Source organism: Rhodospirillaceae bacterium, assembly GCA_018662005.1.
In the GTDB taxonomy this organism is placed as follows: Bacteria; Pseudomonadota; Alphaproteobacteria; order Rhodospirillales; family JABHCV01; genus JACNJU01.
Genome location: JABJHA010000038.1, coordinates 1 through 57,671 on the forward strand (window position 1 = coordinate 1; position 57,671 = coordinate 57,671).

The 57,671-nt window shown below is 53.0% G+C and carries 59 protein-coding genes (1 of these 59 running past the window's edge); 29 read left to right on the forward strand and 30 right to left on the reverse strand.

Features of this window, described 5'->3' with window-relative positions:
- From HOL66_14645 to HOL66_14660, 4 genes are all read right to left on the reverse strand, one after another.
- On the reverse strand, positions 1–502 hold a 502-nt coding region (locus HOL66_14645; protein ID MBT5245473.1), incomplete at its 3' end, for a hypothetical protein.
- Positions 503–677: 175 nt separating this feature from the next.
- The gene (locus HOL66_14650; GenBank protein MBT5245474.1) at positions 678–1,553 is read right to left on the reverse strand and encodes an AEC family transporter; all 876 of its coding nucleotides are present in this window, start codon (positions 1,551–1,553) and stop codon (positions 678–680) included.
- A gap of 24 nt (positions 1,554–1,577) precedes the next feature.
- Positions 1,578–2,993, reverse strand: coding sequence for a pyruvate kinase (gene pyk, locus HOL66_14655; protein ID MBT5245475.1), 1,416 nt, complete (start codon positions 2,991–2,993; stop codon positions 1,578–1,580).
- Between the two features lie 70 nt (positions 2,994–3,063).
- The gene (locus HOL66_14660) at positions 3,064–4,317 is read right to left on the reverse strand and encodes a glycerate kinase (GenBank protein MBT5245476.1); all 1,254 of its coding nucleotides are present in this window, start codon (positions 4,315–4,317) and stop codon (positions 3,064–3,066) included.
- 120 nt (positions 4,318–4,437) lie between these two features.
- Here HOL66_14660 and HOL66_14665 point away from each other — a divergent pair, with 120 nt between their 5' ends.
- The 3 genes from HOL66_14665 (at position 4,438) to HOL66_14675 (ending at position 5,992) form a co-directional block, all read left to right on the forward strand.
- Positions 4,438–4,755, forward strand: coding sequence for a hypothetical protein (locus HOL66_14665; protein MBT5245477.1), 318 nt, complete (start codon positions 4,438–4,440; stop codon positions 4,753–4,755).
- Between the two features lie 93 nt (positions 4,756–4,848).
- Entirely contained in the window at positions 4,849–5,379 is a 531-nt protein-coding gene (locus tag HOL66_14670) for a hypothetical protein (protein MBT5245478.1), read from the forward strand.
- Positions 5,380–5,476: 97 nt separating this feature from the next.
- Positions 5,477–5,992 (forward strand): peptidylprolyl isomerase, encoded by a 516-nt coding sequence (locus tag HOL66_14675; protein ID MBT5245479.1) that lies wholly within the window; start codon positions 5,477–5,479, stop codon positions 5,990–5,992.
- Here the strand turns inward: HOL66_14675 and HOL66_14680 are convergent.
- Both HOL66_14680 and HOL66_14685 read right to left on the reverse strand, forming a co-directional pair.
- The gene (locus HOL66_14680; GenBank protein MBT5245480.1) at positions 5,989–7,314 is read right to left on the reverse strand and encodes a mechanosensitive ion channel; all 1,326 of its coding nucleotides are present in this window, start codon (positions 7,312–7,314) and stop codon (positions 5,989–5,991) included. The two genes, HOL66_14675 and HOL66_14680, sit on opposite strands and share 4 nt — an antisense overlap.
- 66 nt (positions 7,315–7,380) lie before the next feature.
- Positions 7,381–8,592 carry an MFS transporter gene (locus tag HOL66_14685; protein ID MBT5245481.1) on the reverse strand — a complete coding sequence of 404 codons (1,212 nt, stop codon included), beginning with the start codon at positions 8,590–8,592 and terminating at the stop codon, positions 7,381–7,383.
- A gap of 116 nt (positions 8,593–8,708) precedes the next feature.
- Between HOL66_14685 and HOL66_14690 the strand changes: the two genes are divergently transcribed.
- On the forward strand, positions 8,709–9,518 hold the full coding sequence (locus HOL66_14690; protein ID MBT5245482.1) for a helix-turn-helix transcriptional regulator: 810 nt from the start codon (positions 8,709–8,711) through the stop codon (positions 9,516–9,518).
- Here the strand turns inward: HOL66_14690 and alaS are convergent.
- Both alaS and recA read right to left on the reverse strand, forming a co-directional pair.
- On the reverse strand, positions 9,515–12,160 hold the full coding sequence (gene alaS / locus HOL66_14695) for an alanine--tRNA ligase (protein MBT5245483.1): 2,646 nt from the start codon (positions 12,158–12,160) through the stop codon (positions 9,515–9,517). The two genes, HOL66_14690 and alaS, sit on opposite strands and share 4 nt — an antisense overlap.
- A 177-nt stretch (positions 12,161–12,337) precedes the next feature.
- On the reverse strand, positions 12,338–13,450 hold the full coding sequence (gene recA, locus HOL66_14700; protein MBT5245484.1) for a recombinase RecA: 1,113 nt from the start codon (positions 13,448–13,450) through the stop codon (positions 12,338–12,340).
- A gap of 281 nt (positions 13,451–13,731) precedes the next feature.
- On the opposite strand from recA, the gene HOL66_14705 reads away from it, so the two are divergent.
- Positions 13,732–15,015, forward strand: coding sequence for an aminotransferase class III-fold pyridoxal phosphate-dependent enzyme (locus HOL66_14705; GenBank protein ID MBT5245485.1), 1,284 nt, complete (start codon positions 13,732–13,734; stop codon positions 15,013–15,015).
- A 6-nt stretch (positions 15,016–15,021) separates the two neighbouring features.
- On the opposite strand, the gene HOL66_14710 is transcribed toward HOL66_14705, so the two are convergent.
- The 7 genes from HOL66_14710 to flgB are packed head-to-tail and all read right to left on the reverse strand — an operon-like array spanning position 15,022 to position 20,910.
- Positions 15,022–17,535: a PAS domain-containing protein gene (locus HOL66_14710; GenBank protein MBT5245486.1), complete on the reverse strand. Its 2,514-nt coding sequence runs from the start codon at positions 17,533–17,535 to the stop codon at positions 15,022–15,024.
- Between the two features lie 26 nt (positions 17,536–17,561).
- A complete protein-coding gene (gene flhB / locus HOL66_14715; GenBank protein ID MBT5245487.1) occupies positions 17,562–18,659 on the reverse strand; it encodes a flagellar biosynthesis protein FlhB in 1,098 nt (365 codons plus the stop codon).
- 3 nt (positions 18,660–18,662) lie between these two features.
- Positions 18,663–19,424, reverse strand: a complete 762-nt coding sequence (gene fliR / locus HOL66_14720; GenBank protein MBT5245488.1) for a flagellar type III secretion system protein FliR — start codon at positions 19,422–19,424, stop codon at positions 18,663–18,665.
- Between the two features lie 8 nt (positions 19,425–19,432).
- A complete protein-coding gene (fliQ, locus tag HOL66_14725) occupies positions 19,433–19,699 on the reverse strand; it encodes a flagellar biosynthesis protein FliQ (GenBank protein MBT5245489.1) in 267 nt (88 codons plus the stop codon).
- A gap of 9 nt (positions 19,700–19,708) precedes the next feature.
- Positions 19,709–20,026: a flagellar hook-basal body complex protein FliE gene (fliE, locus tag HOL66_14730; protein ID MBT5245490.1), complete on the reverse strand. Its 318-nt coding sequence runs from the start codon at positions 20,024–20,026 to the stop codon at positions 19,709–19,711.
- Positions 20,027–20,053: 27 nt separating this feature from the next.
- The gene (flgC, locus tag HOL66_14735) at positions 20,054–20,467 is read right to left on the reverse strand and encodes a flagellar basal body rod protein FlgC (protein MBT5245491.1); all 414 of its coding nucleotides are present in this window, start codon (positions 20,465–20,467) and stop codon (positions 20,054–20,056) included.
- Positions 20,468–20,505: 38 nt separating this feature from the next.
- Complete coding sequence (gene flgB / locus HOL66_14740; GenBank protein ID MBT5245492.1) at positions 20,506–20,910, reverse strand: flagellar basal body rod protein FlgB; 405 nt, start codon at positions 20,908–20,910, stop codon at positions 20,506–20,508.
- 227 nt (positions 20,911–21,137) lie between these two features.
- Between flgB and HOL66_14745 the strand changes: the two genes are divergently transcribed.
- The 5 genes from HOL66_14745 to HOL66_14765 are packed head-to-tail and all read left to right on the forward strand — an operon-like array spanning position 21,138 to position 23,866.
- Positions 21,138–21,515: a flagellar protein FhlB gene (locus HOL66_14745; protein MBT5245493.1), complete on the forward strand. Its 378-nt coding sequence runs from the start codon at positions 21,138–21,140 to the stop codon at positions 21,513–21,515.
- The gene (locus HOL66_14750) at positions 21,512–21,838 is read left to right on the forward strand and encodes a hypothetical protein (protein ID MBT5245494.1); all 327 of its coding nucleotides are present in this window, start codon (positions 21,512–21,514) and stop codon (positions 21,836–21,838) included. Before HOL66_14745 ends, HOL66_14750 begins: the two co-directional genes overlap by 4 nt.
- Before the next feature lie 5 nt (positions 21,839–21,843).
- Entirely contained in the window at positions 21,844–22,269 is a 426-nt protein-coding gene (locus HOL66_14755; protein MBT5245495.1) for a FliO/MopB family protein, read from the forward strand.
- Positions 22,266–23,021 (forward strand): flagellar type III secretion system pore protein FliP, encoded by a 756-nt coding sequence (gene fliP / locus HOL66_14760; protein MBT5245496.1) that lies wholly within the window; start codon positions 22,266–22,268, stop codon positions 23,019–23,021. Before HOL66_14755 ends, fliP begins: the two co-directional genes overlap by 4 nt.
- Before the next feature lie 11 nt (positions 23,022–23,032).
- On the forward strand, positions 23,033–23,866 hold the full coding sequence (locus HOL66_14765; protein ID MBT5245497.1) for a hypothetical protein: 834 nt from the start codon (positions 23,033–23,035) through the stop codon (positions 23,864–23,866).
- Positions 23,867–23,960: 94 nt separating this feature from the next.
- On the opposite strand, the gene HOL66_14770 is transcribed toward HOL66_14765, so the two are convergent.
- The 11 genes from HOL66_14770 to HOL66_14820 all read right to left on the reverse strand — a co-directional run bounded on the left by HOL66_14770 (position 23,961) and on the right by HOL66_14820 (position 33,817).
- Positions 23,961–24,191, reverse strand: a complete 231-nt coding sequence (locus HOL66_14770) for a hypothetical protein (protein MBT5245498.1) — start codon at positions 24,189–24,191, stop codon at positions 23,961–23,963.
- A gap of 27 nt (positions 24,192–24,218) precedes the next feature.
- A complete protein-coding gene (locus HOL66_14775; protein MBT5245499.1) occupies positions 24,219–24,449 on the reverse strand; it encodes a hypothetical protein in 231 nt (76 codons plus the stop codon).
- Between the two features lie 130 nt (positions 24,450–24,579).
- Entirely contained in the window at positions 24,580–28,125 is a 3,546-nt protein-coding gene (locus HOL66_14780; GenBank protein MBT5245500.1) for a tetratricopeptide repeat protein, read from the reverse strand.
- Complete coding sequence (locus HOL66_14785; protein MBT5245501.1) at positions 28,125–28,829, reverse strand: OmpA family protein; 705 nt, start codon at positions 28,827–28,829, stop codon at positions 28,125–28,127. Before HOL66_14785 ends, HOL66_14780 begins: the two co-directional genes overlap by 1 nt.
- Positions 28,830–28,846: 17 nt before the next feature.
- On the reverse strand, positions 28,847–29,545 hold the full coding sequence (locus HOL66_14790) for a hypothetical protein (protein ID MBT5245502.1): 699 nt from the start codon (positions 29,543–29,545) through the stop codon (positions 28,847–28,849).
- Between the two features lie 14 nt (positions 29,546–29,559).
- Complete coding sequence (locus HOL66_14795) at positions 29,560–30,108, reverse strand: chemotaxis protein CheZ (protein MBT5245503.1); 549 nt, start codon at positions 30,106–30,108, stop codon at positions 29,560–29,562.
- A 153-nt stretch (positions 30,109–30,261) separates the two neighbouring features.
- Positions 30,262–30,648 carry a response regulator gene (locus HOL66_14800; GenBank protein MBT5245504.1) on the reverse strand — a complete coding sequence of 129 codons (387 nt, stop codon included), beginning with the start codon at positions 30,646–30,648 and terminating at the stop codon, positions 30,262–30,264.
- A gap of 125 nt (positions 30,649–30,773) precedes the next feature.
- Positions 30,774–31,469 (reverse strand): hypothetical protein, encoded by a 696-nt coding sequence (locus tag HOL66_14805; GenBank protein MBT5245505.1) that lies wholly within the window; start codon positions 31,467–31,469, stop codon positions 30,774–30,776.
- A gap of 30 nt (positions 31,470–31,499) precedes the next feature.
- Entirely contained in the window at positions 31,500–32,018 is a 519-nt protein-coding gene (locus HOL66_14810; GenBank protein MBT5245506.1) for a hypothetical protein, read from the reverse strand.
- Positions 32,015–33,208, reverse strand: coding sequence for a flagellar motor switch protein FliM (fliM, locus tag HOL66_14815; protein ID MBT5245507.1), 1,194 nt, complete (start codon positions 33,206–33,208; stop codon positions 32,015–32,017). Before fliM ends, HOL66_14810 begins: the two co-directional genes overlap by 4 nt.
- Positions 33,209–33,277: 69 nt before the next feature.
- Positions 33,278–33,817: a flagellar basal body protein FliL gene (locus HOL66_14820; protein MBT5245508.1), complete on the reverse strand. Its 540-nt coding sequence runs from the start codon at positions 33,815–33,817 to the stop codon at positions 33,278–33,280.
- 337 nt (positions 33,818–34,154) lie between these two features.
- Here HOL66_14820 and flgF point away from each other — a divergent pair, with 337 nt between their 5' ends.
- From flgF to HOL66_14840, 4 genes are all read left to right on the forward strand, one after another.
- On the forward strand, positions 34,155–34,889 hold the full coding sequence (gene flgF / locus HOL66_14825; protein ID MBT5245509.1) for a flagellar basal-body rod protein FlgF: 735 nt from the start codon (positions 34,155–34,157) through the stop codon (positions 34,887–34,889).
- Between the two features lie 97 nt (positions 34,890–34,986).
- Positions 34,987–35,772, forward strand: coding sequence for a flagellar basal-body rod protein FlgG (flgG, locus tag HOL66_14830; GenBank protein MBT5245510.1), 786 nt, complete (start codon positions 34,987–34,989; stop codon positions 35,770–35,772).
- Between the two features lie 13 nt (positions 35,773–35,785).
- Positions 35,786–36,787, forward strand: a complete 1,002-nt coding sequence (gene flgA / locus HOL66_14835; GenBank protein ID MBT5245511.1) for a flagellar basal body P-ring formation protein FlgA — start codon at positions 35,786–35,788, stop codon at positions 36,785–36,787.
- Positions 36,788–36,807: 20 nt separating this feature from the next.
- Entirely contained in the window at positions 36,808–37,572 is a 765-nt protein-coding gene (locus HOL66_14840; GenBank protein MBT5245512.1) for a flagellar basal body L-ring protein FlgH, read from the forward strand.
- Positions 37,573–37,717: 145 nt separating this feature from the next.
- Here HOL66_14840 and dksA read toward each other — a convergent pair whose 3' ends face one another.
- Positions 37,718–38,134: an RNA polymerase-binding protein DksA gene (gene dksA, locus HOL66_14845; protein ID MBT5245513.1), complete on the reverse strand. Its 417-nt coding sequence runs from the start codon at positions 38,132–38,134 to the stop codon at positions 37,718–37,720.
- Positions 38,135–38,320: 186 nt separating this feature from the next.
- Positions 38,321–38,752: a hypothetical protein gene (locus HOL66_14850; GenBank protein ID MBT5245514.1), complete on the reverse strand. Its 432-nt coding sequence runs from the start codon at positions 38,750–38,752 to the stop codon at positions 38,321–38,323.
- Positions 38,753–39,125: 373 nt separating this feature from the next.
- On the opposite strand from HOL66_14850, the gene HOL66_14855 reads away from it, so the two are divergent.
- The 15 genes from HOL66_14855 to HOL66_14925 all read left to right on the forward strand — a co-directional run bounded on the left by HOL66_14855 (position 39,126) and on the right by HOL66_14925 (position 55,311).
- Positions 39,126–41,447, forward strand: a complete 2,322-nt coding sequence (locus tag HOL66_14855) for a flagellar hook-basal body complex protein (protein MBT5245515.1) — start codon at positions 39,126–39,128, stop codon at positions 41,445–41,447.
- Positions 41,448–41,708: 261 nt separating this feature from the next.
- Positions 41,709–42,854, forward strand: coding sequence for a flagellar basal body P-ring protein FlgI (locus HOL66_14860; protein MBT5245516.1), 1,146 nt, complete (start codon positions 41,709–41,711; stop codon positions 42,852–42,854).
- A gap of 11 nt (positions 42,855–42,865) precedes the next feature.
- Positions 42,866–43,180, forward strand: a complete 315-nt coding sequence (locus HOL66_14865) for a hypothetical protein (protein ID MBT5245517.1) — start codon at positions 42,866–42,868, stop codon at positions 43,178–43,180.
- Between the two features lie 2 nt (positions 43,181–43,182).
- Entirely contained in the window at positions 43,183–43,626 is a 444-nt protein-coding gene (locus HOL66_14870) for a hypothetical protein (GenBank protein ID MBT5245518.1), read from the forward strand.
- 21 nt (positions 43,627–43,647) lie between these two features.
- Positions 43,648–45,870, forward strand: coding sequence for a flagellar hook-associated protein FlgK (flgK, locus tag HOL66_14875; GenBank protein MBT5245519.1), 2,223 nt, complete (start codon positions 43,648–43,650; stop codon positions 45,868–45,870).
- A gap of 10 nt (positions 45,871–45,880) precedes the next feature.
- Positions 45,881–47,512 (forward strand): hypothetical protein, encoded by a 1,632-nt coding sequence (locus tag HOL66_14880; GenBank protein MBT5245520.1) that lies wholly within the window; start codon positions 45,881–45,883, stop codon positions 47,510–47,512.
- A gap of 288 nt (positions 47,513–47,800) precedes the next feature.
- Positions 47,801–48,052, forward strand: coding sequence for a hypothetical protein (locus HOL66_14885; GenBank protein ID MBT5245521.1), 252 nt, complete (start codon positions 47,801–47,803; stop codon positions 48,050–48,052).
- 284 nt (positions 48,053–48,336) lie between these two features.
- Entirely contained in the window at positions 48,337–49,206 is an 870-nt protein-coding gene (locus HOL66_14890; GenBank protein MBT5245522.1) for an N-acetylneuraminate synthase, read from the forward strand.
- An 11-nt stretch (positions 49,207–49,217) separates the two neighbouring features.
- On the forward strand, positions 49,218–50,285 hold the full coding sequence (locus tag HOL66_14895) for a class I SAM-dependent methyltransferase (GenBank protein MBT5245523.1): 1,068 nt from the start codon (positions 49,218–49,220) through the stop codon (positions 50,283–50,285).
- Positions 50,282–51,019: an acylneuraminate cytidylyltransferase family protein gene (locus HOL66_14900; protein ID MBT5245524.1), complete on the forward strand. Its 738-nt coding sequence runs from the start codon at positions 50,282–50,284 to the stop codon at positions 51,017–51,019. Before HOL66_14895 ends, HOL66_14900 begins: the two co-directional genes overlap by 4 nt.
- A gap of 5 nt (positions 51,020–51,024) precedes the next feature.
- On the forward strand, positions 51,025–52,422 hold the full coding sequence (locus tag HOL66_14905; GenBank protein MBT5245525.1) for an aminotransferase class III-fold pyridoxal phosphate-dependent enzyme: 1,398 nt from the start codon (positions 51,025–51,027) through the stop codon (positions 52,420–52,422).
- Positions 52,419–52,847, forward strand: coding sequence for a VOC family protein (locus tag HOL66_14910; GenBank protein ID MBT5245526.1), 429 nt, complete (start codon positions 52,419–52,421; stop codon positions 52,845–52,847). The genes HOL66_14905 and HOL66_14910 overlap by 4 nt, the downstream gene beginning before the upstream one ends.
- Positions 52,844–53,680, forward strand: coding sequence for a sugar phosphate isomerase/epimerase (locus HOL66_14915; protein ID MBT5245527.1), 837 nt, complete (start codon positions 52,844–52,846; stop codon positions 53,678–53,680). Before HOL66_14910 ends, HOL66_14915 begins: the two co-directional genes overlap by 4 nt.
- 24 nt (positions 53,681–53,704) lie before the next feature.
- Positions 53,705–54,475 (forward strand): SDR family oxidoreductase, encoded by a 771-nt coding sequence (locus HOL66_14920; protein ID MBT5245528.1) that lies wholly within the window; start codon positions 53,705–53,707, stop codon positions 54,473–54,475.
- Positions 54,472–55,311, forward strand: coding sequence for an SDR family oxidoreductase (locus tag HOL66_14925; GenBank protein ID MBT5245529.1), 840 nt, complete (start codon positions 54,472–54,474; stop codon positions 55,309–55,311). Before HOL66_14920 ends, HOL66_14925 begins: the two co-directional genes overlap by 4 nt.
- Before the next feature lie 8 nt (positions 55,312–55,319).
- On the opposite strand, the gene HOL66_14930 is transcribed toward HOL66_14925, so the two are convergent.
- Positions 55,320–57,485: a tetratricopeptide repeat protein gene (locus HOL66_14930; protein ID MBT5245530.1), complete on the reverse strand. Its 2,166-nt coding sequence runs from the start codon at positions 57,483–57,485 to the stop codon at positions 55,320–55,322.
- 59 nt (positions 57,486–57,544) lie between these two features.
- Positions 57,545–57,671, reverse strand: partial view of a flagellar biosynthesis regulator FlaF gene (gene flaF / locus HOL66_14935; protein MBT5245531.1) — the end only. The gene runs 254 nt beyond the window's last position; the window shows 127 of its 381 coding nt (coding positions 255–381); the start codon falls outside the window, past its right edge; the stop codon is at positions 57,545–57,547.

The window sequence follows — 57,671 nt, forward strand, 5'->3', positions numbered from 1 at the left end:
CGCCCAGCGAGAAGGTAGTGTCATCGATAAAGGTAATGCCAACGGCGGCTCCCTTGGCTGTGACCAGGGTGTCGCCCTGGAAAATATCGTCGCCCTTGGTGAGGGTCACCTTGCTGCCATCAACACGGATCGCTTCAACAATTCCGTCCGTCGCCTCGACCTGGCCTATGGACTCTGCGACCTGCGCCAGTTGCCCATCCAGGGCAGAGGCGCTTTGCCCCGGTGCTACCGGACCCGCCAGATTGATCGCCAGATCGGCCGTAATCATGGCCCCTGTATCGGTCAGAAGATCGGGTGGATTTTCGAGATTGAAAAAGTCACGGATCAGGATTTGCACGCCGTCCGGGCCGGTCAGCAGAAGGTCGGGGCCTTGTGGTGAAAAGTCGGCCTTAAGCAGCCACGCATCACCGGGAATGGTCAGCATCTCGCCATCAACGGCCTGCAAGACATGCTGGCTGGAGGCAGACTCCACGTGTATCTGGGACAAACCTGACTGCGCCACGCGCGGCCTCCCTTATTCTAAGCTCAACAGAAGAACGTTTCTACGTTCCCACAGGTATCAAGTAAGTAACCTGAGTTCTTATTAACATGGAAAATCAAAACGATCAAATTGATCATCTTTTTTAGCAAATTCACGTCTTGCACACTGTGACATCCGTCACAGAACAGCATTTGGCCTAAAGCACGAACCACAACAGTACAGGAAGGCTGGCAAATGAAAGTGCAGTTGAAATAAAGACCAATCCCGCAACTTCTTCGGGCGAACGATTGTAACGCTGGGCGAACAGGTAATTAAAGACGGCGACGGGCATGGAGGATTGCAAGATCAGGATGCCGCGCTCCACACCCTCAAGCCCCAAGACGACTGACAGGCCAACACCAACGCCAAAACCCAGAATCAGACGCAACAACGACAACCCCGTCGCCCGTGCAAGCGCGTTAAAGCGAAGCCGCGCCAACGACACGCCGAGGGTTATCAGCATCATCGGGATGGTCATGCCACCCAGTATTTCTGTGGTGTTGGCGATCACGGCCGGGGGATCAATTTTCAAAACAATGAACACCACCGCAATGAAGACCGCATACAGGATCGGTATTCGCACCAATGCCTTAAACGACAGGGTTCCCGAAGGGATCATCATGCCCAGGGTAAACTGGCCGATGGCGGAAACAGTAAAGAAGACAATCGCCAGCACCAGACCGGCCTCGCCAAAGGCCAGCAGACACAAGGGCAGCCCCATGTTACCGCAGTTGGAAAACATCATCGGCGGCAAGAAAGACCTGATGTCCAATTTGCTCATTTTCAGGATCGCGCCGCCAATGACGGCCGAACAGGCAATCGCCAAAACCGCATAGACCGCCATCGAGCCAAAGGCATTCAGGTCCAGTTTGGCCGACGTCAGGGTAAAGAAAACCAGACACGGTGTGCCGATGTTGGTCATCAGCGCCGTCACAAGATCAACGTCAAAGGGGCGTTCCTGGCGGGCCCAGATAAATCCGATACCAGCGCAAATAAAAACAGGCGCAATAATGGCAAACAGGTCACCAAGCATATTTAGTATTCCTGGTTGTCAGGGCTATGAGATTTTGGCGATACGCAAAATATTGGTGGCCCCCGGGGTGCCAAAAGGAACACCCGCCGTCACCACAAGAGAATCACCGGTGCTGGCGAATTCTTCATGTTTTGCTGATTCGATGGCAAGGTTGACCATCTCGGTAAAACTGGTCAGGTCAGGGGTCAAAACCGAATGGACGCCCCACACCAGGGTCATGCGCCGGGCAGTTTCCCATTTTGGCGTCAGGCCCAGAATAGAAACGGTTGGCCTTTCGCGCGAAGCACGCAAGGTCGTCGAACCACTGGAACTGAAGGTCACAATCGCCGCTGCGGAAATAATCTGGGCCGACTGGCGGGCCGCCGCGGTAATCGCGTCATTGGCCGTGTTTTCAGCTTCCCGTCGTTCGGAATCAGTAATCTTGCGATACAACGGATCGACTTCGACCCGATTGATAATCCTGTCCATCATCGACACCGTCTCGATGGGATATTCACCAACAGCTGTTTCCGCCGACAACATCACAGCGTCGGCACCATCGTAAATGGCGGTGGCAACGTCGGATGCCTCGGCCCGGGTCGGGGTCGGTGTGTGGATCATTGATTCCAGCATCTGGGTGGCGACGACAACGGGCTTACCGGCGCAACGACACGAATAGAGGATTTGCTTCTGAATGGCCGGAACGTCTTCTGGCGGCAATTCGACACCCAGGTCACCCCGGGCCACCATCACAGCGTCGGCCAGATCGACAATTTCATCGAGATAATCAATAGCCGATGGTTTTTCCAGTTTCGCCATGACGCCAGCGCGCCCGTCGACCAGCTTTTTTGCCTCAACAATATCCTCCGGACGCTGAACAAAAGACAACGCCACCCAGTCGACGCCCAATTCAAGTCCGTATTGAAGGTCTCCATGGTCCTTTTCGGTAATCGGTGACAAGTCAAGCATGGCGCTTGGCACATTGACACCTTTACGATCGGATATTTCGCCGCCGGTAACAACCATGGTTTCAGCAAAATCCTTGCCACATTTATGGACCTTAAGCTCAATCTTGCCGTCGTCGAGAAGCAATTTCATTTCCGGTTTCAGGGCAGCGAAAATTTCAGGGTGCGGCAGCGAGGCGCCAACATCGTTGCCCTGGATTTCAGCCAGTTCAAGCCTGAAAGGGTTGCCTGCGCGCAGAACAGCCTTGCCATCCTCGAACACGCCAAGGCGCAGTTTCGGCCCCTGCAAATCGAGCAGGACGCCAATCGGCCTTTCGTGTTTCTTTTCCAGGGCGCGAATGGTATCGAAGCGGGCCTTGTGCTCTTCGTGGGCGCCATGGGAAAAATTGAGCCGGAAAACGTCGACCCCGGCCAGGAACAGATCGTTAATGCTTTTCTCGTCCGACGTGCCCGGGCCGAGTGTCGCGATAATCTTGGCGTTGCGTCTACGTCTCATAAAAATGCTTTCGGTTAAATCGTCAAAACCCTGAATACAGGCTACTTTTATACCCGTTAGGGTTAATGTTTCATTGAATTAGTATGGCCCGGAAATCATTGACGTTGGTCAGCGTCGGACCGCTGATCACCAGATCGCCAAGGGCCTTAAAGAAACTGTAGGCGTCATTGTCGGCCAAGTAAGCCTCTGCGTCCAGCCCCAGCGACTTTGCGCGGCTCAGGGTGTCCGGGCCAATGATGCATCCGGCATTATCCTCGCTGCCGTCAATACCGTCCGTATCACAGGCAATTGCCGAAACACCCGCAAGGCCGTCAAGGGCGATAGCCAGGGCCAGCAAGAACTCTGCGTTGCGGCCGCCGCGGCCCTTGCCCTTGAGCGTCACCGTCGTCTCACCACCTGAAAGCAACACACACGGTCTTGCCACCGGTTGACCATGACGACAAACCTGGGTTGCGATTCCCGCCATCACCTGGGCCACTTCACGGGCCTCACCTTCAATGGCGTCACCCAGTATGAGCGGTGTTACACCTTCATCAAGAGCTTTTGCTGCGGCGGCTTCCAGGGCCATTTGCGGTGTTGCGATCAACACCGTTTCCACACCATCCAGTCGTTCATCACCGGGTTTTGGGGTTTCAGATGACGGGTTGTCCAGGGCCCGGGCAATAGCCGGTGCGGCCTCGATACCATAAGCGGCAAGAATTTTACGGGCATCGGCAAGGGTTGTCGGATCGGCCACTGTCGGCCCGGAGGCGATCACCGCCGGGTCATCGCCCGGAACGTCGGAAATTGCCAAACTGAGGACACGCGCGGGCCATGCGGCCAGGGCCAGCCTGCCACCCTTGATCGCCGATAAATGCTTTCTGACACAGTTCATTTCGGAAATCGGTGCGCCTGACTTCAGCAACTGGCTGTTCAGGGCCTGTTTGTCTTCCAGACTGATCCCCGGTCCCGGCAAACTGAGCAGCGCCGATCCACCGCCGGAAATCAAACACAACGCCAGATCATCCGCGCCAAGTTCCTCAAGAAGTTTGACAATGCGAGCCGCCGCTTCCCGCCCCGCCGCGTCGGGGACCGGGTGGGCAGCTTCAACCACCTCAATATGATCACATGAAACACTGTGATCGTAACGGGTGACGACCAGCCCGCTTATGGGACCCGACCAGTTTTCTTCAACCGCCCTGGCCATGCTTGCCGCAGCCTTGCCGGCGCCGACGACAACGGTTCGGCCTTTTGGCGGGGACGGCAAATGGGCAGCCAACACGGCCTTGGGATCGGCAGCGGCCACCGCGTGGCTATACAGGTCTCGAAGGAGGGATTGGCTCATAACTATGGGCTTTATAAAGTTGGTTTAAGCAATCATTTGGAAACTTTTATAAATCACTATGAAGCAGTTATAGCAATGATGACGGTTATAATCGTCCCGAAATCGCGGTAAACAGTAATCATGATTAAGAAATTCATCTCCAACGCCATGCTGTCCGTCTTCATGGACAAGCAAGCCAAAGAGAAATATCAAGCCGTTAAGGAAAGCCGAAAAGCCCACAAACCCGGGCTTTCAGATCCTGTACAGGCAGAAAATCCACCAATTCAGGAAGGTTTGGCCGATAGCCAACCCATGAGCCGCCAGGAATTGATCGAAAGCGCCATGGCGGTTCACAAAGAGAAATCCAAGGTTCTCGACGAGTTGACCGTCAATGAACGACAAAAACTTCAGCTTATCGCCATGCAAGCGATGAAAGGTAAAGTCGGGGGATCTACCTAAAGTTATGGAATTAATGCGTTTTTTTATGGCATAGCGTTTTTTTATGATTATGATTGAGGCGCTGCTAGATTTTTCTCCAATCGGAAGTGAAGCATGTCAGAAGAAATCGAAAATATACGACTGAAATCCGAACTGACGGGCCTGTTCCGTTATCTTGAGAGGGTGCGCGAGGAAATCGCAGCCATCAGCCGACCTGCTGACGAAGATTTCCAGTTTGAGAGCATGGGCGAACAGCTTGACGCCATCGTCAAGGCGACGGAAAAAGCCACCAATACGATTATGGAGGCGACGGAAAAATCCATTGCCGCCGTTGACGAGTTACGCAAAACAGTTAGCGATCCGGCGCAAATCGCTTTGCTTGATGAGATTGTCGGCGACGGCAACGATATTCTTGAAGCCTGCTCGTTCCAGGACATCACCGGCCAGCGCGTCAGCAAGGTCGTCAAATCCGTGACCTATGTGGAGGAACGTATTAACGCCCTTATCGACGTTTGGGGCAAAGATGAAGTGGCCGGCGTCGAGGTTGAAGGCAAAGAAAAGACCGAAGACGAGAAACTCCTCGCCGGTCCGCAAATGGAAGGCAAAGGTCTTGATCAGGCCGCCATCGACGCCCTGTTCGACTGATCCCCAATCATCACGACTGTAATATTCTCAAGAGGCACCCATGATCCGCCAAATTGCGTTTAAATTCCCTATCGCCCTTTCATTCCTTCTGACATTGATGATGGCCCCGATGACAGACACCCATGCAGAAACCCCCGTCGTTCTTGAAAACACCCTTTATCTGGACCTCAAAGATGGTCGTGTGACAATCGCCCTTAGGCCGGACCTGGCACCCAACCACGTTGCCCGTATCAAGGAACTGGTTCGCGAAGGTTTTTATGACGGTATCGTCTTCCACCGGGTGATCGGCGGCTTCATGGCCCAGACCGGGGATCCCACCGGCACAGGCAGCCACGGCAGCGGCCAGAAAATTGATGCGGAATTCTCAGACGAGCCCCACGTTCGCGGCACCCTGTCAATGGCCAGAAGCCGTGATGTTAACAGTGCCGACTCGCAGTTTTTCATTGTCTTTGCCCGCGCCAAACACCTGGACAATAATTATACAGTCTGGGGAAAGGTCACCGATGGTATGCGCGCCGTCGCCAAGATCAAACGCGGCGAGGCGGGAAGCGGAAGGGTTACCGACCCCGACAAGATCATCCGTATGCAGGTCGCAGCCGACGCCAAGGACTAACCCTCTTCGGTCTCGATTTTAACCGGTATTGTTTTATTGAAATGAATCTCGCGTTGCGGGAACGGAAATTCGATGCCGTTTTCATTGAACAAATCCCAAATCCCGAGCAGAATTTCATTTCTCACATTGGACAGGCCATTGCGGGGATCACGCAACCAATAACGCAACTCAAGATCAACGGAATTATCGCCGAAACCTTTAAGGTGACAAACCGGGGCCGGGTTTTCGAGCACCCGTGCCTGACCAATTGACGCCTCAACAGTCAGTTCCATGGCTTTCCTGACATCTGAAGAATAGGAAATACCGATCGGCACTCGTTGACGGATTAACTGGTTTGAGTAGGACCAGTTTTCGACCCGCTGTGAAATCAAATCCTCGTTTGGGATCAAATGTTCGGTGCCGTCGCGGGTAATCACCGAAACATACCGGGCGCTTAGGGAATTGATCCAGCCATAGGTCTCGCCAATAGCGATAACGTCACCGGGTTTGACGGATTTTTCGAGCAGCAAAATAACACCGCTGATCAGGTTGGAGACAACCTTCTGCAAACCAAAACCGATACCCAGACCGACAGCGCCTGAGAACACGGCAAAGGCGGTCAAATCGATACCGACCGTGTTCATGGCCAGGACGAAGGCTATGACGTACAAGGTTATCTTGAGAAGTTTGCCAAACAACACCTGTACCGAAGGTGTCAGCCCCGCCATCTTGTTGATTCGGCGTTCAACAAGCGATGACAGAAACCCGGCCAGCCAGAACAGCACGGCCAGTGCAACCAACGCCTTGCCGACACCAAGCACCGAAACACGGGTGGCGCCAAAGTTGATGGCCATGTTATCGAGAATGACCAGCGTCGGGTCGAGCATACCGACGATATCAAGGGCGGCCAGCGACCATGCCGATATGGCAATCGCCTTCGACCAGCCCGGATCAGCAACCAGCGATGACGCCAAACGAATAATGATCCATGCGGTCAGCAGGCTGACGGCGCTTTCAAGCAGGTGTGATGGCCAACCGGCGTTCCTGGCCGCAAACACCGAAAACCATTGCAGGATAATCCACAGGACGGGAAGGGTCAGCGGCTTGATGGCGCGGATTACGTTCTGGTATATCTTCTCGTAACCGGCGGGTGCCTTGAGATGATCAAGCAGCGACTCGACACGCGGGCTTAAGAAGCGCACCACCAGAAAGATCAAACCGATGGTGATCAGTTGCAGCAACGGGGCCAGAACAAAGACGTTACTGCCCAGCCAGGCCAATAACTGCTCGGCCAGTTTCTGAATATCTGCGAGCACTGGAAACGCTTCAAAAAGGGCGTCCATTATTCCCCCTGCCAAATCACCTTTTGTGCAAGCCTATGCGGCGGAAGCCTTCTGGGCAAGGTTGCTTTATTGCGCAGCGTTGACAGATAGCCGGTAAGGACCGATCAGGGCGACGTTTTCATGGCTTGGATTTTCGGGGATAAGACGAACCAGAATCAGCGACAGCACTGACATCGCGGCCCCGGCCAGGAATACATATGACGGTGAAATCAGCCACAAAAAGCCGAAAGCTGCCGGAATGACAACGGCGGCAATGTGATTAATGGAAAAAGCCACACCGGCTTGCGATGCCATGTCCGCCGGGTCGGCGATCTTCTGGAAATAGGTCTTGATGGCAATGGCCATGGAAAAGAACATGTGATCGATAATGTAAAGGATAACGGCAATCCAGGCCGTATCAACGAAGGCATAGGTGACAAAGACACCGACCAGACCGACGTATTCAAAAGTCAGCGCCCGGCGTTCGCCCCAATGGGCGATCAGCTTGCCGATCTTTGGCGCCACGTACATGTTCAGACCACCATTGACCAGAAACATCAGGGTAATGGAGGTGACGCTAAAGCCAAATTTTTCGACCATCAGGAAGCCCGCGAAGACAACGAAAATCTGCCTGCGAGCCCCGGCCATGAAGGTAATCAGGTAATACAGCCAGTAGCGCCCGCGCATAAACAACTTCTTGTGCTGCTCCACCTTTTCAGGGAAACGCGGAAAGGTGACCCAGCAGAACAAGGTAATGGCCATTGTCGATCCGCCAGCGATCACGTAAACCCAAACCATGTCCAGGCCGCCCTTGTCGATGCCAAACCAGATCAAGGCGAAGGATATCAGGCCCGAAAACGATCCAACCGCGATCAGCTGACCCATGAAGTGCGGTGCTTCTTCCTTGCTGATCCACTGCAAGACCAGCGACTGGCGAACGGTTTCGTAATAATGAAACCCAAGGGACATCAACACTGTTGTTGCATACAGCCCGACCACCGAAGGCAGCGCGCCGGTGATCGCCGTGCCGATACCAAGCAGCAGCAGCGAGACTAGGCCCAATGTCTGTTCACGCATTAAAAGCAGTAAGAAGACAACGGCAAAAGCCAGGAAGCCCGGAATTTCGCGTAGGCTTTGCAGGATACCGATTTCAACACCGGTAAAGGCGGCCCGCTCGATGGCGAAGTTATTAATCAGCGCCATCCACGTCGAAAATGATAGCGGCATGGCAACCGCCATCAGGATCAAGAAGGCTTCTGGTGAGCGCCAGTTACCACGAAAATAACGTTGAATATCCATAACGCTTCCTTTGGATGAGATCAGGGAATTAACACTCCCCAAATACCCGGCTACTTTACCCAGACAAAGAAATGTCGTATACGGGGCATCTGGACAATTAATAACGAGTTTCGGACATGCCTGCGGTTTTCGGTTTTCAAAGTTCCCCGACGGGTCGGCGTAACCCGATCGATGACAGAGAGACCGATGCCGTCCCCCGCCCCATTGCTTTCAGAAAAAGTGAAATCCTTAACGGTCATTCCATTGAACGTCACCATCATGCACGCGCACAGTTGTTGTACGGCTCAAAAGGCGTCCTGATCGTCGAGACATCGGTTGGAATCTGGATTGTGCCTCCGCTCAGGGCTGTATGGATACCGCCGCTTATCGACCATGAGGTCAGCGCCCAGGGCATGGTTACGGTGCGCAGCCTTTATTTCCACTCCTCCATCATCAGATCCCTGCCCACAGACTGCTGTGTCGTCACCGTTTCACCGTTGCTGCGTGAAATGATCCTGCGAGCCGTCGAAATGCCGACACTGTATGACGAAAACGGCGCCGATGGTCGCTTCATGGCCGTGTTGCTGGATCAGATCAAAGCCCTGCCCGAAACACCCCTGCATTTGCCCGGCACGGATCATCCGCACCTGTTGCCGATTTACCGCAGTCTGTCGGAGAACCCCGCTGACGTCCGTCCCCTGGAAAGCTGGGCCGAAGAACTGGGAACCAGTACCCGCACTTTGACGCGATTGTTCCAGAAAGAAACCGGCATGAGCTTTCGCCAGTGGCGGCAGCAAGTCCGCCTTCTGGAAGCCCTGACCCGACTGGCGGCGGGGATGCCAGTTACCAACGTCGCCATGGATTTAGGATACGAAAGCCAGAGCGCCTTCATCGCCATGTTCAAAAAAGCGCTGGGCAAAACGCCGGGGAAATATTTTGATGTTTAACCCGCAAGCTCCGCTTCGATGGCATCCAGCGCCGCTTGCACCTGCTCAGCATCCGGCCCGCCAGCCTGGGCCATGTCGGGTCTGCCGCCACCACCCTTGCCGCCTACGGCCTGAGAGCCTGCGCGGACAAGATCAACGGCGCTGAATTTCTTAGTTAGATCAGCCGTAACACCAACAACAAGTGACACCTTGCCTTCGCTGACCGAGACCAGAGCGACGACGCCTGAGCCAATCTGACCCTTGATATCGTCAGCAAGTCCCTTCAGGTCCTTGGCCGGCATGTCATCAAGAAGGCGCGGAGCGAAGGTCACGCCGCCGACGTCTTTGGTTTCTACTGGGGATGCGCCACCACCACCACCGGCGGCCAGTTTCTTGCGCAGATCGGCAACTTCCCGTTCCAATTTCTTGCGCTCGTCCATTAACCCGGCAACCCGGCCCGGCACCTCGGCGGTCGGTGTTTTTAAAATTGACGCCACTTCAAGCAAGGCCGCGTCCTGGCCTTCAAGGTAGGCCAGCGCCGCTTCGCCGGTCAGTGCCTCGATACGCCTGACCCCGGCGGCGACAGCTCCCTCCCCGAGCACTTTAAGCAAGCCGATGTCGCCGGTCCGTTTGACATGGGTACCACCGCACAATTCGGTTGAGTATGCCGTCTCGCCTTCCCCCTCACCCATGGAAACAACGCGGACTTCCTCGCCGTATTTTTCTCCGAACAGGGCCATGGCCCCGGCCTCGATGGCCTCGTCAGGGGTCATAAGCAAGGTTGAGACGGCAGTGTTGGCGCGAATTTGTCCATTAACCTCGGCCTCAACGAAGGAAAGTTCATCCGTGGAGATGGCCTTGGGATGGCTGACGTCGAAGCGGAATCGCTCAGGTGCGACCAGTGATCCTTTCTGGGTGACATGATCCCCCAGCTTGCGGCGCAATGCCTCATGCAACAGGTGGGTCGCCGAATGATTGGCCCGTAAGGCACTGCGGCGCTGGTGATCGACATTCAGGATGACCTCGTCACCGACTTTCAAGGCGCCGCCGCTGAGAGTGCCCTCATGAACATGCAAATCGCCGAGTTTTTTATGGGTGGTCGTGACAGCCATGACGATATCGCCGCACCTGAGTTCACCACTGTCGCCCATCTGGCCTCCGGACTCTCCATAGAACGGCGTCTGATTAACGATGATGGCAGCATTTGCACCTTCCGGAGCTTCTTCGACCCGCTGGCCATCAACGACAAGAGCAAGAATTCGGCCCTCGGCGCTTTCGCATCCGTAGCCAAGGAATTCTGTCGCCCCCAATTCTTCGCGGATTTCAAACCAAACCTGTTCGGTTGCCGCGTCACCGGAGCCTGCCCAGGCGGCGCGGGCTTCGGCGCGCTGGCGTTCCATGGCCGCGTTAAAGCCATCAACCTCGACGCTCATACCCCGGTTGCGCAGGGCGTCCTGGGTTAAATCCAGCGGAAAGCCATAAGTATCATACAACTTGAAGGCGGTCTCACCGGCAAGCTCGCCACCCTGACCAAGGTCAGCCGTCGCCTCATCAAGAAGTTTAAGGCCGCGATCAAGGGTCGTTTTGAAACGGGTTTCCTCAAGTTTCAGGGTTTCTCCGATCAGTGCCTCGGCCCGGATCAATTCGGGAAATGCTTGCCCCATCTGGGTAATCAGGGCTGGCACCAGTTTGTAGACCATGGGATCCGTGGTCCCGATCATGTGGGCATGGCGCATGGCGCGGCGCATGATCCGGCGCAAGACGTAACCCCTGCCCTCGTTGGACGGCAAGACGCCGTCGGCAATAAGGAACGAGGTGGCGCGCAGATGATCGGCGATGACCCGGTGGGAAACCTTGTGCTCGCCGTTTGCATCCGTTGACGAGGCCTCGGCAGAGGCATGGATCAGGGCCTGCATCATGTCGGTTTCGTAGTTATCGTGGGTGCCCTGCATGACCGCCGCGATGCGCTCGAGCCCCATGCCTGTATCGATCGACGGTTTGGGAAGCTCAACGCGGGTTTCAAGGGTCTGCTGTTCGAACTGCATGAACACCAGATTCCAGATTTCGATAAACCGGTCGCCGTCTTCATCGGGGCTGCCGGGCGGTCCACCGGGAATATGATCGCCGTGATCGAAGAAGATTTCAGAACACGGGCCGCACGGGCCGGTATCGCCCATGGCCCAGAAGTTATCAGAGGTCGCAATACGGATAATGCGGTCCTCGGGAAGGCCGGCGATTTTTTTCCACAAATCAAAAGCCTGATCGTCCTCTGCATAGACGGTGACCAGCAGCTTGTCTTCGGCCAGGCCGAATTCCTTGGTTACCAAATTCCAGGCAAGTTCGATGGCCACGTCCTTGAAGTAATCACCGAACGAGAAGTTACCCAGCATCTCAAAGAAGGTGTGATGGCGGGCCGTGTAGCCGACATTTTCAAGATCATTATGCTTGCCTCCGGCACGCACGCACTTTTGCGAAGTCACGGCGCGGTTATAGTCGCGCGGCTCCGCCCCGGTGAAGACGTTCTTGAACTGGACCATACCGGCGTTAGTGAACATCAGCGTCGGATCGTTCATGGGCACAAGCGGGCTTGAAGCAACGGCGGTATGGCCGTTAGCAACAAAGTAGTCGAGAAACGCCTTGCGAATATCGTTTACGGTTTTCATGAGTGACAATCTAGGCTGGAAGGGCAAGAAACGAAACGTTTTTAAAGCTTAGATGTGGCCCTGTCACAAAAAAACGCGGCCTTCGTATTTGAAGACCGCGTTCTTTGTTTGGGGACCAGTGGTCTGGGGGCACCGGTCCCCTCGGTAACGTAGGCGTCACCGGGAGCCTTTAGCGCCCTACTCGCCAGCTTCTGGCAGGATGTCGGTGGGGCCGTCCGCGTCATCCTCATCATCGGTGTTGTTGCCGGGGTCTTCCAGCATGGCTTCGGAAATCAGGCCCGATTCCCGGCGGATCGCCTCTTCAATGGCGTTCGCGGCTTCCGGGTGCTCTTTCATATAGGTCTTGGCGTTTTCGCGGCCCTGACCGATACGCTCCGATCCGTAAGAGAACCAGGAGCCGGATTTTTCGATAATCCCGGCCTTGACGCCAAGGTCGATGAGCTCGCCGGTTTTCGAGAAACCTTCGCCGTACATGATGTCGAATTCGATCATCTTGAAAGGCGGCGCCAGCTTGTTTTTGACGACCTTGATGCGGGTCTGGTTGCCGACCACCTCGTCACGGTCCTTGATGGCGCCGATACGGCGGATTTCCATGCGGATGGATGAATAAAACTTCAGCGCGTTGCCACCGGTGGTGGTTTCCGGGTTGCCGAACATGACGCCAATCTTCATGCGGATCTGGTTGATGAAGATAACCATGGTGTTGGACTTGGCGACCGAACCTGTCAGCTTGCGCAAGGCTTGGCTCATTAGCCGCGCCTGCAGGCCGACATGATGGTCGCCCATCTCGCCTTCCAGTTCGGCCCGGGGGACCAGGGCGGCGACCGAATCGATAACCAGCACATCAACAGCGCCGGAGCGAACCAGCGTATCAGTGATTTCCAGGGCCTGTTCACCGCCGTCAGGCTGCGAGATCAGCAGCTCATCAATATTGACGCCCAGTTTCTTGGCGTATACCGGGTCGAGAGCATGTTCGGCATCGATAAAGGCGCAGGTGCCGCCGACTTTCTGGGCCTCGGCAACGGCATGCAGGGCCAGGGTCGTCTTGCCGGAGCTTTCGGGGCCATAAACCTCGATCACCCGCCCGCGCGGCAAGCCGCCAATGCCAAGAGCGATATCCAGGCTGATGGAACCCGAAGAGATCACTTCCGTCTCAACCGTTTCACGTTGGCCCAGACGCATGACCGAGCCCTTGCCGAAAGCCCGCTCGATCTGGCCGAGGGCGGCGTCAAGCGCCTTGTCCTTATTCATATTATCCTTCTCAACGATCTTCAGTTCCGGATTTGCCATTGCTCTTACTCTCTTATTCCACAGGGTTACCAACGATGCAATTGATGCTCAGCGTACCCGTTTTGTTCTCATGCGCAAGCACTTTTTATAATGCATTGAAAATAAAGTATTATTTCGTTCATGTTCTTTTTTAGTTCTGCAATAACATGAGTCCATCAATGGGATATTGTTTTAAGCATTAAAATGCCAGGAGAGGCGACTCGCGCGCAGTTTCCCGGTATTCCGGCGGGGTCTTTATGCATATGGTGTAACTGCGTACACATTTCAGGCAGGATTCTTCCATGAGCAACACCCCCAAGCGCGCACTGGCGGCTTTTACCGGCGGTATTTCCAATGGCGAGTATGGTCTTGAGGCGGCTGATATCGTCGCCATGGAGCGTGGTCAGGGGTGTCATTTGTGGGACACGTCGGGCCGCGAGTATCTGGATTTTTCCATGGCCTGGGGCTCCTGTCTGGTTGGTCACGCCCGGCCAGAGGTCGTAGAAGCAGTCACCCGACAAGCACCGCTGGGTTCCAACTTCGCCTTTCTCAACGCACAGGTCATGGAGTTGGCCGAGGAAATTCAGTCCGTTAGTCCTGCCGCCGAACGCTTACGCTTTTGCGCTTCGGGCACGGAAGCCACCATGTACTGCCAACGGGTTGCACGCGGCTATACGGGCAGGCGCAAAATCCTGAAGTTCGAGGGAGCCTACCACGGCGCCAACGAGACCGGTGTGACCAGCCTGTTCCCTAACAAAATGCTCGATTTTCCGACCCCGGAACTGACCAGCGCCGGCACCCCGCACGTTGCCGACCTGTTGCTTGTCGCCCCTTACAACGATCTGGAAACGACGCGCGCCATTATCGAAGAGCACAAGGCCGACATCGCCGCCGTCATCATGGAACCCCTGCAACGTTGCACACCACCACTGGAGGATTTCCTTGAAGGCGTGCGAGCCCTTTGTACGGATAACGACATCCTGTTGATTTTTGATGAAGTGGTGACAGGTTTCAGGCTCGCCTACGGCGGCGCCCAGGAATATTACGGCGTCATCCCGGACCTGATCGCCTACGGCAAGGCGATGGGTGGCGGCTATCCGATTGGCGCTTTTGGCGGTCGGGCGGAGGTCATGGAGATGGTCAACGAGCAGCGCATCGGCGGTAATGACTATGTGTGGATGGCCTCGACACTGGGCGGAAATCCCGTCTCGTGCGCCGCCGCCCTGGCTGCCTTGTCGGTCTACAGGCAACCAGGAACATACGAGCGCCTGCATCAGCTGGGGCGGACCTTACGAAGCGGCATGGCTGATATTCTTGAGAAGCGACAAATCATCGGCCAGATCATCGGCGACGGGCCACTGGCACAGGTGGTGTTCACGGACGCCCCGGCTATCAACTACCGGGGCACCTTCAAGGGCGACAAGAAACTGGCCCGGGCGACCATGCTGGCGCTGTTCAGAAAAGCCGTGTTCCTGAACCCCATGGGCACCAAGCTCTACCTGTCCATCGCCCACGACGAGGCGGTGATAGATGAGTTTCTGGGGCGATTTGACGAGGCTTTGGGCGAGGCTGCGGCCAGTGTTTGAAAAACCCTACCCGCCCATCACATCCTTAACCTTGCCGGCCAGGTCTTTCAGGCTGAACGGTTTGGCCAGGAATTCGATGCTGGTGTCGCGTTCAACGTCTTCGGCGAAGACCTCTTCTGAATAACCCGACATCAGGATGATCTTGATGGTCGGCATTTCGTGGCGGATCAACTGGACCAGGGTGTGACCGTCCATGCCAGGCATGACCACATCGGAAATGATCAGATCAATGTTGTGGTTGGCGCCGTTGTTGATAACGTCCAGTGCTTCCTCGCCGTCACCCGCCTCAAGAACATGGTAGCCCTTGTTGCGAAGGGCACGGGCGCCAAACATACGGACCGCGTCGTCGTCTTCGACCAAAAGCACCGTGCCCTCGCCGGTCAGGTCGCCTTCGCTCTCCCCATCGGCGTGAATGGCGGCGGGGGCGCTCGCAAGTTCTGCCGCCGTTTCCTCGTCGGCCATGAAGCGCGGCAGATAGATGCTGAACGTGGTGCCTTCGCCCGGCGCGCTGTCGACGAAAATATAGCCGCCGGTTTGATGAATAATGCCGTAGACGGTCGACAGGCCCAGGCCCGTACCGGCACCGACTTCCTTGGTCGAGAAGAACGGCTCGAAAATACGTGACAGGTCTTCCTTGGCGATGCCGACGCCACTGTCAGAGACCTCGACCAGGACATAATCATCCGCCCGCATAACCTCGTGACCGCGCTGGGTGGCTTCGCTGACACTGACATTGGCGGTGCGAATTGAGACCGCACCGCCACCGGGCATGGCGTCGCGAGCGTTAACTGTCAGGTTGATAATGACCTGATCAAATTGCCCACGATCCACTTTAAGCAACCACAAATCGCGCTCGTGGTTCATTTGCAGTTCCATATTTTCGCCGATCAGGCGGCCCAGCAAATTGGACAGGTCCGACAGCGCTTCGGTGACATTCAGGATCACCGGCTCCAACTCCTGCTGACGTGAAAAAGCCAGCAACTGGCGAACAAGATTTGTCGCCCTGTTGGCGTTCTGCTTGATTTGCTGAATATCGGAAAAGGACGGATCATCGGGTCCGTGACGCATCAACAACAAGTCGGAAAAACCGATCATTGCGGTCAACAGATTGTTGAAATCATGAGCCACACCCCCGGCCAACTGACCGACCGCCTGCATTTTCTGGGACTGGGCAAACTGTACTTCCAGGTTCTTGTGTTCTGTGGTGTCGATAAAGTGCAAAACAAGTCCCGAAACTTCGCCTGAATCATCTTCAAGACGGCTGGCGTAAAGGGAGGCAATCAGTTCGCGCTCGCCCATGGCCGGCATCCGAACCTCGAGGTGGGAGGCCGGCATGATTCCCATCACCACTTTCGACAGTTGGGCGGCCACGTCGCCACGGTCTTCCTTGCTGATTTGCTCGGAAAACGGCCTGCCAATAACCGAGTCCTGATGAATGCCGCGCAATTTCAGGAAGGCGCGGTTGGATTCCGTCACATTACCCTGCAGGTCGAGTAGCACGATGCCAACCGGCGCCTCGTCGAACAACCAGCGCAATTTATGGGAATTCCCGACCGCCGAGGAGGACATCGGCAAGCCCTGTACCCCGGTCTCGCCACGCCAGGTCAAATCCCTGAGCAACACCGAACGGCTGTAGATCATGTCGCCATTTTCGTCGAGCTGTTCGGACTGTACCAGGCAAGCCTTGAACAGGCTGCCGCTGGGTCCGCGCAGGGTCACATCGCCGCTGACCCCTGATTCGGACGAGCCGGGAGCGGCGTCCGCACTTCCGGCGACAACGAAATCTGAAAAGCGCAAATTTTGGGCACGCAGATCTTCGGCTGTAACACCTAACCACTCAACAAATTTGTTGTTGGCGTAAAGAATATTGCCATCGCCATCGGCCGAGAAAAAGGCGGCTGGAAGATTATCAAGAAAATCGGCGAATGTTTCCCCTTCCCGCGCCCGTGCCGCGTCCATTTCACGGCGCGCCGTAATGTCCCGGCTGCGCCACAGGACATGCCCATGGCGGGCTCCCGGTATATGAAAAGGCTGGGCCGATATCCTGCGCCATTCAAGTGCCCCTGAAGCGCCTTTGATCGACAGTTCGCAATGGCCAGTCCCACCGGCATTGGCCGTGGCTCGCAAGCGGGCAAATTCATCAAGCGCGCTCTCACCGCCTTCCAGCAATTGCGCCAGAGTACCCAAATGATCAATCCGGGTCGGGAACAGTGAAGAGAAGGCCGGGTTGGCATAGACCAGCGGGGTTTCGCCATCAACAGGCAAGGCGGTCACAAAGACAGCCTCCGCGCTGTTATCGATGGCGGCGGCGACAACGTTCTCTATCGAGGTTTCGCGAAGCACTTGATAAAACAACCACAGGGCGGCTGCAAATGCCGCCCCGGCAAGGGCCGTCATGATTGTCAGGAATACACCGCTCGTATTCAGCGCGCCAATGACAATAATGACGCCAAGCAGGCAAAACCCGATGCCGTAAATAATTTGATGAGGCAATCCAAAAGCCAGACCCGCTCTGCTCACGACATCCTGTGTTAACGGCTCATTTTTCACTGTGGCCCCGGCTCTATTACCTGCTGCGGCGGCAAGTCGCCACGCATACGCATGACATAGCCGATCACTTCGGCGACCGCCATATAATGTTCCTCCGGGACTTCTTCATCCAGCTCGACAGAGGCATACAGGGCACGCGCAAGCGGTGGATTTTCGACAATCGGGATATCATTTTCATCGGCGACTTCGCGAATCTTCATCGCCAGGGTGTCGACGCCCTTGGCAACCAACACCGGGGCGGTCATATCGGCCATCTTGTATTTCAGGGCAATTGCGTAATGGGTCGGGTTGGTGATCACAACATCGGCGTCAGGCACTGAAGCCATCATCCTCTGCTGGGCACGTTCCATGCGGATTTGGCGAATGCGGGCTTTCACCTGCGGGTCGCCTTCTGATTGCTTGCTCTCGTCCTTGACCTCCTGCTTGCTCATCATCATTTCTTTTTTCTGGCTGTATTTCTGATAAGCAAAATCGAGGCTGGCGATAACCGCCATGACACCAACAGAAGCCAGCGTGAACCACACGGAAATTGTCAGCAAGCGATCCAGCATGGCGCTCAGGGGGCGCTCCAGGAACAACGACATATCGGTCATAAACGGCCCGGCCACCGTGAGGCCGACAACCGTGACCAGGGTCAGTTTGAGTATGCCTTTGGCGAATTCATTGACAGAGCGTAGCGAAAACATCCGCTTCGCCCCCTTCAGGAGACTTATCTTGCTAACATCGGGAGCAATTTTTTTTGGCGCCCAGATGAAGCCTGTCTGGGCAACGTTTGCGACAAAAGCAAGCAAAACCAAGAGCATCAGGAACGGCCCAATGGCCATTGATATATCAATAAAAACCTGAAAAAACAGGAGTTGAAAATGCTCCCGGTCAAGCGGAACCGCTTCCGGCGCAAAAATGAATTTGGCTCCGATCATGCGAATGTCAGTTGCTATGCCAGGGGCAAGAATCAACAGGCCGAAAGCACCGCCAAGCAGAGACATCCAGCTTTTGATTTCCTGGGATGAAGCGACCTGACCATCACTGCGCGATTTTTCTTTTCGCTTGTCAGTCGGGTCTTCTGTTTTTTGGGCGTCGTCTTCATCAGCCATGTATCAAGGCTCCAGGAATACGATAATAGCGTCCTCGAATTGGGACAAAAAATACATCATCATCGCCGACAAAGATACCATCAGAAAAGACAGCTGACCGGCAATTTGAAGTGGCATCACGACAATAAACACCGGCAAAGCAGGCATCAATCGACCAAGAATACCCAGGCCGACATAGTAGACCAGCGCCGTCAGCAAGAACGGCGAGGATAACTGTACGCCAAGTTTGAAACTGTCGGCGAAACGCCGCGCCAGCATTTCCGAAAAATCACCAAACGACAGCGACTGACCGGGCACGAAAAGGCTATAGCTTTCGATAACCCCACGGATCATCAGGTGATGCAAATCAGTGACAATAATCAAGACCATGCCCAGCATACTTAAGAATGTCGCGATCAGTGAACTTTGCTGTTCGGCAATGGGGTCGCGGATCAGGGCGTTAGCCAGCGAGGAAAACAGGGCAATCAAGGTGCCGGTGGTTTGCAGGGCGCCAACGGTGATACGCGCCACCAGACCGATAAATAGGCCAACAGTAACCTCACTTAACAGCAACAGCATCATGTCTATTTGTGATCCTGGCGCCACTGGCAGACCCCCGACCAGCAGCGGCGTAATAATAAAACAGATCGCCAGGGCAATGGTCAGGCGCACTTTAACCGGAACGTAGGCCGTGCCAATTCCCGGCATCAACATAAACACTGTGCCGATCCGGGCGAACAGCAGGAAAAAAGCAAACAGGTTAATCTGGATCAGGTCTGACAGCATCCAGATCGCTACCCCAGGTTAGAAATTCTGTCGAACAGACCATTGGTGAATTCAATAATCGTTGTCATCATGAAAGGCAGGAAAACAACAACAGCCATAAAAATAACCAGGATTTTAGGAACGAACGTCAGGGTCATTTCCTGAATCGTCGTCAGGGCCTGAAATAAAGCAATGATCAGGCCGATCCCCAGTCCAGCCAACATGATCGGCCCGGATGTTTTGAGAATCACGAAAAGGGCCTGTCGCCCGACTTCAAGAACTGCGACCTCATCCATAACGTCACCCTATACCGGCATACGGAGGATTTCTCTGTAGGCATCAATGATTTTATCACGGATCGAGGTTACCGCGTGCAAGGTCGCCTCAGCTTCGGCAACGGCGGTGACCACCTGATTCATATCGGCCTTGTCCGTAATCGCGGCCATGGAAACCGTCTCACTGGTCTTTTGCACATTGATGGCCTGCTGCAGGGCGCCCTTGACCATATCGGCAAACGGGCTTGCTTCCGTATCACGGGCGCTTAAACCTTGCCCACCGCCCTGAGTCGCCTTGGCATAAGCCGATGCTACATTGGCTGCATTAGAAAGAGGTGCTATGGCCATGTTATTGCTCCTGTAATCTCAATCTTATTAACGGCTCAGAATATTGATGGTGCTCGACAACATCGCTTTTGACGACTTGATGACACTCAAATTAGCCTCGTAAGAGCGCTGCGCCTCGCGCATGTCCATCATTTCCATCATCGTGTTGACATTCGGCGTTTGCACATAACCATCAGCGTCAGCGGCCGGGTGGTTAGGGTTGAAGGATTTGGTAAATTCGGATTTATCCTCGATCACCTTGGCAACCTTGACCGTATCAAGGCCGATGGCGCGATCCAGCGTATTCTTGAAGGTAATAACCTTGCGCCGATAAGGAAGATCACCCGGCGACTGGGGCAAGGAGGATGCATTGGCGATATTTTCTGAAATAACACGCAAGCGTGAGCCCTGGGCGCGCATTCCGGCGGAAGAAATCCGCATCGTTTTCATAAGATCATCCATGTTATCTCATGCTTTCCCTAAATTTCGGTCTGTCGGCCTTACTTGTTGCCGATGGCCATCCTGATCATGTCCAGGTGTTTCTTGTAGAGTTGTGTCGTCAAGCTATGACTGATTTGCGTTTCATTGAGCTTGGCCATTTGTTCTTCGAGAATCACGGCGTTACCATTGGGTGCGGTTTCAAAGGGATTACGCTCGACTTGTGATGAAAAATCGCGGATACGACGGCGGTTGCCCTGGATATGCCCCGGCCCGTTGGCCTCAAGATTCAATTGAGACGCCTCATTACGCACCAGTTCCTTAAAGTTATAAGCCTTAAGATCACTGGCCTTGTATCTTGGCGTATCGGAATTGGCGATATTCTGCGCCAGAACTTCCTGTCGCTGGCTCAGCCAGGACAGCCGGTTCTTGACGATGCTAAAAAGCGTGAGTTTGCCTATTTCCATTATTCAACCAAACGTCTGTATTCCCAACGTCAGGTGCTCCCAAAGCACATGACAGATACCCATTAAGATCATCAGTATCGGACTCCAACGTTTAAGATTGAGTAAACGTCTGTAAAGACTCATAGATTTCGGCAGATGGTCCTTTTCGCGACCCCGCAGCCTTAAATATTTCTTAAGCATGTTGGCCCAGGATCACAGTTGGGAATACGGGGTTTTGGGCATGTGGTTTGAACATTTTGGCAAATGATGAAAACGGCTCAGGTGACGGAGCAAACAAGGGTGAAAAGCGCACCGACGCAGTCGCCGTCGCCCTTGAATATGATCCGGATTCAGAATTCGCCCCCAAGGTTGTTGCCGGCGGGCGCGGCGCCATCGCCGAACAAATACTGCAAATTGCTTTCGCCCAGGGCGTCAAGGTTCGCGAAGATGCCGATTTGGCCGAAATGCTCAGCGCCATTGATGTTGACAGTGAAATCCCGCTCGAGGCCTTCGCCGCCGTCGCTGAAATCCTTTCTTACGTCTACCGGGCCAACGGCAACATGCCTGACTTCATAAACGAAGAAGAGCCCTCCGATGACCCCGACACCCCGGGAGAAACACCATGAACAGCCAGAGCGGTGAGGACATTTTATTGCAAGCGGAGAAAATCTCCTCGCTGATCGCCGCCGCTCGCCATTTGATGGGTGAAGGAAAAACCGTAGATTTATCGAACCTGGAAGGCAAAATCAGCAGCCTGTGCAAGGGGGCCCAAAGCGCCCGACTGGACAATCCGGACGCGGTTAGCACAGCCCTGCAAGCCATTGTCGAAGACTTAAGCCAGCTTGATCAGGAAATGACCAGCCACCACGAAGAGGCTGGCGGACAATCATTGGAAGCCAGCATCAAACGCGCCATTGACGCATATGGCCTGGATAATGAAGAAAGTTAAAACCCATGGACGGCCTTGATTTTAACCTCGCAGATTACATGAAATTCGTTCTCGCCTTTATCTTCGTGCTGTCGCTAATCGGCCTTGCCACCGTTGCCGCCCGGCGCTTCGGCTTCGGTTTGCCAACGACGGCAAGAAATTCAGCCAATCGCCGTTTGGGTATTGTTGAAACCCTGAATGTCGATGGTAAACGCCGCCTGGTGTTGATTCGTCGCGACGATACCGAACACCTGTTGATGTTAAGCCCGACCAGCGAACTGCTGATCGAGAATGCCATCACGCCACCGCAAAACGCCTTCTCCAAGGCGCTCCATGAAGCCGCCAAGGCAACCCAGACACCACCGGAACCTCAAGGGCCGCCCCTGCCAAAGGCGCTGAAACCAGTGGATACAGTGTCTTCCGAAGATGCCGGGGTGGAGAAAAAACCATGAGCCGCCGCAAGTATCTTGTTTTATCGACCGTGACGGCCGCGACCCTTGGCATCATCTGGGTGGCTTTTCCTGAAAGCGCCGCCGCCCAGGCATTGTCACTGGATCTTGGCCAGGGCGGTTCGACAACCAGCACCATCGTCCAGTTAATCGCCCTGATCACGGTCCTGTCGCTGGCCCCGTCGCTGCTGGTGATGGTGACGTCATTTACCCGCATCGTCATCGTGCTGTCATTTTTGCGAACGGCCTTGGGCACACAGCAGACGCCGCCCAATCAGGTTCTGATTTCGCTAGCCCTGTTCGTCACCATGTTCATCATGATGCCGGTTTTCCAGGAGTCCTATGACACCGGCATCGCACCCTTGATTAACGAGGAAATTGACGAGTTCCAGGCCTTTGATCGTTCCATGCTGCCGGTTAAAAAATTCATGATGAGCATTGTTCGTGAACGCGACCTGACGCTCTTCGCCGATATCGCCAAGGTTTCCGATCAGGAAATTAAGGACACCATGCCACTGCGCATTCTGATTCCCGCCTTCATGATAAGCGAGCTTAGGCGCGCCTTTGAAATCGGCTTTCTGATCTTCATCCCATTCCTGATTATCGACATGGTCGTTGCCTCTGTACTGATGTCCATGGGCATGATGATGTTGCCGCCAATTATCATTGCCTTGCCTTTCAAGATCATCTTTTTCGTACTTGTCGACGGCTGGTACATGGTCATTGGATCGCTGGTGAGAAGTTTCGGGACCTGACGGAACCGGGTATGTTTGTCACTCTTGATGAAAAATCTGACTATGACGCCCAAAACGTTTTCAGAAGCGACGCGTGGGTCGATTATAGCGAACAAAAACTGAATGAATTCCTGTGCCAGGTTTTAGCCAGAAAACTGCAAATTCCACAGGCCTACAGTTTTCTTTCCGTTTATTCAAAACAGATATTCCTCCCCGCCGACCAAAGCAAGGCCCTTAAAATATTGGATCTTGGGGGTGGCGTTGGTCAGGTATTTCCGGCCTTGAGACACCTTATGAATGTGACCCGGGGAAAGATGGGCATAGATTACACGGTCATCGATAACGACAAAGCCTGCCAAAGGGGCAGAGAAATATTTTCCGGCAACAGGCCCATATACCTCGCTGACAGTGGCGCAAAAACCAGTATCAGCGAGATTCTTCTGGAGGCTGACAACGTACAATTCATAACCAGTCCAAATGACCTGGAAGCAGATATCGATGTCCTGATTTGCGCCATAACCCTTCCGTACATTGACAATTTATCAGCCATCATCGCCCTTATTGAAAAGAACAAACCCAGGTTCGTTTTCTTCACCTGTTTTTTGGCTCATGACGGTGACCAATCAATAAGTCTGGCCCAGATATTCCCCGACCACAGGGCCTACATCAACGTCACCGCTCACTCAACGACGCAGATCGCATCTTCCCTTGTGGATTTGGGATACCAGAGCATGACGGCGACGGGAAACTATGAAATCGAGGATGTTGAGGGTTTTTCTGAAACTTTTAAACAGCTTCATCCGGGTGTTCGCATGGTCGACTTATGTTTTTCCTCTAGTGTCCTACCCCAGAAATTCATGGCATGAATTTTTGGGATTAGCAGGCCACTAATCTATAAAATCTTGTGTGATGGTTCTAAAGTTCGACGCATTTAATGCGCCGAACTTTAGAACCATCACACTAGCGATAAAACTTGCCGAGTTTCGTAGCTATTTCAGCCCGTTCCTTGGCAATGGACTGCCGGTTTTGAATGATCCGCTTCAGGTCTTCCCCAAAACCCCAATCATGGCCCCCATTGCGTTCCATTTGGTCGTTATAGCGGCGTTGCTGGTGTTCAAATTCGGCATCGGCCTGTGCAAGTTCTTTATCAACTGCCTTGAGCCGATCAATCTCGAGCTCGTTCTTTGACATCAAAAACCTACTGTTCAGTTTGCTTCATCAGGCAGCCAGGTAGTGCTCATCTTTTTTCGCATTGGCATTTGCAGGCGTCTTTTTGAACATTTCGCTGACGGGTTTTTCTTTGCTGGCTGCGTCACTGAACAGGCTTTTGATAGCGCGGACAGCCTTGCCGAACAGGCGGGCAAGTTCCTTGGAGCGCGCATCGTGGGCGGCTTCCATCACCGCAGCATGGTGAAGCTGTAACAAGTGATCGTTGGCAATATTTTTCATCTTATGGCTCCTTGATTTGGATCAACATCAATTGTTGAATTTGATAAAGCCAATATAGGGTCTTTATATTTCGGGATAAGCGCCAATGCTGCAACGCAGCTTCACGTCTGACGCATAGCTTGGAGGAATTCTAGTTTATGGCGCTGAGTTTAAGTTCGTTCAGGCGCTCCTGATAGGCATCCATGAAAGTTTGGAAGTTCTCCACATCTGCTACCTTGCCGGCGATAGAGGAAAAACTGATCAGCCCCAGGGTCTGCGGGCTGGCAATCAGCCGGAAAGCGTCGCGAAACTGGGTGTCGTCCATGGCGACGCCAAAATCGCGGCGCAACCGGTCAATGCCGCGCTCATTGCCGCTTAATGTCATGGCGATGGCCTGGTTGAGCACAAAACCGCCTTGCAGATCATCCAGCGGCTGCCCTGCCTTGGCCTCATAAGTTCTAAGCAAGCGGCTGAGGATTTGTGAAGCCTGTACCCAGTCGTGTTCGTTCCAGAATATTTCCTGACGCAACAAGTCGGCATCCAGAGACTTATCGTCTTTAAGCAATGCCAGGGCATCTTCGATACGCTCCTGACCCATCAGTGAACGGGCCCTCAAATGTTGACGCTGAGCGGCAAGTTCTTCGGGCAGATCTTCGCCGTCTGACTCATCAAGGGTTTGTATGGCCTGCTCATATTCGTGGGCAAGAATGTGGACCAGCGCCAGTTGCGCCCCGACACGGGCCTTTTCCACCCCTTCCAGTCGGAATTCCACCTGCCCCTGCAAAAGGGCAGAGGCACGGTCGAGTAAATCAACATCGACAAGCCTGTCGGCAAGGCGGCGGATCATCTCATCCCCCTTCTCGCCCGGCGGTGTCAGTTCCTTGAATTCATCATACAGGGCGATGGCGGTGATCGGAGCCAGATCATCAGCTTTGTCATCAAGATACAGTCCGGCAAAAGCGTCCGTCATCTGTTGGGTCACTTCGGGAGCTTTTTCATTATCGCGAAAATGAGTCGCCGCCTGACGCATGGTCCGCAAACCATTCCGGTAATCGCCCACTGCCACATACAAATCACCCAGACGGCGCAAGAGTTCAAATTCAAACTCGCCGCCGCGCCACGCGAAGCGCAATTTTTCAAGCTCGATGATGGCTTCAAAATCGTCGATCTGTTTCAATTTCAGCAACAATTCGGTACGGGCAACGGCGGCCTTGGCCCGGCTTGGCCGGTGCGGGCCTTCCTGAACCTCTTCCCATTTACCGACAGCACCATCAAAATCGCCAGACAGTTCGAGCAATCGCCCCTCCACATAATCGATCTCGCTGGATTGGGCCGGGTTGGGGTTATCGGCGCGCATGGCCTCCAGATAACGGTTTGCCTGTTTGATGTCGCCAAGCTGGATGGCGGCGTCTGCAATCAGGGTTTCCAACGGGATTTTAAGGGCCCGCGGATAGGGCCGTGTGATTGCCGCCATGCGCCTGAGGTCAGCCGCCGCACCGTACAGATCACCTTCATAGGCCTGTAATGTAGCCCGCCAGAAACGGGCCTCGTCATTTTTATCCAGGCTTTCATGATGAAGATCTTCACGGGCATCATCATAGCGCGCCATCAACACGTTAATAGCCCCGCGCAGACCACGAAATTCTTCTGTTTCTGCAATTTCCGGGCGATTTTCGGCAACAATTTTAAGGACGCCAAGAGCCTCTGCCCCGAAACCATTGGCAAAATAGAAGCGGGCCACATCCATACGGGCTTTTTCCTGACCCGATGATGAAGCAGTCGCCGCCGCCATCTGATACTTCCACTTGTTTTCCTCGAAAGTATCGAGATTTGCCTGACGCCATCTGTCCAGATCAAACAAGCGGGTCAGCGAGCGGATCATCAGCCCGTCGCCAAGTTTTGCGTCCGCTGCCAGGGCTGCTGCAACCGGGGATATTTGCAAGCCAGAAGCATTGGTCACTTCGACCCCCTGACGCAATGGTCGGACACGCAAGTCGTCGGCACGAGGCTGAATGACCAACCCCTGGGAACTTGCCAGAATGCGGGCCTGAGGATAGTCGTGAGTCTGGGCGATGCCATAACCCAAAGGAATAACCGGGACCACGACAAGGGTATCGCCGATGGCAGGATCAGTCAGCACAATGGCGTTGCCGGGTTCCGTAATCGAAAGGAAAAGGCGCGCACCAATGGGTGAATTGGGTTGCGGGGTGACATCAATGACCGTCGTCGGGGCGATGGGTTGCTGGCGAAATTCCATAATCCAGGCCAGACCGTCGCGTTTCATGGTTGGGTTAATATTTGAAACCGTCGCCAACCTGAGCAACGTGGCGTTTTCATTGGGGACTTGTTCCAAAGAGCGGATGATGTTGCCGCCGGCAGCTTTCAGATCGGCTATATTCATCGTTGTATTTTTATCAAACACAATCCACAAATATCCTGCACGGCGGAATACGGCGGCAGCCACCGGTTCATCCCAATCGATGCGAATTCCAACGGCATCGGCGCCGCTCTCTACAGCCGAAGCCTTGACCGGCTTGCCCGTTGCGCCCGCTGCCACTGCCCCGGCGGCGACCGCTGATGAACCATCAAGAATTTTGATCCCGGCGATCTGGTTAAGGGAAGTCTGATCGGCTTCCGACAGGGCGCTTTTCTTGGTTCGATCAGGCGGGGTAAGCGCCGTCGGCTTACCGATTGCCGCTTGCTGGTCCGGTGCCGGTGCTGGTGCCGGAGCCGCTGGCTCTAGCGCGGCAACCTGGGCGACTTTCTCGACAGATTTTTCCGATACCACTGATTGCGCTGGCGCAGGAGTTAACACAGGAGCTGGCCCGGCGGCTGGCGCGGGTGCGGCAACTGTGACCTTTTTTTCAACTTCCTTTTTAGCAGGTTCCGGGGCCTTTTTTTCCACCTGCGCCACTTGTTTTGGAAGTGCCTCTCCGGTCGGCTTCATCACATCAACAATCACTTTAGAGCCGGAAAGGGAATCACGAACACGGGATGTCTCATCAACCGAGAATGTCACCGAAACACCGCCATCGGTCGCCTGGGAGCTGATCGCAGAAATGAGCTTCGGCGGACGTCGTTGCAACTTGGCAATTGCCAATTGTGCTGGTCGGGAAAAAATGATCGTCGCCGTCCCGCCTGCCTGTTCAAGCCGGTAAGGCACCTTGTTTGGCCAGTCAAAGACGATACGGGTGAAGTCCGTGTGGACACCACTGCGAACATTTACGGCGGGACCCCTGGTCGCTTTCTCAACAGGTGCGGCCGTTGGAGCGGGCGCTTGTGGTTTTGCAGCCTCTGCGGTTGCCGGCTTGGCTACAACTGCTTCAACGATATCGACTACCACAGCCGCCCCCATGTCGAAACCACGTGCCTCATACGAATCCTTCAGGCCAAATACAACGCTTTGACCATCGGCTCCGGGCGCGGCACTGCTCAGATACTTGGATAAATTCCTAACCACCCCTGCCAGGGCGGGTTCAATGGCCCGGCCAAAACTGACAACAAGTTGACCACCGTTTGTTTCAACCTTGTATGGCCCGGGCGAGGACCAGTTAAAAACAATACGACCATAACCTTCATGGGTAGCAGCACGCACCTTGACCGGCTCAGCCTTAACCGCCGTCACGCCAAGGGCGAGAATAGTCAGTCCGATGATCAGACCAGTTTTATAGCGACGATGAAGATGCCGGTTGCCCATCAAAATTCACCGACTGTCGGGAAAACCACGATATCAACACGGCGACCGAGGGTTCGACGTTCCGCCGCGGGCATATCGGGAAGTTCCTTGAAGCGGCTGTCGGCATAACCGAAAGCGACGATGTCTTCGGTGTAACCCGCACGCATAAGAGCGTTGGCCACCGCCGTCGCCCGGCCCATGGACAATTCCCAGTTTGATGTGTAGTCGCTGCCCGTGGGTGGTGCCGGGTCCGTATGGCCATTAATGCCAATCTGGTTGCCGATATTTCGCAGGACACCGCCCAGATTAAACAAAGCTTTTCTGGCGTTTTCGGCCAGCACCGCCTTGCCTGGCTGGAACAGAAGATCACCCGGCAGGGCAATGACAAGGCGATCCTCAAGCCGCATCAGTTGGGAAGAAGCCAATAAGTCATCCTTGGCAACCGCCTCATCAAGTACGGACGTCAAATAATCCAGATTGATTGCCCGCTTGCGGAACAAGGTGGCAATGTTAAAGCTGGCCGTAGCTGAAGATTGCGCCTTGGTACTTGATGGATTGAGGCTCTGTGACAGCGCGTCGATAACGTCGTTCCAGCGATCAACCTTGATATTGGACATGGAGAACAGCAGCACAAAAAAGGTCAGCATCAAAGATACCAGATCCGTGAACGTCAGCATCCAGGCAATATTCTTCTTGGACTCCATGCGGATGTCTTCTTCATCCATCTGGTTGTCAAAGGCGCTCATTTGCCATCCTTTTTATCAATTTTGATAAATTTCAGGCGGGTCTCGTCACTGCTTCGCACGAAAAACCAGATGTTGGTCTTTTTAGGATCACCCGGCTGTATGCCGACGGCAACACTATCGGGCGGCACCCCGCGTGACATCATTTCGCGCACAAAGGCACCCGCACGCGACATTTCAAGGGTTTGCCCAATAGGCATTATTTTTCCCGTTTCGTAGGAACTGCCAATGACGAATTCCATATCAAAGCGGAACCCGGGCGGGCGACCACTGAGCGATGCGACGATCCGGTCAAGTAGTGGTTTTTGGGATTCCCTTATGTTGGCCTGATCTGTTTCAAAAAGGATATCGGTTGCAAGTTGCACACGCATCAGGCGGCCCGGCTGAACAACATCAACCTTGGTTACCTGAATGGTCGTCGAGAAAATATTGGTTACCTGTTCCTGGAATTGCTGACCGGCCAGGACCTCGCCTTGAGAATTGCTGACGGCGGTCAGCCGCAGGCTAGGTGGCAGGATTGTCGTAAATGAAGATGAAAGGCTATCCATCGCCGCTTGCGATTTTACATCCTCGATGGTCGAAATACTGACAAGCAGAATAAAAAATGCCAGAACAAGCAGATACAATGCCAAAAACAGCGCTAGGCTGCTTCCGCCGTGGCCTTCTGTGGGATCGTGAAACTCCTCTTGCAAGGGCATGTGGTCCTAGTGGCTTAGTCGAAACTTGCTAATAACGCGTCGATTTCCGCCTGGGATTTGGCCTGTTCGCTTGCTTGCGGGCCATTTAACAGATCTTCGTCTGTGATTTCTTTTTTACCTTTTGAAGCTGCCTTCTTTTTTGAATTTTTAGCCTGGCTTGTTGAATTACCGGCAAAAACAGCAACCAGATCGTCGACTTTTTCCTCAATCTCTTTAAGTGTACTGACGACTTTGGTTATGCGCTGGCCGGTAATATCCTGAAAACCGCAGGCCTCATAAATGCTGGTTGTCGCTGCCATCAATTGATCGGCATTTTTGCCTTTCAAACCCGACATGACTTCTTCGATTATTTCCGTCGAATCCATAATCAGGTTGGTGGCGTCAGCTGTAGCCTCGATAATAGCGTCGAGTTCACCAGATGCAGTCGGCAGGAAATCCTCTTTGACCTCATCGGGACTAAGAGCGGCGATTTCTTTTTTAGCGTCCTGAATGTATTTTGCCAGAGCCTCAAGTTCAGCGAAAAGATCAGATGTTTTGGGTGCTTTACCCTTGACCGATTTCATCACTTTACCGACAACTCTCGCCGCTTTGCGCGCCTTGGTCGTACCGACTTTTTTCGCTGCTGCTTTTTTTTCCGCAGACTTTTTAGCGACGGCCTTTTTTACAGGCTTGGTCACACGGGTAGCTGTTTTTTTTGCGGTAGGCATGGCTGCCTCCTAGAATTCTCCAAGCACACTGGTAATCTTGGATTTCAAAGTTTCCGCATTGAACGGCTTAACAATATAGTTCGATACACCAGCTTCCTTGGCGGCGATCACGTTTTCAGACTTACTTTCCGCCGTAATCATGATGAAAGGCAGATGTTTCAGTTTGTCATCGCCGCGCACTTCTCGAAGCAGTTGAATACCCGTCATTGGCTCCATATTCCAATCAGAAATCACCATACCAATATCTTTGGTACGAAGAACTTCAAGGGCCATACTGCCATCGGTAGCATCTTCAATATTGTTAAAATTCAATTGCTTGAGAAGATTACGTAAAATTCTCAACATCGTCTTGTAATCGTCAACGATCAAGACGTTCATATTCATATCGACAGCCATTTATCACTCCATCATAGCCAGCCGCAAAATCACATGTAATAAATTCACAAATGTGTCGTTAACATGTGCCCCAATTCCCGTAGTATTAATTAAATCAAGGGGATGGGTATCGCAACCTTTTAAATTTAACCACCAGAACTATTCGTTTCGTTTGGCAAATTCCTTAACCTTGATAATTCAACGGTTATTTCAGTTGCCCGGGCCGGATTCATCTTCGCCATAATCGGCGCCAATTTACGCTCCTTCATGCGTTCACTCACCAAAAGCAGGGTATCCATATCCAGTTCTTCAAAGATTCGCGCCGCATCTTTTGGCTTCATATTCTCGTATATCTTGACCAGGCTCTGGATTTTGGCCACCTGCTGATCATCATAGGTTTTAATCAGCTTTTCGATTGTGCTTTGAAAATTCTTTAATTCGGCAATTTTTTTGTCAATACGCTCTTCGGCTGCCTGCAGCAAGCCGTCACGCATTTCCATCTCTTTTTCCTGCGTTTCAAGGAGTTCCCGGCGATCAGAAAGACGTTGCAACAAGTCAATTTCCGCCTGCGTTAACAACGTCGGATCATTGGTCACCAGACGAGAAACCGCCTCGGGGTCATCCTCATCAGCTGGAACCTGTTCAACCTCTGCCTGGTCTGCTGCTTCACCGTCCGCCGGTGCCTCTGTGCTTTGGGCCCTGGCGCTCGCAACAGATATGGAATCGCCAACCGAAGTGTGACTGTTAAGCGCCCCGTCGACGCCATCCCAGATATTGCCGATACGCACGCTCAACATTAGAACGGCGGCAAAAATCATGGTTGGTAAGAAGCGAAATTTCATAATCTTTTTGAACCTTGCATCAAGAGCACCCTAGCGAACCTGGCGAAGGGCTTCGATCAGATCCCTTTCGGCTTGTGATTTTTGCTCATCGAGTTCTTCATCTGTATTGGCGTCTGCGCCTGCAAAGGCTTTAACACCGGTATCCTTCATTCCCTTGCGCGCTGCAATAGCATCCGAAATTGTTTCAATTCCCTCCACAGGGCGTTTCGGCATAGCCGACGCGGCATCATCTGAGGTATTTCTGGTTCCGCGCACGCCTTCTTCAAGACGATCCGCCGCCAAGGTTCCCCTATCAATCAAAAAGGAAAGATCATCACGCAATCCCTGGGCTTTATTTATACCCTTCTGCAGGACATCGGTTGAGCTCTTCAGGCGTTGTATGCTGTCATCAGCACGCGTTGTTGACTGACTGAAAGTAAGGGCGAGCTTTTCCAGCTCTTCTTTGTGGCGGCGCAAATTACCAAGTTTACGATTGAGCACAACCGCATAACCGATGGTAATCACCAGCAACACGGCAAACGCGATATCAAAACCCAGTGACAATGTCAAAATCCGTCCTCCTCGCTCTGGATCAGGCGGTCCTCGATCTTGACGGCCATTTTCTCGCCTTTTCGACCCATTTTTCCGGTATACAACATCACTTCACCGCAACGCAAATGTACCCTGGAAGTTGGCGTCGCCCCCAGCATCAACTGCGAACCGACCTGAAGTTTGAAGACATCTCCCAGTTTCATGGTCAATTGGTCAAGGACTGCCTCCAATTCAACGTTTGTCAGCCATAATTCCTCAGCCAAATGGGTTTCCCAGATCGAATCACGACCAAACTTTTCACCCATGAACATCTGTAACAGAAGTTCACGTACCGGTTCCAGGGTCGCGTAAGGCAGCATCATCTCAAGCCGTCCGCCACGGTCTTCCATATCGATACGCAATCTGATCACAATGGCGGCATTGGAAGGTCTGGAAATCGTTGCAAACCGGGGATTTGTTTCCAGTCGGTCAAAACGGAACGTTACCGGGCTTAAGGGTTCAAACGCCGCCGATAAATCCGATAACATGACATGAACCATGCGCTCAACAAGGGAACGCTCAATCGTCGTGTAGGGACGCCCTTCAATACGCATGGCTGCCGTACCACGACGCCCGCCAAGCAAGACATCGACGATCGAATAAATCAGTGATGAATCGACTGTGATCAGGCCATAGTTGTCCCATTCCTCGGCCTTGAACACACTCAACATCGCTGGCAAGGGAATTGAATTGAGATAATCGCCAAAACGGATAGAAGCAATATTATCGAGCGAAACTTCAACGTTGTCAGAAGTGAAATTACGAAGTGATGTCGACATCAGACGAACCAGACGGTCGAAAACGACTTCCAGCATCGGCAAACGTTCATAGGATACCAGGGCGCTGTTGAGAATAGCCTGGATGCCCGACGTTTCATCGCCATCATCATGCTCGTCATCGAAACCAAGCAGTGAATCAATTTCGTCCTGATTGAGAACTCGGGTGGATTGACCGGCCCCGCTATCACTGGCCGCCGCGGCTCCGTCGCCACCACCATCACCGCCGTCGCCAGCCATCATGGATTCCCATTCGGCGGCTAGATCGTCCTGATCGTCTCCGTCTCCGCCATCACCGCCGCCGCCACCGTCGTCGTCGTCACCGCCTTCGGCAGCTTCCCACTCGGCCATCATGGCTTCTTGATCGACTTCGTCGTCTGCCGGTGTTGTCATTTGTTGGCTTCCGTCGTCATTAATTTGCAGACCCTAAAGTGACCTACTCGTCACGGGCCCTTGCGGGACCTACTGAACAAGCATTTCTTTAAACAAAACATCGTTGATCTTGGCCGGGGCTATTGCCGCACCAACCCGCTTCAACAATTCTTCACGCAACCTGTACATTCCCGCCGATCCTTTTAAATCCTCGACCCTGAGTTCCCTAAGGTAGACCTGGAAATTATCAACAATCCTGGGCATCACGCGTTCTACTACCGGTACGTCTTCAGGTTTTTCCAGTTCCAGGGCGATCCTTATCTTCAAAAAGGTTGATTTACGTCCCGTCGTACTGAGATTTACCAGAAGCTCCGGTAAATCATAAAAAATGGCGTCCTGGGCAATGGCGTCCTCATCCTCGGCCGCGCCATCACCCGCAATCATATCGATCAGTGGCTGCAGCAAGCCGGTGAAATAAGCCGCCGCCGCGCCACCAATAACCAGCAACAGCGCCAATCCGATGATGATAAAGAGCTTTTTCTTTCCTCCCCCGTCGGAGGATCCACCCTCTTCATCTTCGTCTTCGCCGTCTTCGTCCAGATCTTCGTCTACATCGTCATCGTCGGCCATTGGTTATTCTCAGAAAAACTAAAGTTGATACGGACGAAACAGTACGCTGATTCTTATAGTGCGTGTGAATAAATGTAGACCCTGATGGTTAACAAGTCATTGAGAGCAGGAGCCATATTTCTCCCCCTTCTATTGCTGTTTTACGAACAGTAATCAGCTTGATAGCCAAAATGGGGCAAAAGCTGCCCAGCGACGGGTAAGGAACGTCTGTTGGGCCCTGTCCTGAACCGCCTACATCACCACAAGTTATTGAAATCAAATAAAACTCCTTGTTGGCATGACCTGTGCAAGGTTGCTGTCGGGAACGTGAAGCTTTTGGGAATTAGGATTGTAAGAAATGGAAAATACATCACTGATAGCCGTATCCAGACAGGCGGTACTCCGCCGTTCAATGGATGTCATCGCCAATAATCTGGCAAATATGAACACCACCGGGTTTAAAGGCGAGAAGATGATGTTCGTCGAACATCTGGTTCGCAGCCGTGGCGGTGAACGGATTGGTGGCGATAAACTGGCCTTCGTTCGCGATATTGCAACGGCCAAGGATTTATCCGAAGGGGCCTTCAAAAAAACCGGTAACCCCCTGGACTTGGCGATCAGCGGCGAGGGCTTCTTCGTCCTTGGTACGCCAGGCGGTGAACGCTATACCCGAAATGGTAACTTCCAGATGGACTCCACCGGCCAACTGGTCACCCGCAACGGTGACCCTGTGTTGTCCGACAGTGGTGAACCATTTTTCATGAGCCCCGAAGACACCAGTATCGATGTCGCCCCCGATGGCACCCTTTCAACGGAAAACGGGGTGCTTGGCAAGATGGCCGTGGTCAGCTTTGCCAACAGACAGGATATGCGGGTTGTCGCAGGCGGCATGTACAGCACGACCCAGGGGGCAACCCCGGTCGAACAACCAACAATTGTTCAGGGCATGCTCGAAGGATCAAACGTCCAGCCCATTGCCGAAATGACGCGAATGATCCAGGTCGCACGTTCTTACGAGAGCACCAAAAGCTTTGTTGGTCGTGAGGATGAACGGATGAAGGAAATGATCAAGGAATTCGCTACCCCGGCATAAAAACCGGCACAGCGTTGATTTAACAACGAACGTAAACGCTAAACACAAAGACAAAACCGGCGTAAAGCCGGTCAGAACCTAAGGAAAGGACGGGAAAATGAGATCACTAAATATTGCAGCGACGGGCATGTTAGCCCAGCAACGCAACGTCGAGGTCGTATCGAACAACCTCGCCAACATGAATACCACCGGGTTTATGCGAAGACGCACTGAATTCCACGACCTGCTTTACCAGAACCTGAGACGAGCCGGTTCGACATCTTCGGATGCCGGGACCATCGTTCCATCAGGTGTACAGCTGGGACTGGGCGTCAAACTGGCGGCGGTTTACCGAATTCACGAACAGGGCAACCTGAGCGCCACTGACAACACCTTCGACATGGCACTTCAGGGCAAGGGTTTCTTCCAGGTACAGCTTCCTGGTGGTGAAACCTCCTACACCCGTGACGGCACATTCCAGTTAAATGCCAATGGGGAAATTGTCACCCACGACGGCTACAAGTTGATTCCCGGTATTACAGTGCCATCCAACGCCATTGACGTCACCGTCAATGCCAGTGGTGAAGTTTTGGCCAAAATCGAAGGCAAGGTGAAGTTATCCAACGTTGGTCAAATTCAAACGGCTGTTTTTGCCAATGATGCCGGCCTCCAGGCTATGGGTAACAACCTGTATACGGAAACACCGGCATCGGGCAGTCCCTCCACCGGAGCCCCCGCTTCGACCGGTTTCGGTTCCATTTTGCAGGGGTTTCTTGAAACTTCCAACGTCAACGCCGTCGAGGAAATTTCCAATCTCATTTCCGCCCAGCGGGCTTATGAAATGAATTCGAAAGTAATCCAGACTTCCGACGAAATGATGGGCACCGTCGCCAACATGAGGTGAGGAGTTTAGGAAGATGATGAAAAGATTACATGATCACCCGCCAATGTTCCTGGGCCTCGTTTTAAGCCTGTTGTTGCTGCTCGCCTTTGTCGTCCCTGCGGCAGGCAGCGAAAACGCCCGGGTGGCTTCTGAGCCTGCTTTGGATCAGGTTGTTTTGCGCCAGAACATCACTGTCGACAACACGCTTGTTATGCTTGGCGACTTTTTCGACGGGGCCGGGGAAAAGGCGACCATTGCCGTGGCCTATGCCCCGGAACCCGGGAAGCGGGCCGTATTCGACGCCAACTGGTTGTACCGGGCCGCCAACGCTTACGGTCTTAAATGGAAGCCTTTGAGCCTGAAACAACAGGCCGTGGTGAAACGCGAAACGGTAACCATTGGTCGCGAGGAAATCGAAGATCACATTCTCGCCGCCCTGATCGACAAGGGCGCCGACCCTGAAATGACTGTGGAATTGAGCAACCGGTCCATGCGCCTTTACGTGCCGTCCAGTTCCTTGGCCAGGGTCATTGTCGAGAACGTTGATTATGATCAACGCACAAAACGTTTTTCGGCTTTTGTCTCAACCCCGGATTCAAAATCCACCAGGGTCACCGGGCGTCTGCAAAAGATGCTGAGTGTGCCGGTTACCAACCGCCGGATGTTGAAAGGCGAACTGATCGGCTCACAAGACATCGTATGGATCAAAACACCATCAGAGCGGATTCAGCCTGATATCGTCATGCACCCTGATGATCTTATTGGCAAGACACCAAAACGCGGACTTCGTTCCGGTTCACCGATCCGCAGTTCAGACGTGCAGCGTCCGGTCATTGTCAAAAAGGGTTCTCTGGTCACGATGATTTTGAAAACCCCGATGATGACCCTGACATCGCAAGGTCAGGCCATCGACAACGGGTCTGACGGGGACGTTATCCGTCTCACCAACACGCAAAGCAATACCGTTATTCAGGCCGTCGTTTCCGGGCCCGGCGTGGTCACCATCACGCCAGCCAGTCACCTGGCCATGAACTAGCAGAGACTTGGAGAAAAATGATGAAAATATCACATCCGGACAAAACACTCAGGCTGATCCCAGCCCTCGTCCTGATGGCTGGCCTTTCTGCCTGCACCAGCACAATGAGCCGGTTGGCGGAAGTCGGCAACGGCCCCGAACTAACCGAGATTACCAACCCGACAGCGCAACCTGAATACCGGCCGGTCAGTATGCCCATGCCGACTCCGGAATTGGCTGAAGAAAATCCAAATTCACTTTGGCGGGCCGGCGCGCGGGCATTCTTCAAGGATCACCGGGCCAAAGAGATTGGTGACATCCTGACCGTATCCATGGACTTCACCGATAGCGCCACCCTGGACAACACGACAACCAGGACCCGTGCTGACACAGAAGACACCGACGTTACCAATCTGTTGGGACTTGAAGCGGAATTCACCAAGGTGCTTCCGCAAGCCCTGGCCAATGCATCGGTGATGAGCTTTGGTAACGCTATGGATACCGAAGGCACCGGCAACATTACCCGCTCGGAAGCCTTGTCGCTTTCCATGGCCGCCGTTGTTACCCAGATCCTGCCCAATGGCAATCTGGTGATCATGGGTCGTCAGGAAATGCTGGTGAACAAGGAAATTCGTGAACTGATGGTCAGCGGCGTTGTCAGACCCGGCGATATCGAATCCGACAACACCATCGCCCATACCTCTATTGCCGAAATGCGCGTCGCCTACGGTGGACGCGGAACCTTAAGCGAACTCCAGAAACCGCGCTGGGGAACGCAAATCTGGGATATTATCTTCCCGTTCTAGATTTCAGGAAACTGTATCTGGACAAACTTAAGGCCGGCGCTGAGCGCCGGCCTTTTTTTGTTGTTCCGTGATAAACCGGGATCAGGGCAACTTAATAAAATCAATCAAAATCGATCAAAGTATCTGCATTAAAATGCAGTTTGATCTAGTCGTCGCGATGGGTTTTTTCCATCCGTTCATGACGTTCCTGCGCTTCGATGCTCAACGTCGCAATCGGACGGGCTTCGAGTCGGGACAGGCTGATCGGTTCGCTGGTTTCCTCGCAGTACCCGTATTCACCTTGCTCGATTCGATCCATCGCTTCATCAATTTTTGAGATTAACTTGCGGGCCCGGTCACGGGTGCGAAGTTCAAGGGCGCGATCGGCTTCAATAGAAGCCCGATCAGAAATGTCGGGTTCCTGGACGCCACCTTCCTGAAGATGCTGCAGGGTTTCGTTAGACTCGCTAAGGAGTTCGCCCCGCCAGGACAAAAGTTTCTGGCGAAAATATTCTTTCATATGCGGATTCATGAACTCTTCTTTTTTGGAAGGTTTGTAATCCGGTGCAAGCGTCACATTCATTGCTTTGACTTTCCCCATCGCATTTCCCAAAGGTAGATATCGACCACGTTAAAATTTGGCGCGGAATATAGGGCTGCAAGCGATGGGCCGCAAGAGGGCTTTTTCATTGACACAGATTTAACTGGATTCAATGTGCCAAAAAAAACCGGAAATTTCCGGCAAAACCACCAAAAACTGGCTTAAATTCTAGGTTTTACGCGTTAATTTGGCGATTTCGACTTCCGCACGCAACTCGATCTCATCAATGATTTCATTGAGCTTGGGATCAACTGTTTGACGTCGATGGGCGCGCATTTTTTGCGCAAGAGAGCTCAATTTCTCTTTTTCGATGGACCCGACAAGCAAATCCCGGCGTAAATCTTCCAGGTGTTCGAGCACGTCGCCGCCATATTGAACGCCCAAACGTCGAGCTCGTTGCTGGGTTTGATCATCAGCCTCCTGGACCGCCAGGATGGCATCCACAGAATTTACGGCGCCTGCCTCTGTTGACGCAGACAGGCCCGCGCCCGCAGCAGCGCCTTTTAGATGTTCGGCGAATGCAGCCCCATGCCCCTGTTCGACTTTCTTACGCGAAACAGAAGATGCCGATTTGCCGGATTTAACCTTCGATACCTTCATCCTTGGAATTCAATCACTTTATAGCGTTTAAGGAAATGGTGTTCGGGTCGAAAAAGAGTTGCCATGAACAAGCCGCCATCATCCCCCATCGGCCCTAACAACTCATTAAAAAATAAGCCTTGTTTGCGTTTACGACAAGCCCTGCACGCTTAAGAAATGCAAGTCAGAGATGCCGCCAACCCGGCAATATCTGCGCCGACCAGGTAGATACGACCATAATGGCCTCCAGCACGATCTTGGGCAGATATAATATCTTTTAAATTCAAATGGTTATCAAGACAAGTAAGTTGGCATCTATTTTGCTTATAAATTAGTGGAATATTCCGTCCGCCATCAGGATATGGCGATGGTTCAATATAGTGGAGTCATTAAAATGCCTGTTTATTCGGCCTTTACAATCCCGTCCCTTGGAATGAGGGCGCAAGCCCATTCTCTGGCCACAATTGGTAATAATATTGCCAATGTGACAACGGGCGGCTTTAAGCGGACTGACACCAATTTCTCGACTCTCCTTAGCAACACCATTGATAAACAATCGGATATTGGCGGCGTTAGGCCCAAGGATTTGAACCAGATCACCCAACAGGGCAACATCGTCATCAGCAACCGTGATCTGGATCTGGCTATCAATGGTCAGGGTTTCTTTGTTCTCAATTCCAGTGCCACCGGTGGCGGTCAGACCTATTACGGACGCGATGGATCGTTTGAAATGGCCACCGTCAACGATATTTCCGTAACCGGCACCCCTTCGGTTGATGCTAACAACAACACCATCGCCAACACCATAATCTCCAAGGACGGTTACCTGGTCGATAAAAACGGCTATTTCCTGCAAGGCTGGACGGCAGACCCGGCCACCGGATTGTTTACCAATACCTCCTTATCGTCCCTTCGCATCGACCCTTATGCCTTTGCTGTATCCGGGCAGACAACCACAACGGCCGCCCTGAAATTGAATTTACCGTCAGCCGACAGCCCCGGAGTCAATCATGTCTCTGAAATCGCCATGGCAGGCTCAGTCGGCGCCCTCGAGGCAGGTGACACCTACAGTGTGACCGTCGATGGCACAACGGTGACCTATACAACGACAGGGGCTGAGGCAAATTTGAATGCTGTACGCGATGCCTTCGTCGCCGCCATTAATGCCAACACGACTGTTGCTGCAGGGGCAACCGCATCGGCAAGTACCGTTGATGGTAAACTTCTGATTACCGGCAAGACTCAGGGCACAACCCTGACGGTTTCCAGCGCAACGACAAACGTCGGTGCCGTCGCCGATAATACAATTTCCAGTTCAACCACCCAGACTGCAAAAGCTGGTGATGCCCAATACTACAATATCAAAATTTATGATTCCAACGGCAATGCCCGTTCCGTCCGGCTTGATTTCACCAAAACAGCGACCAACACCTGGAATTTATCGACCAGCGTCGGCAAGACCCCGGTCGCCCAGGTCGATACGCTGACCCTGGCCGGAACGATCGAGGCTGGCGATGTTTATTCGACAGTTCTCGCGGGCACGACCTTCAGTGTCACCGCCAGTGCCTCCGACACCCTGACCACAATTCGAGACGCCCTGGTCAGCAGCATCAACGCCGACGCCAGCGTTAAAGTTACGGCTGCAAGCAGTGGCTCCGCCGCTTTGACCCTGACCGCCGATACGGCGGGGACATCGTTTACCAACGTACCATCAACAACAAATACCGCTGCCGTCGCCCAGATTGACCGCGTAACAATGACCGGTAATTTCGCCATTGGTGATACCGTTTCGGTGAATGTAAACGGGATCGGGGCCGTCCCATATGCCGTCATCGGCACGGATTTAACTGATAATGGCGGCGACGGCACCGGTACTGACGCCATAGCCCGAAATAATATCGCCATAAAATTGGCAGCAGCTATTGTTGGCAATGGTCCGACGGCAGCCGTTACAACCGCGACCGCCCCGGGTGGAGGAATCGTTTCCCTGACGGCAGTCGCAGCCGGTACGGCTTTCACCCATACGGCGGCCGCCGTCACCGCAACGACTGGTTCAGCGGGTTCATCAACGCCAACCCCGAATATTGCCGCCTTAGGAGATAACACGGCGACGAAAGCCACCCCTACGGCCAACGTATCGCCGTCGGAAACAACGACAACATCCGTCACCAGCCTGGTATTCGATTCCAAGGGAATAATGACATCGCCTGCCTCGGGTTCGGTGTCACTGGCTTTGACGTTCCCGCCCGAAGGATCATCCCCGGCGGCTACCGCCACTGTCGCCATGGACATTGGTGAACTTTCCCAGTTTGCTGGAAACTTCCTGCCATTCAGCTATTCCAGTAATGGTTATGCAGCAGCCAATGCACAGTCGATCCGCTTTGACAGCAAGGGCCAGGTTATCGCCACATTTGATGATTCGACATTTCGGACGGTCTATAAAGTCCCGCTGGCGCAATTTTCCAACGCCAACGCGCTGGAGGAATACAACGGAAATGTTTATCGGGAAACCGAGGAATCGGGTGTCGCCCGGGTCGTCGATGCCGACAAAACAGGCTACGCATCATTCCTGCCCAGCACCCATGAAGTCTCGAATGTCGATCTGGCTGGCGAGTTTACCCGCATGATGATGACCCAGACGGCTTACAATTCATCGGCGACAGTCTTTAAAACCGTCGATGAAATGATCTCTGCAGCCCGCGATCTCAAGCGATAAGGCCTAAATCAGCCAACCCGGCAATATATGCCACAGCTTAACATCAAAGAACGGCATTCTTTACCGGCAACGGCGATGAAATTAGAAAATTTCTGTTTAAAAACAACACACTGACAAAAGTTAATATTTGGCACGATTTTCGCATATTTAAGGGGTGAGAAGCCCGCACAAAACAATTTCAAAGGGCCTGACAGGTTGATACGGAAAGAAAAAATGATCGGCAGAATTAAAATGAATGAATTGGCTCCAACTCCCCACGGCATGATCGAGGTGGGCTGTGTTCTTCGCCCCTTAAAGCGGATTATGCTGCCAATTGTCGCGGGTTTGTTCATCATCATGATCGCCGCCACCGCTGCTCAGTCAGCCTCGCGTATCAAGGACATCACAGAATTTGAAGGCGTTCGCGAGAATATGCTGGTCGGTTACGGCCTCGTCGTTGGCCTTAACGGCACGGGTGACAGCCTCGCCGATGGCCATTTCACCAAGCAGAGTCTGAAAGCCATGCTCAATCGTCTTGGCGTCAAACCAACCGATGCCGGACTTGATTCAAACAACGTCGCCGCGGTCATGGTCACAGCCGAGCTGCCGCCTTTCGCGCGCAAGGGATCTCGCATTGACGTCACCGTGAGTTCCCTGGGCGACTCATCGAGCTTGTTGGGTGGCACCCTTTTGGTAACCCCGATCCTTGGTGCAGATGGCGAAGTTTACGCCGTTTCCCAAGGTCAATTGGCCGTCGGTGGTTTCGCCGCCGCTGGCGCCGCCGAAACCATCACAAAAGGTGTTCCGACCAGCGCCCGTATCGCCAACGGGGCGATCGTCGAGCGTGAAGTCAGGTTTGAACTGGCAAGTTTGAAAAAAATTAAAATGACCCTGCGCAACCCTGATTTCACAACATCCAGGCGTATCGCGCAGGCCGTCAATGCGTTCCTTGGAACCACTGCTGCGACCCCCACTGACCCGACAACGGTACAAATCAGAATACCCAAAGATTACGCTGGTGATGTTTTCAATCTACTGGCCGATATTGAACAATTGCGCATCGAGCCTGACCAGATGGCCAGAGTCGTTATCGACGAACAATCCGGCATTATCGTGATGGGTGAAAATGTTCGCATCAGCACCGTCGCCATTGCCCAGGGCAACCTGACGATCCGCATTACCGAAGCCCAGCAGGTTTCACAACCTGGTCCGTTTGCCGAAGTTGGCACCACGACGACGGTCAACCGCACTGATGTCGCCGTTGACCAGGGCGAAGATCAAAGATTGACCGTTGTTAATGAAGGGATCACCCTGCAAGAAATGGTCAACGGACTGAATGCGTTGGGTATTGGACCGCGCGACATGATCACGATCCTGCAAGCCGTCAAGGCGTCAGGCGCGATGCAAGCCTCCATCGAGGTGATGTAATGAATACTTCAATGACCACAGCAAACGCCCTGCAGGCCGATACGGCGATGATGGCAGCCGGGCGGACAGCAAGGCCCGTCGCCAGCGGCGATGTTCAGCAAATCCGCAAAGTCGCCGAGGATTTTGAAGCGGTTTTCCTAAGCCAGATGCTCAAACCGATGTTTGCTAATCTGGGCGCTGAAAAACCTTTTGGTGGCGGCAGCGGCGAAGATATGTGGCGCTCGCTGCAAGTTGATGAATTCGGCAAAGCCATCTCCCGCAAAGGCGGTATCGGTATCGCCGACAATATTTTCCGTGAAATGCTCAAACTCCAGGAGGCGAATTAGTCATGAACGCAACAGGAAGAATTACTGACCTGATTGAAATCACCGAGCGACTGGAAAACCTTCTGAGTAAGGAAAACAAGGCACTTGGCGATAGAGATGCCAAGGAAGCGACCCGTTATCTTGACGAGAAAAACAATCTGAGCCGCATCTATGAAAGCCGCATCAAAGGCATCATGGACAATCCTGCGGCATTGGCCGAAGTGGATCCGGAACTACGCCAGAAATTGCGTGAACTGGGCGAGAAGGTCAATTTAATGATCCGGGAGAACGCACAACTTCTGAAGATCACCATCGAAGCCAACCGCCGGGTCGTCGAAATGGTCGCCGAGGCCGTTAAATCACAGCAGCCCGGGCCGGGAATCTATTCGGCAAAAGGAACATCCGACAAAGCAGACGTCCATTCTGCACCACGCAATCTGGCGCTGTCGCTGGATCGGTCTCTGTAGAAATTCTGGGAGAATAATTCAATGGGTGGTACAATCACAGGCGCGCTGAGAACAGCACAAAGTGGTCTTTTAACAAACCAGGCGGCCCTTGACGCGGTCGCCAATAACATCGCCAATGTCAATACTGAAGGGTACTCCCGCAAGGAAGTCCAGATTGAATCACGGGTTGTTGCGGGCTCTGGCGTCGGCGTTCAAATTGGCGAAATCAAACGCACCATTGATGAAGGTTTGTTGAAAAATCTGCGTGCGGAAATTGGCAATTTTGAAAAATTTGCCGCCCAAACTCCCTATTACGAACGCATGCAGGAAATGTTTGGCGCCCCTGGCGATAATATATCAATAAGTCACGTCATTGCCGAATTTACACAAGCCCTGGAAACCCTGGCCCTGTCGCCGGAAAAAACCCTGGATCAATCCGAAATGGTGCGCCGGGCCAGTGACATGACCCAGAAACTGCAGGAAATGAGCGCCGCCATACAGGAACTGCGCCTGCAGGCCGATGAGGGAATTTCAGATACAGCAATAAGAATCACCGCCTTATCGAGCGAGCTTGGCGATTTTAACGACAAAATCATCCGTTATGGTTCGACCGGCAGAGACGTTTCAGATCTGCGGGATTTACGTGACGCTTCTTTGGACGAACTCGCCCAGTTGATAGACATCAGTTACTTTTACCGTGCCGACGGCGATGTTGTCGTATTTACCTCTGCCGGGCGCACCCTGGTGGATAACGTTCCTGCGACCCTGACCCATAATGCAGCCAGTTCGGTAACCGCAACCACAACCCTTGCCGAGGGAGACCTTAACGGACTTTATGTCGGCACGGCGATTGTCGGAAATGACATCACCAACAATGTCACCGGTGGTACCGTCAAAGGGTTGATTGATTTGCGTGATACGATCCTGCCCAATCTGCAAAGCCAACTGGATGAAATGGCCGCAGAAATCCGTGATACCTTTAACCAAATCCACAATCGAGGCACCCCTTTCCCCGGCTCCCAGTCGATGTCGGGGTCGCGTGTGTTCGTCTCACCGTCAACACAGACCATCGAACTCGACCCCACCGGCAGCGCCGACGATGTCAACATTTCGTTGTTTACCAACAGTGGCGACCAATCGGCGACAACAACCCTGAACACCATTATGCAGGTCAATTATGGCGGTGCCGGAACCGATGATGATGCCAAGGTTTCTTACGCCGCCTGGACGATTGATGAAGTTGCAGCCCACGTCCAGGGATGGTTAATCGCCAATGGCGCGACAACGGCGACGGCGGCCGTTTCGGCAACCACCGGCAAACTTGATATCAGCCTCAATTCAACCTCACTGAATTTGGCCTTCCGGGACCAGAGCGCCAGCGCAGACGGCAGTTCCGCCGCCGATGCGCAGATCGCCTTTGACGCAAACGCCGACGGTGTCGTTGATGAAACCGTGTCCGGCTTTTCAAATTTCTTTGGCCTGAATGACTTCTTCGTCGATAACCTCGCCGAAAATGTCTTCGAAACCGATGTCATCAGCGCCAGCTTCACCGCATCTGCGGCGACTTTAACAGTGCGCGACAGCAGCGGTATTTTAGGAACCACGGTATCCATCGCCGTTGGCGATAGCCTGAGCACGATCGCCACGAAAATAAACACCGCGACAACAGGCATTACGGCGACGATTGTTCCCGACGGATCAGGTCATCGTTTGCGTATAGCCCATGATTCCGGTTCCAGCATGACCGTTACTCAAGCCGCGGCCAACACCTTGTTAACAACGTTGGGGATGCATAACGGTGATGTTCGTGTCGCCAGCACCCTAAGCGTTCGTAGTGACATCGCCTCGACACCGGCAAAAATCTCGACCGTGGCGGTCCAATGGGACGCCAACCGGGGCGCCGCCGGTGAATATCTTCTTAGTATTGGTGATGACACAACTGCCAGCCAGCTGGCCAGCCTTTTCAAGACCAACAACCAGTTCGATACCTCTGGCGGTATCGCGGCCCTGAACACCACATTCGAGGACTATGCCGCCGCCATTGTCGCCACAAACGCCAATTTAGCCGATGACAACAAAGCTGATCAGAACTTCCAGGAATCCTTAAGAGATAGCCTGCAGTTAAAATCAGATTCATTCCGGGGCGTCAATCTGGATGAGGAAATGTCTAATTTGATCTTGTTCGAGCAGGCTTATTCGGCCGCCGCCAGACTGATCACGGTCATCCAGAAAATGTTTGATGCCCTCGACAGGGCCATCGGTTAGGATGTGAGCAATGAGCCGTATTTCAACACTGTCATCAAATAACGAACTAATTAAACTAATGTTGAAGACGCAATCGCGTCTGCAGGACCAGCAGGTGCAAGTCGCGACCGAAAAAAACAGTCAGGATTATACCGGCATCGCCAAGGATTCCGAGCGCCTGATATCCATCGAGACGACCCGCGCAGTTCTGGACAATTTCAGCAGCACCAACGCCTTGATGGACATGCGTCTTACCGTTACCGGCACAGCCCTGGATGGCATTGACGATGCGTTATCGGAATTTCGCAAGGACTTGATCAAGTTTGAAGCAACAAGCATGACCGGGGTTCTGGAGGTTCGCGACATTCAAAACGTCGCCTTCACGACGTTGCAGACCATGGAGGCCTTCCTCAATACGGACGTTAATGGTCAATTTCTTTTCAGTGGCGGACGAGCCACCACCCAGCCCGTTGATTTGGGCCTGACCACGCTGAGCGATTTGCAAACCAAGTGGGATGGGGCCAATGTCACCTACCCGACCTACCGCGATAACAGTATTCACCCGAAATTAACCGCCACAACGGGTTACCCGTCAAACCCGGCCGCCGGCTTCACGGCCCTTAACTTTACCGCCGGTGCGGGGGGAACCATCGCCACCACAAACGTTACGGCCCAGGTCGACACCGTCACCATCGGCGGCACTGTTGAGGCCGGTGACAAGTACACCGCAACCATCAACGGCACCCTCGTGACCTATACGGTTACCGGTGCCGAGGCCAACCTTGATGCTATTCGGGATAATTTCTTCGCCGCTATTAACACCGCTGCACTCGGGGTTACCGCCGCCGCTGGCGGGGCGGGTCAATTGACCCTGACAGCCGATACAGCAGGAACCGCCTTTACGGCAACGGTCGCCCCCATCAATGGCGGCGTGACCTCCGACAATACGGCGACAATTGCCACCACAACGGCCAATGCCAATGCCTTTGCCAATATTCCCGTTGGCTCCACCATTACCATTTCAGGCGCCGATACCACCGCCAATAATGGCACTTACACGGTGGCTAGTAATTCTGGCGGCGTTATTACCGTTGGGGCCACAGAAACCATCACAACCACGGTAACACCGGATGCCAATGTTGCCGGTGATACGCTCACCATGACTAATAATATGTCCTACTATCAGGGTGACGAGGTCACCCAAACCCATAGCGTCAACAAAAGCAGATCTTTCAACGTTGACCTGAATGGCGTTGATCCGGCCATTGAAAAGGCTATTCGCGGCCTGTTTATTATCGCCCAGGGGCAATTCCAGACTGCTGGTGGCTTGGATCAGAATACATCGCGGGTTTCCGACATTCGTTATTTGATGGATAGCGCCCTGCAACGCAATCCGGGGGGAACGCCTCCTTATGGAACCGAATTGACCAGCAGTCTTGATCAGGTGACCATGAATATTGGTTTTGATCGTGTCCTCATAGACCAAACGAACGCACTTAATAAATCCCTGGTCGCCTTCTACGATCAAAAAGTTGCTGATTTTGAGGATATTGACCCTCTGGCGGTCTATACAAAGATGCTGGACGAACAAACAGCCCTGGAGGCTTCATATTCGGCCATGGCTCGTATTCGCCAGCTCAGCCTGCTTAACTTTATGAACTAACAATAAAGAACGCTTTAAGTGACTGGTTTCAGTGCTTTTACCATTGGGACTCGTGAATAATATATTGTTAAAAACAGCTTTATTTACTGCGAAAAACCATTCCCTGTGGATAATTATCCCCCCTATTAATCACGAAAAATACGCCATAACATATTGAAATTGCACAAAAATAAATTTTTTTGGCATTTTTTAAAAAAAAGGGTGTGTTTTTCTATCTTTTATGCTATTTTGGGTGCCGAAGTGTAGTAGAGATTGTTTTTTCTAGAACAGAAATAGTGGTGCATCAGAATGATGGACTTTAAAGAAATAGGTGGACCGTCTGGACTTAGCGTCACATCGATGCTAGTGCAGAATGCTGTTGCCAAAAATCGGGAGTTAAAGGAGCTCATCGATAAACCGACGCAAAGCGCGGTTGATGAAAAGCCCGATAATGAGAATGCTGGCGCGAAAGTCGAAGAAGCGTCTTCTCAGGAAAGTAGCAACAGTTCCACATTGAACACGGATCAGCCGACTGGTCGGGTGGTGAATGTAGAGGTATAGGTGCCTTGGCATGCCGTTCGGTCCCTTTTCCCTGCGGCTCTCACAAACTTTCATCCCCAAAGGTTTGACGCTTATATCCAGCGCACGGGCTCCACTATGGAAATGCCCGGGGCTTTTGTTTGTCAGCAAGTTATCACGCCTCCTTTCTTCCAGAACCTTCAATAGCCAGCCCCGTTTTTTACTCATTCAAGGAAAATTTAAGCCATCAGAAATACTTAATTAACTAGATTAGACACCATCAAAAGTCTTACCTATGTGGGAGGACATGAGAAAAGGTTACATTTATGGAAGACACTACCCTTTTGGAGCCCTGGTCGGTTAGCGAACACGTCTTCTTCATTGGCGAGATAGGCATTAATCACAATGGTGATATCGATATTGCCAAGCAGTTGATCGATATGGCGAAGAATGCCGGTTGTGACGCTGTTAAATTTCAGAAACGTACCCTTGATATTGTCTATAGTCAGGAAATGCTTGATAGCCCCCGCGAAAGCCCCTGGGGAACCACCCAGCGCCAGCAAAAGGAAGGGCTGGAGTTCGGTGAGGCGGAATACGACGAAATAGACCGTTATTGCAAAGAAATTAAGATCGACTGGTTTGCATCTGCCTGGGACATTCCGTCGCTTGAATTTTTAAAAAAATACAAATGCCCGTTCAATAAAGTGGCTTCGGCCATGACCACTCACAAGGAATTCCTGGAAGCTGTCGCCAGTGAAGGCAAACACACCTTCATTTCGGTGGGCATGTGTACCTATGACGATATTCAGTATGCCGTCGATGTCTTCACCAACAAAAAGTGCCCCTACACCTTGATGCACACAGTTGCAGAATACCCGGTTCCTGAAGAACGTTTAAACCTGCGTGGCATCCAGTATTTGCGCCAGCGTTTTAATTGCCCAGTCGGATACAGTGGCCACGAAGCTTCCGTATCGCCATCCCTGATTGCTGCTGCGATGGGAGCGACTTCCATTGAACGTCATATCACCCTTGAGCGGACCATGTACGGGTCTGATCAGGCCGCCTCACTGGAAGGTCTTGGCCTGACACAGCTGATTTCCCAAATACGAAAAATTCCAATTGTCCTGGGCAACGGGGAGCGGACCATCACCGAAGGGGAAAAATCCGCCGCCGAAAAACTCCGTTATTGGAATTAAGTGTTCCGCCCGTGCCAGAACATAAAACCTATTGTTTTGATATTGACGGCACCTTGTGTACCAACACTGAAGGTGAATACGAAGCTGCGGAACCGTTCGGCGATCGCATCGAGGTGGTTAACCGTTTGTTTGATGCAGGCCACCAGATCCTTCTATTAACCGCGCGCGGCGCCACCACCGGTATCGATTGGCGGGCCGTGACTGAAAAACAAATGACCGACTGGGGCGTTCGTTATCACGAACTGTACCTGACCAAACCGTCGGCACATGTTTATATAGACGACAAGGCTTTCAATTCCGAAACATGGGACTGGCAGGTCCATGGCGGACCACCGCCCTTGCCCGCACAATCGGTTATGGAGCAGGCATCCTATCTTGACGTGACCTATAGCGAAGAACGCGCACCGTTCGGCCCCTATCCGGCCCAATTGGCCACCTGGATCACCGAAAACCGTCTCCCGACCAAGGGACGACTTCTCGACATGGGCTGCGGACGGGGTGAATTTTTATCGGCTTTTTCCAAGTTGGGATTTGATGTCGCCGGAACCGATATCTCGCCATCCGCGCCCATACTTTCGCCTGATTTTGATGTCCGTGTCGCCAATCTTGATAGCGCCCCCATGCCCTTTGAGAACGACAGCTTCGACTTTGTTTTTTCAAAATCGGTGATCGAGCACACACGCACCCCAACCGTCATGCTGAAAAAGGCTTTTGATGTCCTGCGCCCCGGTGGTACGGCAGTGATTATGACACCCAGCTGGACGCATACCCATTGGGGGCCGTTTTATTGTGACCACACCCACGTCACGCCGTTTACCGCCTTGTCCCTGCAAGACGCCTTGCACTTAAGCGGTTTTGAAGGGGCACGGGCCGAGCATTTTATCCAACTGCCGGCGGTTTGGGAAAACCCGGCATTGAAACCGCTCACCTACTTGATACGAAAGCTGCCAATCCCGTTCCGCCCGCACATGGATGCGCCATGGCCGGAAAATATCAACAAATTTATTCGGTTTTCAAACGAAGTGATGCTGTTGGCCGTGGCCCGCAAACCCTTTTCGGCGGAGGCCCAGATCAAATGACATCCCAATGCGCGATCATTCCCGCCCGTGGTGGATCAAAAGGGGTTCCGGGAAAAAACATCCGCACCTTGCGTGGTCACCCGATGATTGCCTATTCGATTATAGCGGCCCGGGAATGCGCAAACATTGATCGTATCATCGTCTCCACAGACAGTCCTGAAATCGCCAAAATCGCCACCTCATACGGTGCCGAAGTACCCTTTATGCGGCCACCCGAACTGGCCGGTGATCTGTCGCCAGCGATTGATTTCATGACCCACGCGCTTGATCAATTGGCGCTTGAAAACGACAAGCCTGACATGATGGTCATGCTGTTGCCGACAACACCTTTGCGCGATTCGGCAGTGATTGACGAGGCCATTACCCGACTGCAACAAACCCCTGAAGCAACAGGACTGCGTTCGGCCCATGAATTGCCCGAACCGCCACAAAAAATGATGGGGATCAAGGATGGCTACTTATGCGGCCTGTTCCCTGATGATCCCAGGCCAGAATACTTCAACTTGCCACGTCAAACCTTTCCGATTGCCTATCACCCCAATGGATACGTTGAAATTGTCCGCCGTGAGACCCTGATCAACGAGGGGACCCTGTACGGCTCAAAAATTCAGAGTTTCATCACGCCCTTCACCATCGAGATCGACGCGCCGGAAGATTTTGACTATCTGCAATATACCATCGATCAACACGGCCACCCTCTGATCGATAAACTTGACACCCTCGGGAAGGCTTGAGCGTTATGGCCGCATTTGATTTCACCCGCACACCGCTCAAAGTTCCGCCCGTTAAGACCTATTTCCGCTGCATCAAAACGGCCATTCCGGTGCCGCAGTCTATCCCCATCCTTGAGAGGCTTTACAAATTTGAATCCCGTTCCATGCATGGCCAAATGCCCATTGTTTGGGATCGGGCCAAGGATTTTCAGGTCTTCGATAAATGGGGCAACTGCTGGATTGATTTCACATCGACCATTTTCGTCGCCAACGCCGGACACGCCAATGACGCCATTAGCACTGCCTTACGCGAGACCCTGGATCAGGATTTGCTGCATACCTACACCTATGCATCGGAAGTCCGCGCCGACTTCCTGCAGGCATTAATCGAATGCACTCCGCCTGAACTTGAAAAAGCCTATCTGGTTTCAGCCGGAACCGAAGCGACAGAAACGGCGTTCAAGCTGATCCGCCTTTATGCCGACAAAAAAAAGAAAAGACGCCACGGGGTCATAGCCTTCGATGGCAGTTTCCATGGCCGCACCTTGGGTGCTGCACAAATCAGCGGTACAAAAGCGGCACGCCGGTGGATAGGATTTGAAGATCCGGATATCTTCCACCTGCCCTTCCCCTATCCATGGGACGAGCAAGGCAACCCGCTAAACGAAAGCGGTCGCATCCGCTTTGAGCGTGATATGGAAAACCTGAAGGAACAGGACATTGATGTTGCCCGTGATCTGGGCGGCGTGATTTTTGAATCCTACATTGGTTGGGCTGCGGCTTTTTTCCCGCCCGATTACGTGCAGGCCTGGGCCGAATGCGCCCGCGCCAACGATTTCCTTATTTCTTTCGATGAAATTCAGTCCGGTTTTGGTCGCACAGGAAAACAATTCGCCTATCAACATTACGACGTCACGCCCGATATCATCTGCTGCGGCAAGGGTATTAGCTCTTCGCTGCCTCTGGCCGCTGTTCTGGGGCGCGCCGATGTCATGGACCTGCCTGATGTCGGCTCCATGAGCAGCACCCATTCGGCAAATCCCTTGAGTTGCGCCGCCGGTCTCGCCAACCTGCGTGAAATTGAACGCCTTGGGCTGATCGAGCAATCCTGTCAAAAAGGAGACATTCTACATCAACGCCTTAAGGAACTGCAGCGACGGTATCCCGACCATATTTCAAATATTCTTGGCGCCGGTATGCTGGCTTCCTTAATTATTCGTGATCTGGATACTGAAAACGGCGGTGGTGAACTGGCCAGCCATATTTGCGAATGCGCCCTGCGTAAAGGCTTGCTGCTTGTTCACACCGGAAGGGAATCAATCAAAATAGGCCCGCCCCTGACAATCCCGGAAAACGCCCTTAATGAAGGGCTGGATGTGTTGGAGCAATCTATCGACGACGTCCTGAAAGGCAGAGCGCGATGACGTCTGTCCGCCACGTCGGTATCGTCGTCAGCAACATGGAAGTGTCTTTGTCCTTCTACTGTGACTTGCTTGGCCTGCATACCGCCGATGTGGTTGCCGAATCCGGACCATTCCTGGACGGACTTCTGGGCATGGACAAGGCCAGGATACGAACCGCAAAACTGGCTGGTTCGGATGGACCGACGCTGGTCGAACTTCTGCTTTTCGACCAGCCAGAGCCAACAGAAGCCACACCGCTTACCGCCATTGGTCCTACTCATGTGGCGCTCAACGTCAGTGATCTGGATCAGATATACCAACGCATGATAGAGGCCGGTATCAATTTTAACGCCCCCCCTGCCCTGTCGCCTGACGGCGGCGCAAAGGTCGCCTTCTGCCAGGACCCGGACGGCACCTTTATCGAGTTGGTCGAGCCACAAAAATGACCGATGTGGGGATCATGCAAGGCCGTTTGCTGCCGCCCTTTGAAGGACGATTTCAGGCCTTTCCGGCAACCCGCTGGCGTGATGAATTTTCATTGGCAAACGAAGCCGGACTTGCCTGCATCGAATGGATTTACGAAAAGCCTCATGATCGACAAAACCCCCTTGGAAGCGAACAGGGGATTGCCGAACTGAAGCAATTGAGCGCCGAAAGCGGTGTCGATATTCGCTCAATTTGCGCTGATTATTATATGCAGGAACACCTGCTCGACCGGGAGGGTGTTCCCCATCAAGCGACAGTCGATCATTTACAATGGTTGATGCGCCAGGCTGCAAAACTGCCGGTCATTTATATGGTGCTGCCTTTTGTCGATGCCTCGTCCTTAAGCACGCCCGGGCAACGCGACGGCATCATCTCCCTGATGACTGATATAGGAGCGCTGGCAAGCAAACTTGGCCTGGAATTACATCTTGAAACAGATCTGCAGCCTGTTGTTTTTAGACAAATTCTGGAGGCCATTGATCAGCCCGCTGTCCGGATGAATTTTGATATTGGCAACAGCGCCTCGCTCGGTTTCGATCCGACTGAAGAATTGACCACCCTTGGGCCCTATCTTGGCAGTGTTCATGTCAAAGACCGCGCCCTTGCTGGCGGCACAGTCCCTCTGGGGCAGGGAAATGCTGACTTGCCGACCTGCTTCAACCTTATCCGTCAAAGCGGTTTTTCCCGCCATTTTGTACTGCAAGCCGCACGGGGTGAAGAAGGTCATGAAACCACCCTGGCAGCAAGCAATCGTCTATTCGTTGAACGCCATATGGCAACCGGCCCGGAATGATGTAGGATTTGTCATGGATTTGTCATGGATTTAGGGTTGCAAGATAAAATCGTCGTCGTTGCCGGCTCAAGCGGGGGTATCGGTCTGGCCATCGCCGACTGTTTTTTAAGCGAGGGCGCCCGGGTGCACATTTCCGCCCGCAACAAGGACAAACTTGAGGATGCCTGCCAGTCGTTACGTGACCAATACGGTGATGACCGGGTACTGCCATATTGTGGCGACCTGAGCGAACCTCCTGCCATCAATGAAGCCCTTGACCAGTGTAACGATCATTTCGGGAGTATTGACGCCGTCGTCGCCAATATCGGGTCCGGAAAAGGTACGACGGGTTGGGATTTGAAAACCGATGATTGGAATTCGATGATCAAGACCAATCTGGTTGGCGGTATGCTACTGGCGTCAAGCGCCGTGCCTTACCTGAAAGGACGGGATAACCCCAGCATCACATTCATTTCATCGATTGCCGGTTGCCAGGCAATCCCGGCGCCAATTCCCTACAGCGCGGCCAAGGCAGCGTTGCAGATGGCCGCCAAGAACCTGTCGCGCCAGTTGGGCGCTGATGATATCCGCGTCAATACGGTTGCCCCCGGCAATGTTCTGTTTGCAGGGGGAACATGGGATCAGAAAATCAAGCAGGATCCCGGACAGGTTAAAAGCTATATAGAGACGGAAGTGCCCCTTGGGCGTTTTGCAGAGCCACAGGAAATTGCTGATTCAGTCGTTTTTCTGGCCTCCCGCCGGGCCCGCTTTATCACCGGCACTTTATTGACCGTTGATGGAGGGCAAACACGATGAGCAGCAAAACCACCATCAGGGACGCTTTCGATCTTTCAGGACAGGTTGCTGTCATAACCGGCGGCGGTGGTTTGCTGGGAACAAAACATGGCGAGGCCGTTCTTGAATGCGGCGGCACCGCTGTTTTAATCGATCTGGATGAAGGGCGTGCGCAATCGGCGGCCGAAGACTTAAACGCCGAATATAACAGTCATTGTCTGGGTCTGGGCGTTGACATTACACAGGCTGATCAGGTTGATGCGGCGTGCCAAAGCCTGCTCGAGAAGTTCGGCCGTATCGATATCCTGATTAACAACGCCGCCAACAATCCCAAGATGGAAAACCAAAATGGTGATGACTTTTCGCGCCTTGAGAGTTTTCCCAGGGACATTTGGGATGCCGATCTGGCCGTGGGCCTGACAGGCGCATTTCTGTGTTCGCGCACCTTCGGGGCGGTGATGGCTGGCGCTGGCAAAGGGGTAATCCTCAACGTTGCCTCGGATCTGGCTCTTATTGCCCCTGACCAGCGCCTATACCAACGAGACGGCGTTGCCGGGGACAAGCAACCCGTCAAACCGGTTACGTATTCCGTGGTTAAAAGTGGCCTGATCGGCCTTACACGGTATCTGGCCACATATTGGGCCGATAAAGGCGTGCGCGCCAACGCCATTGCACCAGGCGGGGTTTATACGGATCAGGACGACGCCTTTGTCGAACGTCTGGCCCGATTGATCCCGATGGGACGCATGGCCAGCGTGGATGAATATAAAGCCGCTGTGGCTTTTATGATATCGGATGCATCGTCCTATATGACCGGTAGTGTCTTACCGATTGATGGTGGACGAACCTGCTGGTAAACCCTTGGTTACAAACCGAATTTTTCCCGCACTGCCGCCGCTACATCAACAAAAGTCGCGTCCCAGTTATCATTGATGTGTTTGCAGAAAAACCGCATGGACGGCGCCCAACCGGGCGCTTCAGGGTTGCCCAACAAGACTTGATGAATATTCATGGCAATGAATGTGAAGACCGGAACGGCAAGACCGCTGGCCAGATAACCCGCTGACGTTGGATAGCTGACAACGAGATCAAGGTTTGAAATCAGTGCCGCCAATTCATCCTGATCATCTTTCAGATCGATATCATCCCAGGTGTGCAGGTTGACTCCGTAGAGCTCCTGAATTTTTGCCCTGTCCTCACTGCATTCGAGATACATCAGATTGATAAAGTCCACCCCGTCGATCGACAGAATCGGTTCCATTTCCTCGATCGTAGATCCCCACTTGTTACGGCCAATAGGGTCATGACCGCTGCGCCAGGAAAGGCCGACCTTTGGCTTGTCTCCTAACGCCTTCAAACGTTCCCCCCAAAAGACTTTTCTGTCCGGATCAGCCTTCAGGAAGGCGTGATCTGGGTCGCTGGGGAAAGAATCGATGGTTGGACGGAAATAACGGCCAAGGTCGAGGACGGGTGTCTGAAAATCAAAGTCAACTTCCCCGGATTCCGCTTCCTCATAGTTTGCCGGGTACACTTTGGCGCCTTCGAAGGAGCGCTGAAACAGATCAACAAGCCGGGCTGAACATTCAATGGTAACTTCTGCCCCTGTGGCCATAATATCGGGGATCATACTGGCGTGGCGAACTTCATCACCTAAACCTTGCTCCCCATAGACAAGGATGCTCTTGCCTTCAAGGGAAGAACCGTCCCATTGCTTTTGCGGAAAATGTCTGACCGGGGATGAAAATTGTTCGTTATCCCAGCGATTTACATAGTTTTCCCAGGCTTCCTCCAAATGGCCATAACAAAACAACGCCAAGGCATAATTGAAGGAGGCTTCCGGTTCATCGGGCAACAGTTCGAGGGCCTTGTGGAACAAGGCGATGACTTCTTCCTCTTCCCCGGTATGGATCAGAATAAAGGCAAGCGTCATCACCGCGGGGGCAAAGTTCGGGGTATCGTTAAGAATGGAACGAAGCAGTTGTTCGGCCTCATCAATTTCAAAGAGAGACTGGTGAATAGCCGCTAGTTCACAGCGTAAAACGGGATTATCGGGGAAAATTTCCAAGGCATCTTTGGTGAATTTTTCGGCTTCGACAAAATTTTCCATCAACCGGAGCGTTGAAGCAAAAGTGGAAATGACCAAAGGCTGATTATTGTCCAATTCCAAGGACTTACCGAGCATTTCAAGGGCATCTTCATCCTTGCGCAGGCGCATAAGGGCCCGTCCCAGGTTAAAATAGATCAAGGGATTGTTTGTCTCGTTCTTGGCAGCTTTAATAAAATATTCGATCCCCTTGTCTAATTGACGTCTGGAGACATAGACGCTGCCGTAATTATTAAGCGTGCCAAAATCGTTGGGATCGATGGCAAGTGCTTTTTCGAAATGCTCAATAGCCTCGTCGAAATCACCATTGATGCTGCAAAGAAGTCCAAGATTACTTAAAGCCCCGACAAAACCAGGATCAATTTTCAGGGCCTCTTCATAACAGGAACGCGCCTCTTTAAGTTGCATGTCATCACGTAACGCATTGCCGTAATTAACCTGGTACTGAGGAGATTCAGGGTTGATGAGAACAGCTTTACCAAGCAAGTCGATAGCTTCAGACAGATCGTCGCCGCCACGCGCCAATTTATTGTCACGCAATAAATTTCCAAAATCGTTCATGACATCTGGATCATCGTTCTTTAGTTCCAGGCTTTGACGATATGCGTGCTCTGCCTTTTTCTTATTCCCTCCCGCCAAGTAAGTTTTGGCGAGGTGGTTATGGAACAGGGGTTGATTAGGATCGCTTTCGATAGCGGTTTCGATCAATTGCGCGCCTTCTTCCCAGAAGCCCAATTGATTAGCAAGAAACCCTAAAAGATGAAGTGCATCCGGATTTTCTGGATCGGCTTCCAGTACCTTTCTGTACAAGGCTTCTGCGGATTCCAGTTCACCTTCATTATGCAATGCGGCTGCACGCTGCATGATTTCAGGGATTGAGGCATGTTCCTGCTGCCCGATGCCATCATCATTTACACCATCATTCATCTTGACATCTTCCTTGGAGAGCGCCGGATTACGGCATTAAAACAGGGGGTGATAGCAACCTATTCAGTCGCCTCGTTGCCTGTAGGTGATGAACGGAAACCAGCCGCAATCTGGCGATTGATATTGATTAAAACATCCAGTTTTGCCCGAGATTGTTCGGCCAAGGCACTATAAGTCTGCTTATCT

Bases quoted from the DNA above. Each gene is read 5' to 3' on its own strand.
- HOL66_14705 (MBT5245485.1), top strand. From the start codon at position 13,732: ATGAGCAACACCCCCAAGCGCGCACTGGCGGCTTTTACCGGCGGTATT.
- alaS (MBT5245483.1), bottom strand. From the start codon at position 12,160: ATGAAAACCGTAAACGATATTCGCAAGGCGTTTCTCGACTACTTTGTT.
- HOL66_14885 (MBT5245521.1), top strand. From the start codon at position 47,801: ATGATGGACTTTAAAGAAATAGGTGGACCGTCTGGACTTAGCGTCACA.
- HOL66_14805 (MBT5245505.1), bottom strand. From the start codon at position 31,469: ATGAAATTTCGCTTCTTACCAACCATGATTTTTGCCGCCGTTCTAATG.
- HOL66_14775 (MBT5245499.1), bottom strand. From the start codon at position 24,449: ATGAAAAATATTGCCAACGATCACTTGTTACAGCTTCACCATGCTGCG.
- HOL66_14650 (MBT5245474.1), bottom strand. From the start codon at position 1,553: ATGCTTGGTGACCTGTTTGCCATTATTGCGCCTGTTTTTATTTGCGCT.
- HOL66_14925 (MBT5245529.1), top strand. From the start codon at position 54,472: ATGAGCAGCAAAACCACCATCAGGGACGCTTTCGATCTTTCAGGACAG.
- HOL66_14905 (MBT5245525.1), top strand. From the start codon at position 51,025: ATGGCCGCATTTGATTTCACCCGCACACCGCTCAAAGTTCCGCCCGTT.
- HOL66_14675 (MBT5245479.1), top strand. From the start codon at position 5,477: ATGATGGCCCCGATGACAGACACCCATGCAGAAACCCCCGTCGTTCTT.
- HOL66_14910 (MBT5245526.1), top strand. From the start codon at position 52,419: ATGACGTCTGTCCGCCACGTCGGTATCGTCGTCAGCAACATGGAAGTG.
- HOL66_14770 (MBT5245498.1), bottom strand. From the start codon at position 24,191: ATGTCAAAGAACGAGCTCGAGATTGATCGGCTCAAGGCAGTTGATAAA.
- fliE (MBT5245490.1), bottom strand. From the start codon at position 20,026: ATGGCCATAGCACCTCTTTCTAATGCAGCCAATGTAGCATCGGCTTAT.
- HOL66_14750 (MBT5245494.1), top strand. From the start codon at position 21,512: ATGAACAGCCAGAGCGGTGAGGACATTTTATTGCAAGCGGAGAAAATC.
- flgB (MBT5245492.1), bottom strand. From the start codon at position 20,910: ATGGAAATAGGCAAACTCACGCTTTTTAGCATCGTCAAGAACCGGCTG.
- HOL66_14900 (MBT5245524.1), top strand. From the start codon at position 50,282: ATGACATCCCAATGCGCGATCATTCCCGCCCGTGGTGGATCAAAAGGG.
- HOL66_14665 (MBT5245477.1), top strand. From the start codon at position 4,438: ATGATTAAGAAATTCATCTCCAACGCCATGCTGTCCGTCTTCATGGAC.
- HOL66_14840 (MBT5245512.1), top strand. From the start codon at position 36,808: ATGAAAATATCACATCCGGACAAAACACTCAGGCTGATCCCAGCCCTC.
- flgF (MBT5245509.1), top strand. From the start codon at position 34,155: ATGGAAAATACATCACTGATAGCCGTATCCAGACAGGCGGTACTCCGC.
- fliQ (MBT5245489.1), bottom strand. From the start codon at position 19,699: ATGGATGAGGTCGCAGTTCTTGAAGTCGGGCGACAGGCCCTTTTCGTG.
- flgG (MBT5245510.1), top strand. From the start codon at position 34,987: ATGAGATCACTAAATATTGCAGCGACGGGCATGTTAGCCCAGCAACGC.
- flgK (MBT5245519.1), top strand. From the start codon at position 43,648: ATGGGTGGTACAATCACAGGCGCGCTGAGAACAGCACAAAGTGGTCTT.
- dksA (MBT5245513.1), bottom strand. From the start codon at position 38,134: ATGAATGTGACGCTTGCACCGGATTACAAACCTTCCAAAAAAGAAGAG.
- HOL66_14800 (MBT5245504.1), bottom strand. From the start codon at position 30,648: ATGGCTGTCGATATGAATATGAACGTCTTGATCGTTGACGATTACAAG.
- HOL66_14795 (MBT5245503.1), bottom strand. From the start codon at position 30,108: ATGAAATCGGTCAAGGGTAAAGCACCCAAAACATCTGATCTTTTCGCT.
- HOL66_14890 (MBT5245522.1), top strand. From the start codon at position 48,337: ATGGAAGACACTACCCTTTTGGAGCCCTGGTCGGTTAGCGAACACGTC.
- HOL66_14685 (MBT5245481.1), bottom strand. From the start codon at position 8,592: ATGGATATTCAACGTTATTTTCGTGGTAACTGGCGCTCACCAGAAGCC.
- HOL66_14755 (MBT5245495.1), top strand. From the start codon at position 21,844: ATGGACGGCCTTGATTTTAACCTCGCAGATTACATGAAATTCGTTCTC.
- HOL66_14880 (MBT5245520.1), top strand. From the start codon at position 45,881: ATGAGCCGTATTTCAACACTGTCATCAAATAACGAACTAATTAAACTA.
- HOL66_14855 (MBT5245515.1), top strand. From the start codon at position 39,126: ATGCCTGTTTATTCGGCCTTTACAATCCCGTCCCTTGGAATGAGGGCG.
- HOL66_14860 (MBT5245516.1), top strand. From the start codon at position 41,709: ATGATCGAGGTGGGCTGTGTTCTTCGCCCCTTAAAGCGGATTATGCTG.
- HOL66_14765 (MBT5245497.1), top strand. From the start codon at position 23,033: ATGTTTGTCACTCTTGATGAAAAATCTGACTATGACGCCCAAAACGTT.
- HOL66_14920 (MBT5245528.1), top strand. From the start codon at position 53,705: ATGGATTTAGGGTTGCAAGATAAAATCGTCGTCGTTGCCGGCTCAAGC.
- HOL66_14930 (MBT5245530.1), bottom strand. From the start codon at position 57,485: ATGAATGATGGTGTAAATGATGATGGCATCGGGCAGCAGGAACATGCC.
- flgC (MBT5245491.1), bottom strand. From the start codon at position 20,467: ATGGATGATCTTATGAAAACGATGCGGATTTCTTCCGCCGGAATGCGC.
- HOL66_14780 (MBT5245500.1), bottom strand. From the start codon at position 28,125: ATGGGCAACCGGCATCTTCATCGTCGCTATAAAACTGGTCTGATCATC.
- HOL66_14870 (MBT5245518.1), top strand. From the start codon at position 43,183: ATGAACGCAACAGGAAGAATTACTGACCTGATTGAAATCACCGAGCGA.
- HOL66_14850 (MBT5245514.1), bottom strand. From the start codon at position 38,752: ATGAAGGTATCGAAGGTTAAATCCGGCAAATCGGCATCTTCTGTTTCG.
- HOL66_14690 (MBT5245482.1), top strand. From the start codon at position 8,709: ATGCCTGCGGTTTTCGGTTTTCAAAGTTCCCCGACGGGTCGGCGTAAC.
- fliR (MBT5245488.1), bottom strand. From the start codon at position 19,424: ATGCTGTCAGACCTGATCCAGATTAACCTGTTTGCTTTTTTCCTGCTG.
- HOL66_14680 (MBT5245480.1), bottom strand. From the start codon at position 7,314: ATGGACGCCCTTTTTGAAGCGTTTCCAGTGCTCGCAGATATTCAGAAA.
- flgA (MBT5245511.1), top strand. From the start codon at position 35,786: ATGATGAAAAGATTACATGATCACCCGCCAATGTTCCTGGGCCTCGTT.
- pyk (MBT5245475.1), bottom strand. From the start codon at position 2,993: ATGAGACGTAGACGCAACGCCAAGATTATCGCGACACTCGGCCCGGGC.
- HOL66_14865 (MBT5245517.1), top strand. From the start codon at position 42,866: ATGACCACAGCAAACGCCCTGCAGGCCGATACGGCGATGATGGCAGCC.
- fliP (MBT5245496.1), top strand. From the start codon at position 22,266: ATGAGCCGCCGCAAGTATCTTGTTTTATCGACCGTGACGGCCGCGACC.
- flhB (MBT5245487.1), bottom strand. From the start codon at position 18,659: ATGGCTGATGAAGACGACGCCCAAAAAACAGAAGACCCGACTGACAAG.
- HOL66_14785 (MBT5245501.1), bottom strand. From the start codon at position 28,829: ATGGATGAAGAAGACATCCGCATGGAGTCCAAGAAGAATATTGCCTGG.
- HOL66_14790 (MBT5245502.1), bottom strand. From the start codon at position 29,545: ATGCCCTTGCAAGAGGAGTTTCACGATCCCACAGAAGGCCACGGCGGA.
- HOL66_14660 (MBT5245476.1), bottom strand. From the start codon at position 4,317: ATGAGCCAATCCCTCCTTCGAGACCTGTATAGCCACGCGGTGGCCGCT.
- HOL66_14670 (MBT5245478.1), top strand. From the start codon at position 4,849: ATGTCAGAAGAAATCGAAAATATACGACTGAAATCCGAACTGACGGGC.
- HOL66_14915 (MBT5245527.1), top strand. From the start codon at position 52,844: ATGACCGATGTGGGGATCATGCAAGGCCGTTTGCTGCCGCCCTTTGAA.
- HOL66_14820 (MBT5245508.1), bottom strand. From the start codon at position 33,817: ATGGCCGACGATGACGATGTAGACGAAGATCTGGACGAAGACGGCGAA.
- fliM (MBT5245507.1), bottom strand. From the start codon at position 33,208: ATGACAACACCGGCAGACGACGAAGTCGATCAAGAAGCCATGATGGCC.
- recA (MBT5245484.1), bottom strand. From the start codon at position 13,450: ATGGCAAATCCGGAACTGAAGATCGTTGAGAAGGATAATATGAATAAG.